The organism is Leptothoe sp. PORK10 BA2 (assembly GCF_034932105.1).
Taxonomy (GTDB): Bacteria; Cyanobacteriota; Cyanobacteriia; order Phormidesmidales; family Phormidesmidaceae; genus Leptothoe.
Window position 1 is genome coordinate 1 of the sequence record NZ_JAYGIG010000125.1, and the last position, 57671, is coordinate 57671.

General features: G+C 48.6%; 41 protein-coding genes (1 of these 41 running past the window's edge). 24 read left to right on the plus strand and 17 right to left on the minus strand.

Annotation, left to right across the window (positions count from 1 at the left end):
* Positions 1-208 precede the first annotated feature (208 nt).
* The 4 genes from VB741_RS19755 to VB741_RS19770 all read left to right on the plus strand — a co-directional run bounded on the left by VB741_RS19755 (position 209) and on the right by VB741_RS19770 (position 3964).
* The gene (locus VB741_RS19755; RefSeq protein ID WP_323366919.1) at positions 209-1390 is read left to right on the plus strand and encodes a sensor histidine kinase; all 1182 of its coding nucleotides are present in this window, start codon (positions 209-211) and stop codon (positions 1388-1390) included.
* Positions 1391-1459: 69 nt separating this feature from the next.
* Complete coding sequence (locus VB741_RS19760; protein WP_323366920.1) at positions 1460-2113, plus strand: response regulator transcription factor; 654 nt, start codon at positions 1460-1462, stop codon at positions 2111-2113.
* A gap of 272 nt (positions 2114-2385) precedes the next feature.
* Positions 2386-2832, plus strand: a complete 447-nt coding sequence (locus VB741_RS19765; RefSeq protein ID WP_323366921.1) for a hypothetical protein — start codon at positions 2386-2388, stop codon at positions 2830-2832.
* Between the two features lie 679 nt (positions 2833-3511).
* Positions 3512-3964: an SLATT domain-containing protein gene (locus VB741_RS19770; RefSeq protein ID WP_323366922.1), complete on the plus strand. Its 453-nt coding sequence runs from the start codon at positions 3512-3514 to the stop codon at positions 3962-3964.
* A gap of 153 nt (positions 3965-4117) precedes the next feature.
* On the opposite strand, the gene VB741_RS19775 is transcribed toward VB741_RS19770, so the two are convergent.
* From VB741_RS19775 to VB741_RS19785, 3 genes are all read right to left on the minus strand, one after another.
* Positions 4118-4519: a phage holin family protein gene (locus VB741_RS19775; protein WP_323366923.1), complete on the minus strand. Its 402-nt coding sequence runs from the start codon at positions 4517-4519 to the stop codon at positions 4118-4120.
* An 86-nt stretch (positions 4520-4605) separates the two neighbouring features.
* Positions 4606-4791, minus strand: a complete 186-nt coding sequence (locus VB741_RS19780; RefSeq protein ID WP_323366924.1) for a YqaE/Pmp3 family membrane protein — start codon at positions 4789-4791, stop codon at positions 4606-4608.
* A 238-nt stretch (positions 4792-5029) separates the two neighbouring features.
* Positions 5030-5656, minus strand: coding sequence for a serine/threonine protein kinase (locus tag VB741_RS19785; protein ID WP_442786405.1), 627 nt, complete (start codon positions 5654-5656; stop codon positions 5030-5032).
* 427 nt (positions 5657-6083) lie between these two features.
* On the opposite strand from VB741_RS19785, the gene VB741_RS19790 reads away from it, so the two are divergent.
* Positions 6084-6575, plus strand: a complete 492-nt coding sequence (locus tag VB741_RS19790) for a pyridoxamine 5'-phosphate oxidase family protein (protein ID WP_323366926.1) — start codon at positions 6084-6086, stop codon at positions 6573-6575.
* 212 nt (positions 6576-6787) lie between these two features.
* Here the strand turns inward: VB741_RS19790 and VB741_RS19795 are convergent, their stop codons facing one another.
* Together VB741_RS19795 and VB741_RS19800 are read right to left on the minus strand one after the other, a co-directional pair.
* A complete protein-coding gene (locus VB741_RS19795) occupies positions 6788-8101 on the minus strand; it encodes an aspartate aminotransferase family protein (protein WP_442786404.1) in 1314 nt (437 codons plus the stop codon).
* 339 nt (positions 8102-8440) lie between these two features.
* The gene (locus VB741_RS19800) at positions 8441-9358 is read right to left on the minus strand and encodes an N-carbamoyl-D-amino-acid hydrolase (protein ID WP_323366928.1); all 918 of its coding nucleotides are present in this window, start codon (positions 9356-9358) and stop codon (positions 8441-8443) included.
* Positions 9359-9509: 151 nt separating this feature from the next.
* On the opposite strand from VB741_RS19800, the gene VB741_RS19805 reads away from it, so the two are divergent.
* From VB741_RS19805 to VB741_RS19815, 3 genes are all read left to right on the plus strand, one after another.
* On the plus strand, positions 9510-10040 hold the full coding sequence (locus tag VB741_RS19805) for a GNAT family N-acetyltransferase (protein WP_323366929.1): 531 nt from the start codon (positions 9510-9512) through the stop codon (positions 10038-10040).
* A 141-nt stretch (positions 10041-10181) separates the two neighbouring features.
* Positions 10182-10544, plus strand: a complete 363-nt coding sequence (locus VB741_RS19810) for an MmcQ/YjbR family DNA-binding protein (protein WP_323366930.1) — start codon at positions 10182-10184, stop codon at positions 10542-10544.
* A gap of 121 nt (positions 10545-10665) precedes the next feature.
* On the plus strand, positions 10666-11844 hold the full coding sequence (locus VB741_RS19815; RefSeq protein ID WP_323366931.1) for a diaminopropionate ammonia-lyase: 1179 nt from the start codon (positions 10666-10668) through the stop codon (positions 11842-11844).
* A 37-nt stretch (positions 11845-11881) separates the two neighbouring features.
* On the opposite strand, the gene VB741_RS19820 is transcribed toward VB741_RS19815, so the two are convergent.
* The 5 genes from VB741_RS19820 to VB741_RS19840 form a co-directional block, all read right to left on the minus strand.
* A complete protein-coding gene (locus VB741_RS19820; protein WP_323366932.1) occupies positions 11882-14320 on the minus strand; it encodes an EAL domain-containing protein in 2439 nt (812 codons plus the stop codon).
* A 49-nt stretch (positions 14321-14369) separates the two neighbouring features.
* The gene (locus VB741_RS19825; protein ID WP_323366933.1) at positions 14370-14834 is read right to left on the minus strand and encodes a response regulator; all 465 of its coding nucleotides are present in this window, start codon (positions 14832-14834) and stop codon (positions 14370-14372) included.
* Positions 14815-18894: a PAS domain S-box protein gene (locus VB741_RS19830; protein WP_323366934.1), complete on the minus strand. Its 4080-nt coding sequence runs from the start codon at positions 18892-18894 to the stop codon at positions 14815-14817. The genes VB741_RS19825 and VB741_RS19830 overlap by 20 nt, the downstream gene beginning before the upstream one ends.
* A 794-nt stretch (positions 18895-19688) precedes the next feature.
* On the minus strand, positions 19689-20294 hold the full coding sequence (locus tag VB741_RS19835; protein ID WP_323366935.1) for a pyridoxamine 5'-phosphate oxidase family protein: 606 nt from the start codon (positions 20292-20294) through the stop codon (positions 19689-19691).
* A gap of 75 nt (positions 20295-20369) precedes the next feature.
* On the minus strand, positions 20370-20993 hold the full coding sequence (locus tag VB741_RS19840; RefSeq protein ID WP_323366936.1) for a glutathione S-transferase family protein: 624 nt from the start codon (positions 20991-20993) through the stop codon (positions 20370-20372).
* A gap of 193 nt (positions 20994-21186) precedes the next feature.
* Here VB741_RS19840 and VB741_RS19845 point away from each other — a divergent pair, with 193 nt between their 5' ends.
* Positions 21187-21753 carry a TetR/AcrR family transcriptional regulator gene (locus tag VB741_RS19845; protein ID WP_323366937.1) on the plus strand — a complete coding sequence of 189 codons (567 nt, stop codon included), beginning with the start codon at positions 21187-21189 and terminating at the stop codon, positions 21751-21753.
* Positions 21754-22172: 419 nt separating this feature from the next.
* On the opposite strand, the gene VB741_RS19850 is transcribed toward VB741_RS19845, so the two are convergent.
* Complete coding sequence (locus VB741_RS19850) at positions 22173-22481, minus strand: cupin domain-containing protein (RefSeq protein WP_323366938.1); 309 nt, start codon at positions 22479-22481, stop codon at positions 22173-22175.
* Positions 22482-22731: 250 nt separating this feature from the next.
* On the opposite strand from VB741_RS19850, the gene VB741_RS19855 reads away from it, so the two are divergent.
* On the plus strand, positions 22732-24384 hold the full coding sequence (locus VB741_RS19855; protein ID WP_323366939.1) for an FAD-dependent oxidoreductase: 1653 nt from the start codon (positions 22732-22734) through the stop codon (positions 24382-24384).
* A 115-nt stretch (positions 24385-24499) separates the two neighbouring features.
* Here VB741_RS19855 and VB741_RS19860 read toward each other — a convergent pair whose 3' ends face one another.
* Positions 24500-27625 carry an efflux RND transporter permease subunit gene (locus VB741_RS19860; RefSeq protein ID WP_323366940.1) on the minus strand — a complete coding sequence of 1042 codons (3126 nt, stop codon included), beginning with the start codon at positions 27623-27625 and terminating at the stop codon, positions 24500-24502.
* A gap of 5 nt (positions 27626-27630) precedes the next feature.
* Positions 27631-28926, minus strand: a complete 1296-nt coding sequence (locus VB741_RS19865) for an efflux RND transporter periplasmic adaptor subunit (protein ID WP_323366941.1) — start codon at positions 28924-28926, stop codon at positions 27631-27633.
* A 136-nt stretch (positions 28927-29062) separates the two neighbouring features.
* On the opposite strand from VB741_RS19865, the gene VB741_RS19870 reads away from it, so the two are divergent.
* Positions 29063-29614: a PadR family transcriptional regulator gene (locus tag VB741_RS19870; protein WP_323366942.1), complete on the plus strand. Its 552-nt coding sequence runs from the start codon at positions 29063-29065 to the stop codon at positions 29612-29614.
* A gap of 413 nt (positions 29615-30027) precedes the next feature.
* Positions 30028-30747, plus strand: coding sequence for a phycobilisome rod-core linker polypeptide (locus VB741_RS19875; RefSeq protein ID WP_323366943.1), 720 nt, complete (start codon positions 30028-30030; stop codon positions 30745-30747).
* Between the two features lie 178 nt (positions 30748-30925).
* Here VB741_RS19875 and VB741_RS19880 read toward each other — a convergent pair whose 3' ends face one another.
* From VB741_RS19880 to nrdJ, 4 genes are all read right to left on the minus strand, one after another.
* Positions 30926-32194, minus strand: a complete 1269-nt coding sequence (locus VB741_RS19880; RefSeq protein WP_323366944.1) for a flotillin family protein — start codon at positions 32192-32194, stop codon at positions 30926-30928.
* Complete coding sequence (locus tag VB741_RS19885; protein ID WP_323366945.1) at positions 32194-33699, minus strand: flotillin family protein; 1506 nt, start codon at positions 33697-33699, stop codon at positions 32194-32196. The genes VB741_RS19880 and VB741_RS19885 overlap by 1 nt, the downstream gene beginning before the upstream one ends.
* Positions 33700-33752: 53 nt before the next feature.
* Positions 33753-34385: a hypothetical protein gene (locus VB741_RS19890; RefSeq protein ID WP_323366946.1), complete on the minus strand. Its 633-nt coding sequence runs from the start codon at positions 34383-34385 to the stop codon at positions 33753-33755.
* A 288-nt stretch (positions 34386-34673) separates the two neighbouring features.
* Positions 34674-36851, minus strand: coding sequence for a ribonucleoside-triphosphate reductase, adenosylcobalamin-dependent (gene nrdJ, locus VB741_RS19895; RefSeq protein WP_323366947.1), 2178 nt, complete (start codon positions 36849-36851; stop codon positions 34674-34676).
* A 693-nt stretch (positions 36852-37544) separates the two neighbouring features.
* Here nrdJ and hpsE point away from each other — a divergent pair.
* The 12 genes from hpsE to VB741_RS19955 form a co-directional block, all read left to right on the plus strand.
* Entirely contained in the window at positions 37545-38564 is a 1020-nt protein-coding gene (hpsE, locus tag VB741_RS19900) for a hormogonium polysaccharide biosynthesis glycosyltransferase HpsE (RefSeq protein WP_323366948.1), read from the plus strand.
* Between the two features lie 138 nt (positions 38565-38702).
* Positions 38703-39665 (plus strand): glycosyltransferase family 2 protein, encoded by a 963-nt coding sequence (locus VB741_RS19905; RefSeq protein WP_323366949.1) that lies wholly within the window; start codon positions 38703-38705, stop codon positions 39663-39665.
* The gene (locus VB741_RS19910) at positions 39662-40897 is read left to right on the plus strand and encodes a glycosyltransferase family 4 protein (RefSeq protein WP_323366950.1); all 1236 of its coding nucleotides are present in this window, start codon (positions 39662-39664) and stop codon (positions 40895-40897) included. Before VB741_RS19905 ends, VB741_RS19910 begins: the two co-directional genes overlap by 4 nt.
* Positions 40898-40977: 80 nt before the next feature.
* The gene (locus VB741_RS19915; RefSeq protein WP_323366951.1) at positions 40978-41853 is read left to right on the plus strand and encodes a sulfotransferase family protein; all 876 of its coding nucleotides are present in this window, start codon (positions 40978-40980) and stop codon (positions 41851-41853) included.
* A 192-nt stretch (positions 41854-42045) separates the two neighbouring features.
* The gene (gene htpG / locus VB741_RS19920; RefSeq protein WP_323366952.1) at positions 42046-44025 is read left to right on the plus strand and encodes a molecular chaperone HtpG; all 1980 of its coding nucleotides are present in this window, start codon (positions 42046-42048) and stop codon (positions 44023-44025) included.
* Positions 44026-44216: 191 nt separating this feature from the next.
* The gene (rpmB, locus tag VB741_RS19925) at positions 44217-44453 is read left to right on the plus strand and encodes a 50S ribosomal protein L28 (protein ID WP_323366953.1); all 237 of its coding nucleotides are present in this window, start codon (positions 44217-44219) and stop codon (positions 44451-44453) included.
* Positions 44454-44861: 408 nt separating this feature from the next.
* On the plus strand, positions 44862-49754 hold the full coding sequence (hpsA, locus tag VB741_RS19930; protein ID WP_323366954.1) for a hormogonium polysaccharide biosynthesis protein HpsA: 4893 nt from the start codon (positions 44862-44864) through the stop codon (positions 49752-49754).
* Between the two features lie 29 nt (positions 49755-49783).
* A complete protein-coding gene (locus VB741_RS19935) occupies positions 49784-50491 on the plus strand; it encodes a prepilin-type N-terminal cleavage/methylation domain-containing protein (protein ID WP_323366955.1) in 708 nt (235 codons plus the stop codon).
* 91 nt (positions 50492-50582) lie between these two features.
* The gene (locus VB741_RS19940) at positions 50583-51578 is read left to right on the plus strand and encodes a prepilin-type N-terminal cleavage/methylation domain-containing protein (RefSeq protein ID WP_323366956.1); all 996 of its coding nucleotides are present in this window, start codon (positions 50583-50585) and stop codon (positions 51576-51578) included.
* Between the two features lie 8 nt (positions 51579-51586).
* Positions 51587-52156, plus strand: a complete 570-nt coding sequence (locus tag VB741_RS19945) for a pilus assembly FimT family protein (protein ID WP_323366957.1) — start codon at positions 51587-51589, stop codon at positions 52154-52156.
* A gap of 268 nt (positions 52157-52424) precedes the next feature.
* Complete coding sequence (hpsA, locus tag VB741_RS19950; RefSeq protein WP_323366958.1) at positions 52425-57296, plus strand: hormogonium polysaccharide biosynthesis protein HpsA; 4872 nt, start codon at positions 52425-52427, stop codon at positions 57294-57296.
* A gap of 35 nt (positions 57297-57331) precedes the next feature.
* Positions 57332-57671 carry the beginning of a prepilin-type N-terminal cleavage/methylation domain-containing protein gene (locus VB741_RS19955; RefSeq protein WP_323366959.1) on the plus strand. It continues 350 nt past the right edge of the window, so 340 of the gene's 690 nt are visible here — the first part of the coding sequence; the start codon lies at positions 57332-57334; its stop codon lies beyond the right edge, outside the window.

Consider the following 57671-nt stretch of genomic DNA (forward strand, 5'->3'; position numbering starts at 1 on the left):
ATGCCGATATTTTCCATAGAGATGCACCCGACCCACACGCTAGGTTTCAACTATTTCTTAAAACCCATTTACTGGGCACGCGCGTCTGTATCAAATATTACATTTTGAATTTATAATTGCTGCGTTGTCATTGTTACGATTGACTCCTGGAACAGTTACAAGGTATAGCTAGTTGTTATGGCATGGTCGATTATTGCAGTCAAATTTAATGAACTCACTTACCCTCCCCTCCTCCTCTCTTCAACGAACACTGCGGTATGCCGAGTGGGCATTACTGCTGATGATGTTACTGCTCTACGGGATCGATCAGTATTTTTATAAGATCCAGCTCTTGCCCAATCTATTTTTCAAAGCTGCAATATTCATTGTTCTTTTTTTCGTCCTCAGTTTTATCTTTCCCCTTGAGCGTCCTCATTGGCAGCGGCGGGTTTATGTTGCGATCGAAATTGTATTAATCCTGATTGCTCAACTGCTTTGGATTGACTTTGATATCCTACTTTACTTTTTTTTGATTAAAAGCTGCTTTTTGTTGAGTCGCCGGGAAGTCTTTTTTACGGTTATCAGCACTGGAGTTGGTTATTTATTCACCGTTCTCTGGACGCTGCCATTATTGAGTGAACAGTTTGCTGAAATCATCCGTCCCAATCATTGGGAAGAACTGTATCAGCCTCAAGTCATGGTTGTCAGTAGCCTGATCCAGTACATTGGAATTAGCTTGTTTGTGATCTTGCTGGGTTTTGTTATTGTGGCAGAACGCCGTAGCCGTCAGCGGGCAGAAGCCCTCAGTCAGGAAATTGAATCCTTAGCGGCGGCCCTGGAGCGATCGCGCATTGCTCGTGACATTCATGACTCTCTCGGTCACTCCCTGACGACCCTCAACATTCAATTGGAGTTGGCACAGGCAATGGGGCAACGGAATCCTGATCATGCGAATCAAGCCCTCAATAACGCTCGGCAACTGGCAAGTCAATGTTTAGAAGCCGTACGGCAAGCTGTCCAGACGGTGCGGGAGGAGTTTAATTTAACCACGGCGTTACAAAAGCTGATTGATCAAGTCCGGCAGACTCACACCTTCACCATTCATGTCGAGGTCAATTTACCCCCTCTGACCCTGCAAACTAGTCACCAATTGTATTGCGTTGTCCAAGAGGGGTTCACCAATATCCAGAAACATGCCCATGCCAGTAGGATTCACTTACGCAGCCAGATAACTTCAGAAGCCATTTTTTTAGAGCTAGAAGATGATGGTCAAGGATTTGATCCAACCTTGCCTTACAATGGCTATGGGCTGAAAGGAATGCAGGAGAGGGTACATCTGCTGGGTGGTCAATTGCAGATCATCAGTGCGATCGGAAAAGGCACTCGAATTCGGGTGATGGCTCCGCTATAGCAATCTTGAATGGTTTGTGAGGGGTGCCACTGCTCACAAACCATCTCACACATCATCTAGTACTACTATATGATTCGACTGTTACTGGTAGATGATCAAGAGATGTTTCGCCAGGGGTTGGCAGCGTTGCTGAGCTTGGAAGATGACTTGGAGGTTGTCGGGCAGGCGGGTGACGGACAAAGGGCGATCGCCCTGGCAGAAGAATTGCAACCCGACATTGTCCTAATGGACGTGCAAATGCCAATTTGTGATGGCGTTGTTGCCACCCGAGACATTCATCAGCGCTTTCCCTGGATTCGCATTCTGGTTCTGACCACCTTTGATCAAGATGAATACATCTGGCGATCGCTTCAGGCTGGGGCATTGGGCTATATCCTCAAGAGTGCTACCTCAAAACAGGTCGCGGCAGCCATTCGTACTTTAAACCAGGGCTATAGCCAACTGGGACCGACCATCGCACCCAAACTGTTTGCTCAGCTCAATTCCATGTCTCTACCCGCTAACGCAGAGTATCAGCATCGGTTTAGCGATCGCGAACTGGAGATTCTACAACTATTGGGGCAAGGAAAAACAAATCAGGAAATGGCTCAAATTCTCCATCTGGCCCATGGCACTGTGAAAAACCACATTAGTCGCATTTTGAACGAGCTAGAAGTAAGCGATCGCACTCAAGCCGCACTCTGGGTACAACAACATCTCAACAAACTACCTGATATCAAGTAAATCTTTTGCCTATGGGATATTCAGCTCGGTGTGTGCTTTAGTCACCGGCTTCAGCATAGTTTCACAAAACCTCAATCATTGTCTGCTTTACCAGGGAATATGAGGGCCAGTTATTAACCCGGCAACAGTAAAGGCGATAGCCTTGAGAGCATCTGTTAGCGTTCAGCATCAAGCTACTGTAAGGTTATTGATAGGACAGTAGTTTAGGGTCGCCGATAGGGCAGTTGCAATTTGCAGTAACTTGCTTGTCAGACATATTTTTTGGAAGGTAAATGATGAGTAATCATATGAGGGCAAGGGCATATACCAAAGCTGCAAAATGGTACAACCTAACTTGTCTAGTGCTGACCACTCTCGGCTCAATTAGTTTCGTGGTATTTGCTACATTTGATGTATATAAAACTGATATACCTGCTATAGAAGTGTTCCGTTCAGTTGCTATTGTGTTGGCTGGAATTCTTGGGATAGTAGGAATTGTTCAGGAGAAGTTATGGGCAAAATGGTTTGTAATTATTGTCTATGGCTTATATATTTTCGCAGCAATTGAAGGCATAGTGAATTCGTTCTCAACAGCAGCAGTCCTTAAACTGTTTATAAGTTCAAATACGTTGATAGGCTTAAGGGTAGGGCGTTTAATTACAATAGTTATGCTGTTAGTAGGAGTTGTATTGTTGTTGAAAAAGCCACGTCTAGAAGCCAATGTAGGAGAAAGAGAATAAATGGAAGAATTAGTTAGGATTATAAGTCTGTTAAACCATGCTGAATTGAAAGCATCTTTTAAAGATGCCGCATAACAATAATAGGCACTGAGGCAGACGGACGAAAGCCGCTGGTACTGAATTCAAATTTATCTAACGCTGCTGCGTTTTGTCGTTCGGCTGCACCCGGAGCGAGAGGGATCGAAAAGAGGGATATCGGCTCAGGCGCAATCGCCCCCATCGCCGAATCTGAATCCTATTCAGCAATACCCAACCGCCACTGTCCCAAAAGTAGTTGTGAACCATATAGGTTGAGTCCTGAAAACCCCAGGCCAATTGTCATCGCCCATCAGCGTTAGAGCAATGGCTCATGGGTTGCGATCCCTGATTGCTCAAGACCCGAGTGTGCTCGGTGGGTTAGCGAGGTCTGCCAACTCGCGAAGGTTAAGTTCTGTAAGGGGTTGATCAATTGCCACAGCCCCTACAGGTATCGGCAGATCCCCTGGGGTGATTAGCGAAGGGGGATCGTGTATTGCTGGGGTTGCGAACTGACCAGTCAGCGCTTTGCGATCGCGCCAACCCCGCCCCAAAGGTGCCCCCGAACAACCTCGCTGAAGCGGATTGAGCCCAAAATATCGGCTACACTTAAAAACATTGGCAACCTCTTAGCTTAGCCGGTAGCTGGACAAGGTATGAAAAGATGACAAGCACTTTAAAGCCGCAAGAAGATCCGCTTAGAGGCAAACTTCAAGAATACGCAAAAAGATACCGCAAACAAACTCTCTACTGGATACTTAGCTATCGTTTTTTACTGGTAGCTAGTGCTTTCCTAAGCGCAAGTGCAGCAGTGGTTGTAAATCTAGACTTTCTACCAGAGCAAGGAGAGAAGCAGGTTTCACGTAATGATATTGCAGCGATACTTGCTGCATCGTCAGCGGTTGTCACAACGTTAGTTGGATCGCTAAGCTTTGAGAACAACTGGCGTACTAATCGGCAGGCACGAGATCGAGTTGATCAATTAATATTAGAGTTACAGCGCGAAAAACCGAATCGGGAACAAATAATCGATCAATTACAAAATATAATTGAATCTCGTATTACAGACTTACCATCAAGAGAGCAAGTTACTAGGTCAGGAGAGACGAATGATTAACTGCTCTTCGTTTTGTTGTGATTGAGAGATCATCCATTCAATCTTTAATGCATATCAACACTGTTTAGAGCGACATTCTCGAAAGGGGTGCGTTGATGAACGCACCCTACAGTTGCTCTATTTACCACGATTTATCGATGGATGGCAGGTGAACTATTCCCCAGGAGTCAAAGCAGTATCTTTACTGCCTTGGAAAAATGGGAAATTCAAGCCCTTTTCCGCAATGTACTTACCTAAAAGCGTGCTCACCATGGAAAAGACGATGGGTGCCAGGAAAAAGGCAAGTAGGCCATGCACGCTAAAACCCGGTACGACCAGCGCCGCCAGCCAAAAACAAAAGCCATTAACCACCAAGGCAAAAATACCAAGCGTCAAGAACGTGATAGGGAAAGAGAGAAAAGAAAGTATAGGCCGAATGCCACCGTTAACAAAGCCAATGGACAGTGCTGCCAATAGGGCAGAGGCAAAGGTGGCAATGTCAACCCCTGGGACAATTAAATCCACCATTAACAGACTGAGGGCTGTCAGTAACGTTGTAAATAAAAAGCCAATCATCTGATGTCTCCCGATAGAATACAATAATTGACAGATCGCAATAACACGAATACCGCCACTGCTAGAGAACAGTTATTAGGCAAAGCTTAGGTTGTTTCACCAACGTTCTCATCATGTTTTACCAATGCCCACACAGCATACATACTGCCTGGCAACCAACCCAACAATGTCAAAACAATACTGATTAGAAGGGAAATACTCAGACCGTAGGTGAGAAAAACACCCACAGGAGGTAACAGAACTGCTAACAGATAACGTAATGGCTTTGACATTAGAAACACCTCTTCGTTAGAAGGCCTTACTATACGTCAGGTTGAAATAGATGTTTGTCAAATGCACTAAAAATTTTTAGATTACCTTAACTTTTGTCTCAATTTTTCATCGGAACATTATGGGTTCTCTGATGACAGCATCTGAATTGTGCTCGTCCAGAAAGTCAGGTATGCAGGAATAGTCACTAATTATCTGTTCTTGATCCTGCCCCAATAACATCATCTTTTACACGGTCCCCTAAGCTTTTCGCTTTAGTAAACTACGAATCAATCGATAAATACCGCGAGTAATATCCAACAAACCCAAAGGAATACGAATTCTCAAAGGCGAGAGAAAAGGACGATAGACCCAATAGTAAAACTTTTTCAGATCATCCCAGGCAGAACCAGAACCCTCTCGAAGAAAGTCCGAAATATCAACCACTAAACCACGTCCCTCTTGCATCATGACATTTTTGCCATGCACATCATGGGGCCGCAACCCACGGCTGCGAGCATATTCTAAGCCTTTATCAATATCGAGAATAACCTGTCTAGGAATACGCATCCCCCTATGTAAACAGTTATACAGGGTTACTCCCCGCAACCGCTTGAGAATCAAAAAATTATCTTGTGCATAGAAGCATTGAGAAAAGGTAGGATGGTGCCCAATTTTACGATAGACCTCCACCTCTGCTTCAAACCCAGAACGACCTGAGGCATAAATTTTGACCACCAGGTTGGGATACTCAGGATGCACAAATACTGCAGCATAGTTGCCAGTACCCAGGAGCTGCCAAGGTTCAGGAACGTACTGTACTTGGATGGGGTCATGGGGCCTGATACTGTGCAGAACTACCTGAGACCGCAGCTCTTGATAAACCATCGCTACCAGAGTTTCTACCGCCTGGTTATGCTGAGCAGCATCCGGCGTCAGGCTACTAGTTGAATAATCAGCGCTTTCATAGGAGAACATTTTGCTGTAATGATTATGTATAGCTGGCTAGGGCGATATGGGGCTTGGAGCCATTATAAAAGCCTTCCCTCAAATTGTTGATCTGTCTCTTCACTTTAGTCTAGTCGACCAGCCAGGTAATCATACCTCCTACTTAACCTATTTTATTTAACCTACTTTATATAGAGATCAGGGAAACCTTGAAAACCTCCATGGAGTATAGGTTCTCTATAATAAAGCTGTAGCTTGAAGTCTAAAGTCTATTGATATCTATCTATGTTAACCACAAGTGAATCGCAAGCGTAGTCAGAACAGTATCTACAATTGTTTTTGAAGTCGAGGTTCGAAGTAAATAGCCATGATTACCGCAGAAGTTTCCCAATCAATAGAATCCAGCGTGTTGTGCTGGCTTGCAACCATTGCCCCCGATGGAAGCCCCAACGTATCTCCAAAAGAGGTATTTATGCACGATGGAAACGGGAGGATCATCGTCGCACACATAGCCTCACCCCAAACAGTGCGAAACATTGAAAGCAACCCGCTTGTGTGCCTGAGCTTTATTGATGTATTTACCCAAAAAGGACACAAAGTCCGGGGAATAGCTAAGATTCTCCGAGAATCCCATGATCGCTATCCTGAGCAGAAGGCTAATTTAGCCCAATTGGTAGGCGATACGTTTCCAATTCCTGCAGTGATCGAGGTTGAACCAACGGCCATTGAGGAGATCATCGCCCCAAGCTACCGCATGTTTCCACACACTACAACAAGTCAGATGGTGCAACAAGCGTTAGCTACTTACAAGGTTACTGAATACCAAAACCAGGGCCAAGATAATCCAAACGTGGATTGAGCAACCAGGGGGACAGTGCTCGCCAAAACTTATGGTGCAGGCCAACCTCTTACTCTCCAACCTATTCAGCCATAGGCCAACACCCTCTTAACTCAACCTTTTTGGCCTCCCACTGACAGACCCAATCGATTCGATCATGCTCCTCATCTATCCATTCCCATCAGCTCGAATGTGGCTACATATAGGGCTGGTGAGCCGTGCCCACCCTACTGCTAACTGGCCTTCAGCCCTGCAGAAATTGCACTGTGCATGATTGATAGACCAAGGTCAATTTCCTCATCGGTGACTATTAGAGGAGGGGCAATCCGGAACACGCCTCCCATGCCGGGCAAACTCGTGATGTTCATGCTTAAGCCAAGTTCTAAGGCTTTATGGGTGATACGAGCACCTAAATCGGGGGCAGGGGCTTTAGACTCTTTATCGCGGACGATTTCCATACCCAGTAGCAAACCCCGACCGCGGACATCACCAATGCAGTCAAACTCATCTTGCAGGGACTTAAGACCGGTTTTTAAGCGGTTTCCGACGACCTGTACCCTCTCAGTCAGACGATCCCGCAGCAAAATGTTTAAAACCGTTAAACCAACCGATGCGGGCAGCGGATCGGAGACATGGGTGGTGTAAAAGAGAAAACCTCGTTCGTGACATAGCTGCTCCGTTTCGGCGGAGGTCAAAACAGCAGCCAATGGCAATCCTGCCCCCAGAGTTTTAGACAGCGTTAGAAAGTCTGGAACAATGCCATCCCTAGAAAACGCAAACATTTCGCCAGTGCGACCCAGGCCGGTTTGAGCTTCATCGATAATCAGCATCATGCCCCGCGCCTCGCAGTGGCCTTTAAGGGCTTGCAAATACCCGTCAGGCAGGACAAGAATTCCACCGGAGCTGAGGATCGGCTCAACGATAAAAGCTGCTAGGGCACCGGTTGATTGGCGATCAATCAGGTCAAACCCATAGTCCAGTTCAGCCCGCCAGTCATAGTAAGTGTCAGCACTCCCAAAGGTGGGTCGGTATAGGTTGGGGGCCATGATCGCCATGCCGCCGACTCCCATCGGTCCATACCCGCGTCGCCCTGCTGAATAGGTAGCAGCAGCAGCCCCGCTAGTCATCCCGTGCCAGGATTGGGCAAATCCGACAACTTCATAGCCACCGGTGGCCAGACGTGCCATTTTCAGGGCCGCTTCGTTAGATTCTGCCCCTGTGCTTAGGAGTAAAACCCGATCCAGGCCGGGGGGTGTCAGTTCAACCAGGGCGTCTGCTAATCCCACTACGGGCTCCGACAGCATGCCACTAAAAAGGTGGTCAAGGGTGCCAATGGAGTTACAAACCGTCTCAACAATATCAGGGTGACCATGGCCCAGGATGGCACTCATCTGTCCTGAGGTGAAATCAAGCACTCGACGGCCTGCTCGATCATAGATAAAACAGCCCTCAGCCCGGTGGGCTAAAAAGGTAGAAAACTCTCCACCATAACGAATGAGGGAGGACTGAGCTTGCTGAAAGATAGGGTTATTCATTGAAAAATGCATCCTCGATATAGATCAATTTCTAATTCACAGTATCTACGAGTATTGGTATACCTTCTGCTCCCGATTGAATATTTGGAGTTAGTTTACTTGCTATAGGCGAGTTCCTGTAGTATTTCAGGTGTGACCACGAACAAAGTTTGATTTAGGAGATATCTCCCCCATGGAAAGGCGCATGTTATTGGCAGGCTATTTATTTGTATTTGGCTCAAGTCTATTTGTGGTTGATGCCGTTTTTGAACTGGCCACTCACTTTTCTCCCATGGCCCTAATACACCTGACAGAAGGCGTTTCATTTCTTGTGGGTTCCGTCTGTTTTATACCAAGGGCTCAAACTGAGCCCTAAATTTGCTGGCAAATGCGCTGGTAATGTTCTGGTCTACGATGGGCGGCAAAATTGAAGATTGTAGTCTTGTAGGGTATCCCTGCATCCAGGTTACAGCTGGCAACAATGAGTTCATCCTCTACGGTGTGGGCTTTTGCCACAATTTCACCGGACGGGGCAATGATGCAGCTATCGCCGATCAGGTCGCAGCCCTCTTCTCGACCCGCTTTGGCGACTCCAACCACCCAGGTACCATTCTGGTAGGCTCCTGCTTGCATCGACAACAGATTATGGAAGTGGTTTAGGTGGTCACTGCTGGGGTCATGGGGGTTATGTTGCGGCGTGTTATAGCCCAGCAGCACCATCTCCACCCCTTGCAGCCCCATGACCCGATAGGTTTCAGGCCAGCGACGATCATTGCAGATGCATAAACCCATGATGCCACCAAAGGCTCGCCACACTGGAAAGCCCAAATCACCCACTTCAAAGTAGCGCTTTTCTAAGTGTTGAAAAGCGCGGTGGGGCTCATATTCGCTATGGCCAGGGAGGTGAATTTTGCGATACTTGCCAACAATTTTCCCTGCCTGGTCGACCAAGATAGCGGTGTTGTAACGGTGCACAGAACCCTGCTCAACGACCTGTTCGGCATAGCCTAAATAAAAACCAATGCCTAACTGCTGAGCCAAATCGAATAATGGTTGGGTGGCTGCATTGGGCATGGCTGTTTCAAAGAAGTATTCCACCTCTGCAGGATCTTCGATATACCACCGGGGAAAAAATGTAGTCAGGGCCAGTTCGGGATAGACAACCAAATTACAGCCCCTGGCGTGGGCCTGTTTCATCAGAACAATCAGGCGTTGTACAACTGTACTGCGAGGTTCGTCACGGGCAATGGGACCAATCTGAGCCGCTCCCACAGTGAGGATTCTAGGCATCTGGGTAGTCAAAAATTACAATATGTTGGCGTTTGGTACTAAGAACGTTTCAGGGATATCTGAGAAAGTATAGCGTTGGTCACTGATAGTTGAACATCCTGATCCAGTTTTATCATTGAGGTTAGAATGATCAATTTTTTATCAATCCATTATGCACATCCGACTGGCATCACTCCTAGACCGTGACAGTATTAGGTGTCTTCATCTCTCAGCTTTCCCTGAGGAAGAACGCGAGGCTGTGGCTGCCCTTGCCGTCAATTTACTTGCAGAAAAGACAACTCCTGAAACATTTGCCTTTGTTGCAGAAACCGATCACATCGTCATGGGTCACATTGCCTTCAGCCCTGTATCTGACATCAATACTGACAAATTCCAAGGATACTTATTGGCCCCTCTCGCTGTGCATCCGCAATTTCAAAAGCAAGGAATAGGGACGGGTTTGGTTGAGGCGGGCATGCAGCACCTATTACAACTCGCCGTAGATATTGTTTTTGTCTATGGCAGCCCTCAATATTACAGTAGGTTTGGTTTCGACCCTGGCTTTGCCTCTGAGTACGTTCCACCCTATCAACTTAAATATTCTTTTGGCTGGCAAGCCAAGTCCTTAAAGGATGGCAACACTTTTCCTGCGTCTGCTAAACTGAGCTGTGTTCCATCTTTGAGAGATCCGCAACTATGGTAGCCCAAGCTCCTGAGCCTACCTGAGTAATGTCAGTAGGTTATCCCAATTATGCTTCAGGTACCGAGGCCTCCTTTGCGCTTGCTTGAATGTCCCTTGATCCCGCTAGTGATCTGAGCCGTTGCGAGTCAAGAGGATACCTATATGACCTACGATGAATTCAATGACTTTTGTCGTTCGTTAGCGGCAACATCCTATGTCATGCAGTGGGGAGACTCCCATGTGTGGAAAGTAGGTGGTAAAGTATTTGCCATCGGAGGTTGGGGACAAAATGATCAGCCTGCCTTCACCTTTAAGGTTTCAGAATTGACTTTCGAACTTTTGCGAGATGAACCTGGTTTCAGACCTGCCCCCTACATGGCTGCTCGTGGCATGAAGTGGATACAGCAATATGAAGCCCTTGAAGATACAGATGAGCCGCTAAAGGATTACCTGAAAGAGTCGCATCGTATCGTTTCATTGGGTTTAACCAAAAAGAAGCAAAAAGAGCTTGGGCTTAACCAATAAAACCTGAGTCATGCCCATATGATAGGTAAAATGCCTGTCATCCATCGGATGAGTTATGGTTACAACAGCATCTGGTGAGGACAAAATGATGGGTATGATCAGGATTATTGAGTGACTAGCCATGGATAACGCTGCAATTTCTTATCAGGTACAAAACGTGGCCGAGAAGCTTGAGTCCGCCTTATTTGCCTTTGCTAATGATGACAACACTCACCATGTCAGTAAATTTCATCGCAGTCTCCCCAATTATTCTCCTACGCCCCTTGTCAAACTGTCACAACTGGCTAACCACTTGGGCATCGGTGAAATTTTGGTAAAGGATGAAAGTTACCGCTTGGGTCTAAACTCCTTTAAGGGGCTGGGGGCGAGTTATGCGATCGCAAAACACCTAGGCAAACTACTCAAGCTAAACAAGGATGAATTGACGTTTAGTCATATAGTTTCTGAAAAGTCTAAATACAAGCATAGTACCTTTGTCACCGCCACAGATGGCAACCACGGCAGAGCGGTCGCCTGGGCCGCCAACCTATTAGGCTGTAAATCTGTTGTATATCTGCCAAAAGGTTCTTCTCCCGCACGATTAAACGCCATCAGAAACTATGGAGCCAACGCATCCATCACAACCTTAAATTACGATGACACCGTGCTCTATGCCGCTCAAAAAGCCCAGGCAGAAGGCTGGATACTTCTACAGGACACATCCTGGGACGGATACGAAGAAGTACCCACCCACATCATGCAGGGTTACAGCACCTTAATCACTGAATATCTCCATCAAGAGCCAGATATCTGGCCTACCCATGTATTTGTACAAGCCGGTGTCGGCTCATTGGCGGCAGGCATCCTGGCCCGTCTTTGCCATATATCTGACCGCCCTATGCCTAGATTTGTGGTGGTAGAGCCCCAAGGCGCTCCATGTCTGTTTGAATCCAAAACTCACAATCGACTTGTGAGGGTGCAAGGAGATTTACCCACAATCATGGCGGGTCTGGCCTGTGGAGAACCCAGCCATCTAGGATGGGCCCTATTAAAGTCAGCTGCCAGTGCATTCCTCATATGTTCCGATGACGTGGCGCGCAGGGGCATGAAGGTGCTGGGAAATCCCTTAACCGGCGATCAGCGCATCATATCTGGAGAGTCAGGGGCTGTCACCCTTGGCACACTGTTTGAAATACTGTCAAATGCCGACTTTTTTGACGTTAAGCAAGCGCTAAATTTAACGTTCGAATCAAAAGTCCTGTTGTTTTCAACCGAGGGAGATACGGATCCACAGATGTATCGAGATATTGTGTGGCGCTAAAATCCTGCAGCGACAAGAACATACAGACAAGTAGATCTTACTGAGTATTGACCCTGCTTTGGGCTAGATAATTTTCCAACTGCAGGGCTGGCAAGGGTTTAGAAAATAAATATCCCTGGCTCGCATCACAGGCAAGCCCCTGTAACACAGCTAACTGCTCATGGGTTTCCACACCTTCTGCAATCGTCTTAAACTCCAACGCTTTGGCTAGATTGATAATGGCACGAGTAATTCTAAGGTTGCGATCGCTATCATTCAATCTATTCACAAAAGAACGATCAATTTTGATTGTACTGATGGGAAATTGCTGTAAATATCGCAGAGAGGAAAACCCAGTCCCAAAATCATCAAGACTAAGTTCAATGCCTCGGCTGCGAATCAACTCCATGATTTCGGTAGCCGCCTGGATATCGTGAATCAGACTACTTTCAGTGATTTCTAATTTTAGACATTGTGGATCTAATTGAGTCTCTGCCAAGATAGTATCCAGGGTATTAATCAGAGATGGATCTCGAAACTGTTGTCCAGAAAGATTTACACTGAGGTATAAATCTGTTGTAGCTTTCCCCTCGGCCTGCCAAGCTTTTAATTGCGCGCAAGCTTTCCGTAAAACCCAATCCCCGATGCGATTAATCTGCCTTGTATCCTCAGCAATAGGGATAAATTCAGATGCTGGGATCATCCCCTTTTCCGGGTGCTCCCAGCGCAATAAAACCTCAAAGCCTTCAAGCCGATGGGGGTGTTGCAAATTAACCAGGGGTTGATAATATAAGCAGAACTCTTGCCTATTAACAGCCCTACGTAAATCTGTTTCAGTTTCTGCTAAACGTAGGGTTTGCAGATACATGGTTTGATCAAACAGGGCATAGCCTGCTTTTCCCTGACCTTTGGCCCGATACATAGCAATATCAGCATCGCGGATAATGTCATCAACAGATTGATACGATTCATTGGAAAAGACAACACCAATACTGGCGCTGGTAAAAATTTCCCGAGACTCCAATTGAAACGGTTTTTGTAACTCACTTTGCAGACGATACACCGTCTTTAAGGCATCGTGCACGGTCTCTAGCTTTTCTAGTAGAATGAGAAACTCATCCCCTCCCAATCGCGCCACCCCGTCTATCCCTCTGACCATTTCCTTCAGTCTTTGGGAAACCTGAATCAAAAGCTGATCGCCGACGAGATGTCCAAGGCTATCATTGATATGCTTAAAGTTATCGAGATCCACAAACAAAACGGCAAAATGTTCATCGGGCTTCCGTTTTTGATGCTCGATTGCCAGCTCTAAACGGTTTAAACAACAGGCCCGGTTATCCAAACCTGTTAGGCGATCATGCAATGTTTCGTAAGTTAAACGGGCTTCTGAAGCTTTACGCTGAGAAATATCACGCCCGCTGCCGTACAGCAATTTCTCTTGGGGAAATGGTACTAGATTCCAGGCTATCCACTGATATGTTCCATCTTTTGCTCGAATTTGGACTTCCATCGCATTAATTTCTTGTCCCTGGGCCAAGGCCTCCTGTAAATCCTGTCTATTGTCCCGCTCTTCTGGCAGCATGAATTGCCAGAAAGATTGGCCTAACAAGTCATCAGCGGTATACCCCAACGCATCAGACCATGAGGGGTTGATGCGCCTAAATATACCGTCTTCGTCGGCAATAAATAATAAATCGATAGCGAGGTTGAAAAAACGATCTCGCTCTAGTTCAGCTCGCTTACGTTCGGTAATATCATGAATCATGCCAAATCGTAAGGTTTGTTGTTGAGCTTTTACCCATGACTCAGATAACAAGACCGTCCGGTCTAGTCCCATAGAAGACTTTAGAGATAGTTCAGTTTTGAATATAGAAGACTTTTTTGGCCGACTGTCTTGGTTTTGATTGCCCTGGGCTAGGAGTTGTTGCAATATTGGGTGCTGAAGTGGGTTTAGCATTTGCCCCGATGTCGATTTGTCTGGGTGGGCACAGAGTTGTCTAAGAGATTGGTTAAGGAACAGTAACTCCCCCCCTTCAGTGGCCATATACACCCCATCGTGAATGCTCTGAAGTACGTGGGTTAATAAGCGTATTTCTGCAGCAGCCTGGGCCCGCTCTATCGCATGTAGGATCGAACGTTCTAGGAGTGGGCCCGTCAATGATGGGTCACCTTTGACTAAATAATCTGAAGCCCCCATGGCCATACATTGGCGATCGATATCGTAGTTGCCTAGCCCGGTCAAAAGAATGATCGGTTTACATAGACCGGACTCTACTGCAGATTGCAATAGATCTAACCCAGTTTCTGCCCCTAAGCGATAGTCCAATAAATAAACATCATGGCGATCGGCATGTAGGGCTTCCAAGCCAGCCTGGAAAGTATCTACCCAGGTTAACTCAAATGACGCCTGTTCTGCTTCCTGCAGCAAGTCTCGGGTAACAATGTAGTCATCGTCATCATCATCGATCAGCAAGACTTGGTATACCGAATCACTCATTGGCATTATTCTCGCTTTTTATGTATGGAAATAAGCTTACTTAGCATCTTTACTCTGACCTCACTTCATCTGGTAGATGTACGATTTCAAACCAGTATGTACCAAGAGTTTTCATGATATCAACCATAGATTGAAAGTCCACAGGTTTAGTAATAAAAGAATTAACTCCCAGTTCGTAGGTTCTCAGAATATCTTCTTCGGCTTTAGAGGTGGTTAGCACCACGATGGGAATACTGCGCAGTTCGGGATCACTTTTTATCTCGGCTAGGGCTTCGCGACCATCTTTGCGAGGCATATTTAAATCCAATAAAATGATCGAGGGACGGGGGGCAACGCCAGGTACACTGTAGTCTCCCCGTTGGTAGAGATAATCCATCAGGTCTTCCCCGTCTTCGACAAAATACAAATCGTTAATAATCCGATTCTCTACTAAGGCTTCTTGGGTAAAAAGCCGATCGTCTTCATCATCGTCGGCCAGGAGGATAATCACAGGTTTACTGCGTCGGTGAGGCATTCTCTTCTTCTTGAGGATGATGGATTGGTAAGGTGACGATAAAGGTGGCTCCCTCTCCTGGCTGACTTTCTGCCCGGAGAGTGCCCTCATGTCGCCGAATCACCTTGCGGCAAATTGCTAAGCCAATGCCGCTGCCTTCATAGGTGTTGCGCCCATGAAGGCGTTGGAATGGTTGGAAAATGCGATCGCAATACCTAACATCAAACCCTATACCATTATCTATCACTCGCAATTCACAAATCTCTTTGCCTGCCATGGGGTAACACTGCACCCTCACCTGAATCTGAGGTGCTACACCGGGTTTATGAAACTTGAGGGCATTACTCAACAGATTTTGCAAGATCTGTTGCATTTGCATCTGGTCCGCATCAATGGTGGGTAACGGATCCACATCTACCGTAGCCCCAGTTTGCTCAATGCGAACCTCCAAATCCGATAAAACCCCTGCCATGACCTGGGATAAATCTGTGGGAATAAAGGGTTTAGCTTGGGTTGCCACCCTCGAAAAACTGAGTAAATCATTGATCAAGGCCTGAGCCCGCACCGCCGCATTTAGCATCCGTGCCAAATAATCTTGCCCCTTCTCAGAAAGCTGATCCTGACAGGTGTGGCTTAAACGATCACCAAAGACCTGCACTTTCCGCAAAGGCTCCTGAAGGTCATGGGAGGCCACATAGGCAAAATCCTGGAGTTCCTGATTACTTTCCTCTAATCGTTTAGCCGTGAGTTTCAGTGTGTGAATCACCTGCTGACGCGCTCTAATTTCGACATTAAGTTTTTGCTCTGCCACCTTGCGAGCAGAAATATCCCGCATGATTGTTGAACCTCCAATCACCTGGCCTGTTCCATCCTGTAGGGGTGAAATGGTCAGCGAGACATCTAAAAGCCTACCGTCTTTATGGCATCGAACGGTTTCAACCTGCTCAATGCTTTTGCCTTGCCTGAGCCGTTCCAGAGTTTGAGCAGCTTCCGCAACCTGATCAGTCGGGACAAGCATCTGAATCGATTGCCCAATAGCCGCCAATGCTGAATAGCCCAAGAATTTTTCTGCTCCCGCATTCCAACTGGTAATCAAACCATTGAGATCCTTAGTAATAATGGCATCGTCAGTAGACTCGACAACGGCAGCCAGCAAACGAACCGTTTGTAGTGAGCGATAATGCTGCACCACGCGCCAAACCAGGTTAGAAATCAACTGCACCGTTTCAATATCCATCTCGGTGTAGTTCTGGCTCTTGTTACCCACTTCTGTGAGCATCACTACTTTGCCATTTTCAATCACAGGCACACTCAGCAGACGATTAAACTGCTCATGTGCTTGCAATAATCCTTGTGCTTGCAGTAAAGCTTGTTCTTGTCGAGAGACCCCACAGGCACAATTGCAAATGACCGGCTGGCGATGATGCAGAACATCAGCCAAAATTCCGGCCGGATCAATTGGCAGATGAGTCTCAGCATCAGTATTACCCAAGGTAGTCAATGGTTGCTGCTCCCGATGTATCAATTCGAAGGTTGCTTGCTCCTCATGGACAAAGTAAAGAAACGCCATCTGGCTGCCCGTCAGGTTCTTAGCAATGTCCTGGACCTGCTGCATAAAGTCATATTCATCTAATTGCTCAGCTAACTGGGGCAGTTCTAGCAACGCTTCTGCCCGACGTGCCTGGTAGGTTAGGGCTACCTCAGCGGCATAGATATCTGAGATATCGCGTACACTCACCACCGCCCCGCTAATCGTGCCATCCACTTCCCGGCAAGGGGTATAGGTGACATCTAGATACTGCTGGAGCTCATCTGTGATGGAAAATAGACTTTGATAATGAACTTCTTCCCCTGCAAAGGTGCGATCTAGATTGGGTTTTATAGTTTGAACAAACGTTTTCTCGCCGAGCAGATCTGTTACCGAATGACCGATGATTTCAGCTTTGGATTTACCGAACTTCTGAGCATAGACGTCATTGACCATGGCATAAGTGTAATTGCGATCCACAAACGACATATGGTCAGGCGTAGTGCAAATTGCTCTCTCGTAGAGACGCAGCATTTCTTCCGTTTGCTTTCGCGCATTAATATCTTCAACAACGCTAATCAAGTAATCTGGGTCACCGCCTTGTCTACGCACTAGAGAACAGGTCAGATTAACCCAGGTGACAGTCCCATCTTTACGAATGTAGCGTTTTTCCATGTGGAAAGTTTCGAGCTGTCCAGCAAGAAGCTGTTGGACATTAGTCAAATCAGCATCCAAATCCTCTGGATACGTAATATTCTGAAACGTAAGATTTAAAAGTTCTGATCTGGAGTAGCCAACAAGCTGACAAAAGCGTTGATTCAGGCGAGCGAAGTGGCCTGTAGTAGAGACATGACAAATTCCTACAGCAGCCTGCTCAAAGGTGCTTCGGAACAGGGCTTCTTTTTGAGCGATTTCATCTTTAGCCGCTTTCAGTCGTAGTTCTGCTTGTTTGCGATCGGTAATATCGGTCAGGCAGCCCACATAACCGACCCCCTGATTGGCATAGTTATACTCTGGGACGGCCTTTTCATACACCCAAGTTATCGGCCCCGATGGGCTGCCAAAGCGATATTCCAAAACAAAAGGAAGATTCTGGCTGGTGGATTGATGCCATGCTGCCAAAACGGTATCCTGATCCTCCGGATATAGAGCCTGAACCCATCCTGTTCCTAACATTTGTTCAGGGAGGAGCTGGGCAATCTCACATAAATGTTCGTTGACGTAAATATAATTTCCCTCAGTATTTGCACGGAAAATGCCGACAGGGGCAGCAGCGGAAAGACTGGAAAAGCGTTCTTCACTCTCCATCAACCGATGTTCAGCCTCTTTTCGATCGGTGATGTCGTAGTTGGTGCCAATCATGCGAATGGGTGCTTCTTGGTCGTCCCGTTGAATCAGACCATTCGCTTTCATATACCGCACTGTGCCATCGGCATGAATAACCCGAAATTCAATGTCATAGATTTCCTCATTACGCAGAGCACGCTGTATAGCAGCTTCTGCTGCTGGCCGATCCTCTGGGTGGACACGATTGGCCCAGGCTTCGTAATTTCTCTCAAATGCTTCGGACGTAGTGCCATAGAGCTCATAGAACCGATCGTCCCAGGTCAGGGTATTGTGAGTGATATCCCAATCCCAAATACCAATGCCCACCGCCTCCAAGGCAAGATCCAGCCGGGTCGATAGTTCTCGTAGCTCAACTTCAGTTTGTCGACGCTCAGCGATTTCTTGCTCCAATTGATGTTCGGCTGCTTTCCGCTCAGTGATATCGTAATCAGTGCCAATCATGCGAATGGGTTCACCCTGTTCATTCCGCTGAATCAGAGCATTTCCTTTCAAATACCGCACGGTGCCATCGGCATGAATAACTCGAAATTCAGAATCATAGACAGCTTCATTGCGTAAAGCACGCTGTAAAGCAGCTTCTGCCGCCGGTCGATCCTCTGGATGAACATACCTTGCCCAAGTATCGATATTTCCTTCAAATGCTTCCGGTGTGCTGCCATAGAGTGCATAGAGCCGATCATCCCAGATCAACCTATTGTGAATGATATCCCAATCCCAAATACCAATGCCCACCGCCTCCAAGGCAAGATCCAGCCGGGTCGATAATTCCCGTAGCTCGACTTCAGTTTGTCGGCGCTCAGCGATTTCTTGCTCCAACTGTTGATTTAAGGCTTCTAGCTCAGCCGGAGTACGTAGATCTAGAGCCTTGGGGAATATGGGGATGAGGGCGATCGCCGTGTACGTAGAAACCACTGCCGTCAACGCTTTGAGCACACCAGACACCCAATAGTCTGAATGCCATAGGGTCCAGACATTAGCAAGGTGCGTAGTACCACAGAAAATAATGAATGCTGCAAACAGCAGGAAAATCTCCTGAAAAGGAACATCACGACGTTTTTTGAGGAAATACAACAGGGTGATGGGAATAGAATAGTAAGCCAGACCGATTAGGGTGTCTGATACTAAATGCAATCCGACCAGGCTGGGTTTCCACAAATAACAATAGCCATGGGGCATGTATTGGCTAAGTAAGGGAATATTCAACATTTTGGAGAATGGTCCTCGGATGTCTTAAGTGGGTTAACCTAACCGTTTATAAGATAGAAAATCAGGTATTCAGCTTCTTCTCACAAACCCCTAAACCTAGAATTTTCAGGGCTTTGAGTCCAATCTTCCCCAGAATTTAGGGACGGAAGGAGGCCTCGGTATCTGAAATATAATGGGGATAACCTACTTAAATCAAGCCCAATGAGTTCCCACCTATCAATTTATTTTGTCAAATATTCCCGCATGTATTGCCATGGGTAGACAGCAGTAACTTATCTAGATGAATTTCGGGTACCAACTTAAAGCGGAACGTTTTCCCAAGGACAAAATTTAGAATACTCTTTGAGCAGAGCAAGCTCTACAGGGGGCAGAATTCAGTGCCTTACCGGCTCTGGCTTCTGCCCCCTGACTCCCCACCCAGCCAGGATTTCCCGGCTTAAATTAATACCCTGAATTTCATCACATTTAAACCTTTCTGCTAGCAGGCACAGCTCACAGAAAGCGTATATGACAAGAATTGTAGAACCCTTTCGCTAGCGTGACTGTGATGCTCGTAGCATAAGCTACAGCATAGTTTGTGGCCGATTGATGACTGCCGGTGAACTCATTTTGATTATTTTCAGATGATGTCGCGTCGCGTTCCTGAATCTTTAGCCTGATACAAGCATTGATCAGCGGCCTAGATTCAGTTGCGGCATCGTTGTACTACGGGCGACGTAAACCGATAAATGTATTTATCGGTTTACTTTAATGGGTGAAGCTCCAGACGTTAGGGATTCAGGTTTTCACCATGGTTAGCCTTGAAGTTTATTTTCTAATTCGATAATTCTGGCCTGTAATGGGGCCGTAGCCGCATCGATTTCTGCCTGGAGTTCTGATGCAGAATAATGCACCGGAATGTGTTGGGGACAGTTTTGGCTAAAGGCTTCGACGGTAAACAACACAGCCCGCTCAATTTTGGCTGGATAGTCTGGCATACGGAGTTGTTCAATCAGTCCAGGATCATCTTCGACATAGCGGGCTCGGCCCCAGATTTTAAACCGGCGGCGATGGCGGTAGTCCATCAGAAAAAGAAAGGCCCTATCATTTTCGGATAGGTTACCGACGGTGATGTACTGGACATTGCCGGAGAAGTCAGCGAAGCCGATGGTTTTCTCGTCTAGTACTTTGAGGAAGCCGGGGGGACCACCGCGAAACTGGATGTAAGGATAGCCGTTGGCGCTGACGGTACCCAGATAACTGCCGTCCATTTGGGTAATAAACTCGGCTAGATCGGGGGTGATGGTGTCATTGGCAGGAGCATTGGCGGTATAGCGTTCGTAGGTTTCCCGAGAGCCGCGCTGGGCTTGGGCGGCTTTAACGGCGGGAGTGAAGGCAATGTCGGCGAATTTGCTAGGCATGGGTTTGGGGTATGTGAGGTTTTGACATTTTATCGGGGCATTACATGCAATGCCCCGATAAAATTTGTTGTTGTCTTAGGCGCTAACAGCAGGGGCTTCAATGCCTCTCATCCCTACAAAACCGGGAAGTTGTTTAACCCGTTCAATCCAGGACAACACCTGGGGATAAGAGGACAGATCAATCTTTCCATCGGGAGAAAGGGCGACATAGGGAAAGACAGCGACGTCGGCAATGGTGGGAGCTGTGCCCACCAGCCATTCATGTTGGCCCAGGTGCTGATTGAGTTGGCTGAGAATAAACGTGGCTTTTTCGTTAGCTCGTTCAATGTTAATGGCTTTGGCTCCAAACAGGTGATATAGACGTGCAGATTCTGGGCCCTGGCGTACTTCGCCAGTGGTAATGGAGAGCCAGCGAATAACATTGGCAAGGGCTACTGGTTCTGTGGGTAGCCATCGGTTTTCTGGGTCATATTGACGGGCTAGATACACCAGCGACCCCTGCGCATCGGCAAGGGCCATGTCGCCATCGGTGAGTACAGGGACTTGGCCAAAGGGGCTGAGTTTGAGGAATTCTGGCTGTTTATGTTCCCCCTTCATCAGGTCTACGGTGACCCATTCGTAGTCGATATTTAGGAGGCTGAGCAAGAGTTTCACTTTATAGCTGTTACCAGACATGGGGTGGCCGTAAAGGGTTGGCATGGGTTTGTGCTCCAAAGCGATGTTTATGGTTTATTTTTGGATTGCACCGAACGTTCGGTACAATCAATCTAATTAAGTTGTACCGAACGAACGGTACAATGTCAACAGCCTGCTTCTTTTTGGGAGGCAGGTCCTACGGGGTGGTTCCGAAGGTGCTGCTCAGGATGATTAGATTTGGATTGGGTGATTATTTGTGGCGCGTGAAACTTATTTGCCAGTACTATTTCGACTGTTTCGTCAACATGGTTATGACGGGGTGAGTTTGGCACAAATCGCTGAGGCGACGGGCTTAGGGAAGGCGAGTTTGTACCATCATTTTCCGGGGGGGAAGGCGGAGATGGTGCAGGCGACGTTGGCCTATTCGGGACAGTGGATGGCGGACAATATTGTGGGGCCGCTCCAGGGGGAGGGGAAGCCGTTAGAGCGGTTGCAGGGCATGTGCGATCGCATCTCCGAACTATATGCAGCCGGAGAACAGCCCTGCCTGCTGGCTACCCTAACCATAGGGGCGGCGCGGGATGTCTTTCATGAAGCAATTAAGGAACGGTTGCAGGGATTTGTGGATGCGATCGCAGCGGTTTTAGTGGAAGCGGGCTTAGAGCCAGCACTAGCACAGCAGCGGGGGGAAGATGCTCTAAGCATGATTCACGGCTCGTTAATTTTGTCCCGTGGATTGGATGATCCCACACCGTTTCAGCGGACAGTAGCCCAGCTACCAGGGCGTTTATGGGAGGGATTGCCTAACCCAGTGGTGGATTAAGCCGGTCGTTGTTCTGGCCCACCCTGGGGGAAGCAAGCTACACCCCCAGCCCCTCTCCCGGAGGGCGTTCGCTCCCCGTCTCCTCGGAAGACGGGGAGCCAGAAAAGCGTCAAAGCCTCTCTCCCGAGGGGAGAGCATCAAAGTCCCTCTCCCCTCGGGAGAGGGATTTAGGGTGAGGGAAACCCCTAGTTTCCAGCTAGACAAAGTTTACATCAACACTTCCTACAGGCAAGCTGGATAGACCCTGGGTTGCGAGCTGATGAATTTTTAAAAGCTCTCCAGCATAGGGAGCTTCGATGACTGTTCACATTCTGTTGTTAATCTCGCTAAGGATCGAAAATTCAACAGTTTATGCAACTCTTTTCATAAATCAGCCTATGAATAGGCTGCCTATAATTAAATTCTTGAAGTTCTCGATCCTAATCCACCTGGAACCAGAATTCTATTTCTGAGGTTTCTTGTTCAAATCGTGCAGCATGAACTGCTTGGGCAGGAACGTGATACCAGTCGCCTGATTGATAACGACTCTCCTCTCCATCCATGATCAAAATGAGTTCGCCTTGGGTGATGATGCCCACATTGTCGGTGTCGTGGGTGTGGGATGGGATATCTGTTCCGGCGGGATAGCTGGCGAAGAGGACATCGCAGTTTTGGGCAGTGAGTTTATGGGCGTCGAAGGGGCCGTCGAAGGAGGGTAAGTTGAGAAGTTGTTGGGGGAAGTGGGCCATGGGTTTGTCCGATGAAGGTCAGATGCTAGGTTTGGACAGGGCGATTTTTCTAGCTAGGGGGTACTAGGTGCGATCGCAAATATAGTTCATCTCGTCGTCGTTGGGTCAACCCGTCGTAGCAAAGGGGTTAGTATTAAGGGCGACTAAGGTTGATCCACCGAGCCTGCCTATGGTTAAAGTCTAGCCATTCCCATGCAAAGATGGCTCAGAATTTGTCAGAATGCGATCAATCAGTTAGCCCCTGCCATCCATGAATAAGCCTGTAATTCTGACCATTGATGATGATCCTGCGGTATTGCAGACCATTTCCCGTGACCTGCGGCAGCAATATGGCGATCGTTTTCGCATCCTGCGGGCTGACTCTGGGGTAACGGCCTTAGAGGCTACTCAACAGCTCAAGCTACGGGGGGACACAGTGGCGCTATTTTTAGCGGATCAGCGGATGCCGGGAATGAGCGGCGTTGAGTTTTTGAACCAAGGCTCCGAAATCTTTCCAAAGGCAAAGCGGGCGCTATTGACGGCCTATGCCGATACCAATGCAGCCATCGATGCCATCAATACGGCCCATCTAGACTATTACCTACTAAAGCCCTGGGATCCGCCGGAGGAAAAGCTATATCCGGTATTGGATGACCTGTTGCAGGACTGGCAAGCGACATTTAAGCCCATTTTTCAGGGGGTGAAAGTGATTAGCGATCGCTGGTCACCCAATTCCCATGCCCTGCGAGATTTTCTCTCGCGAAATCAGGTGCCCTATCGCTGGTTGGACATTGAATCCAACCCGGAAGCCAGGCAGTTAGTCACCTATGCGGGGGAAAAGGACAACCCCTGTTTGCCATTAGTGCTGTTGCCCAATGGTGAGAAGTTGGTAAAGCCCAGCACCGCTGACCTAGCCCAGCATGTGGGAATGCAAACCGAGGCGGCAAAACCGTTTTATGATCTGGTCATCGTGGGGGGTGGTCCGGCGGGGTTAGCCGCAGCAGTGTATGGTGCGTCAGAAGGACTGCGGACAGTGATGATTGAGCGGGAGGCTCCAGGTGGGCAGGCGGGCACCAGCTCTCGGATTGAGAACTATTTGGGCTTTCCTGTGGGGCTGAGCGGCAGCGACCTAGCCCGGCGGGCTGTCACCCAGGCAAAGCGGTTTGGGGTGGAAATTTTGGCACCCCAGGAAGCAACAGCAATTCGTCTGGAGGATACCTATCGCATTCTTACCCTGTCGGACGGCAGTGAAATTAGCTGCCATGCACTGATTTTGGCCATGGGAGTATCTTGGCGACGGTTAACGGTGCCGGGGGTAGATCAGTTTACGGGGGCTGGGGTGTACTACGGTGCGGCCCAGACCGAGGCGGCCGCCTGTCAGAATGAGGATGTGTATGTGGTGGGCGGTGCCAACTCGGCCGGGCAGGCGGCCATGTACTTCGCAAAGTATGCGCGCCAGGTGCGAATGCTGGTGCGGGGCGAGTCGCTGACGGCAAGTATGTCCCAGTATTTGATTGACCAGATTGCAGGCACCGACAATATTGAGGTGATGCCGTTTCACAGTGTGATGGAGGCAAAGGGCAGCGATCGGCTGGAAGAGATTTTAGTGAAGGATTCCCAGGCAGATGAGGTGAAGTCGTTTAAAACAAATTCGTTGTTTATTTTTATTGGGGCGACGCCAAGCACAGACTGGCTGGAGGGTGTGGTGCAGCGGGACGAGCGGGGCTTTCTTTACAGTGGGCCGGATATTCCCCATGGGGCACCCTGGCCCTTAGAGCGGGATCGGTTTTTGTTAGAGACCAATGTGCCGGGGATTTTTACAGTGGGGGATGTGCGCCATGGGTCAGTAAAGCGGGTGGCCTCTGGCGTGGGTGAGGGGTCGATTTGTGTGCAGTTTGTCCATCGGCATTTGGCGAATGTCTAGGTTTGATTAGAACGGCTGCATGGGTACCAACTTAAGCCAGAAAATCCTGGCTAGGTGGGGAATCAGGGGCCAGAAGCCAGTGAGGCCCTGATTCCTGATTCCTGACTTCTGAATACTATCCTTGGGAAAACGTCCCGCTTTGAGTTGGTACCCTTTCAGAGGCCAAACCTAAAGGCTTTGAACTGTGGGGTTTAGACTGGTAAATCAACAAATGTGCTGCTGGAATAAAGTACAGCGCCAACAGCGTTGCACCACCCAAGCCCCCCGCAATAGCAATTGCCAACGGCGGCCAAAACCCAGTGGAATCGAGCAATAGAGGCGTAAACCCAATGATCGTCGTCACCGTCGTCGCCACCACATGGCGCGTGGCCTTCACCACCACCTGCCGCGTCGCCGCCGCATCTCCTTGGCGCGCCAACGGATCATCCTGCAATGCTACCAACACCACAATTGAATCATTCATCGCCAACCCAATCAGCCCCAGGGTGCCAAGGATGGCCGTAAAGCCAAACAACGAGTCAAATAACCACAACGCCATGGCTGCTAGGCCCACCGCTGCCACTGCAACAACCGCCAGCAACCCTGCCAACGCAAATGAGTTAAACGACAATACCAGTGTTGCCGTCATCAACACCACCAGTACCCCCGCCGTCGACAACAGATTTCCCACCGCAGACCCTCGGGCATCGACCTCTCCACCGTAGCTCAGACGATACCCCGTCGGTAGCTCAAAGTTCTGTTCTTTCAGCGCTTTTTGAAACTCTTCCAGGATCGTGCTGGGCAAAGCCCCCGCCGTTATGAATGCCTGGACCGTATTCACCCGCTGTCCATCCTGTCGAGCAATGGTGCTGAGTTCTGGGCGCAGGTTAACCGAGGCCACCGCAGAAAAGGGGACGGTTGTGCCATCTGAGCTGAGTAGATCAACAGAGGTAATGCTGGCTAGGTCTCCTCGCTCTTGCTCCGGTAGCTGTACCCGCACCGGAATGTTTTCGGTATCTTCTAGGATGGAGCCCCCCAACTGGCCATCGAGGAGAGTCCTGAGCTGGGATGCGATCGCACCATTACTTAACCCCACCCGTCTCGCCGCCGCCTCATCTACCTCCAAGGCCAGCTGCGGCGACAATTCCGTCAACGTAGCGCGGGTATGGGTGACATCATCCAACTGAGACAATATCAGCCGCAGCCGATCCCCCAGGGTTCTCAACTGTTCCAGATCCGGCCCATAGAGACTCACCTCAATGGGGGCATCAAAGGGCGGTCCCTGCTCCAGCTGTTTGACCAATATCTGGGCATCGGGAAAAGCCTCATCCAGCTGCGTTTGCAGGGTGCGAATGGTATCTCGCAGATCCTCCGTCGAGGCTAGCTGCACAATACCCTGGGCATAGTCCGCCGCATTGCGCCGACTGCCCACCACGTTGTAGAAAAATGACGGGGCATTTGCCCCCAAAAACCAGTGGATATCCTTCACCGCCGGATGTTGTTGGATCAGGTCACGGATTGCCAACGTTTGGGTGCGGGTGGTTGCGATCGCACTCGAAGCCGGACGCTCCAACTCAATCTGAAACTGATCTCGATTTGTCGGCGGAAAAAACTGTTGCGGCAAACTAGCAAATTGCACAAAGCCCACAACAGGAAGCACCATGGCCGCCAAAATGCCCAAAATAGGCCGACTCAAAACCACCCTGAGGCTGCCTTCATAAAGCCGAGAGAGACTTTGATCGGACCAGCCCACCACCAGCCAATGTCTTGATGCGGTCAAGGGTCGCCAGCGATAAACCAATCCAGACAGCGCTGCTATTACCGTCAATGAGAGGATGAGCGAACTCAACAACGCCAAAATCACCGTGCTACCAATGGTGCCAATGAACTCTCCAGTCCCCCCAGGGGAGGTGGCAATGGGGACAAACGCCAAAACTGTGGTCAGGGTGGATGCCAGTAACGGTAACGCCAATTGTTTCACCGTATCCCTCACCGCTTCCGCCGGGCGGCTGCCACCTTGCAAATGCATCCGAATCTCATCCACCACCACAATGGCATTGTCGATTAACAACCCCATGGCGATGATCAACCCGGTAACCGACATCTGGTGCAGCGGAATGCCCAACACCTGCATACAGCCAAACACCATCAAGGTGGAAAGCGGCAATGCCAGACCCACAATCAAGGCCGAACGCCAGCCCAAAATCACGAGCGATATGCCAATCACCAACAGAGAACTGAGCAACAGGTTGCCAATCACCCCATTCAGGCGCTGTTGCACATATCGACTTTGATCCAGTACGATGCTGATGCCTAAGCCGTCTGACAAATCAGCTTCAAACTCGTTGAGAATGTTCCTGGCCTGGTGGGCCCATTGGTCCACCCGATAATCAGACTCGACGGTGGTAGCCACCACCAATGCCGGTTTCCCCTCCACCAAAGCCAAATCAGACACTGGCGTTTGCACTCCCTTCGAGACCTGGGCAATATCCCCCAGCTGGGCAATCTGTCCTTCGGCCCCCACCCGTACCGGCATCGCCCGCATTCGCCCTAATGAATCCAGGGCACTATCCACCTCAAACAACAGCTCGGTGGAACTACCCCGCAATTCCCCCGTAGAAATCTTTGCATCGCTGGCCACAATCTGTTGCGATAGGTCCTGGGCGCTAATCCCCAACCTCAGCAAATCCGCCTGACTAACATTCACCTGAATCTCTTCATCCGGCTCCCCAAACAGTTCCACCCCGTCTGTCCCTGGCAGGTTCCGCAGCTCCGCTTCCAAGCCCTCCGCCACCCGCCGCAAAATGGCATAGTTAACCGGTTCATCCAACTCCCACGTCAGCCCCACAATCATGGCACTGGCCTTGACTTCCGAGTCTTCATATTCCGGCCGACTCGCCTCGGCCGGTAACTCAGGAATCGCATCCTCAATCTGGCTGCGCACCCGCGTCCACACCGGTTCAACATTGGAAACCGTATCCTTTAGCTCCACCGTAACCACTGAAATGCCAGGGCTTGAAGACGAACGAATCTCTTCCACCTCTTCAATGTCAGACAGCTCTTCCTCAATTTTGTCAGTTACCAAAGACTCCACCCGTTCAGCACTGGCCCCTGGAAAAATTGTGGTGACCGTCGAGACTCGCTGGACAATTTCCGGATCTTCTAGCCGAGGTAATGACAAAAAGGCAGAAAATCCCCAGACGACTACTAATGTCAGGGTTAAAAACAGTAACTGTCGATTACGAAAAAATAAATTAAACATAGGTCCTAATTTTTAACTAGCTGACCTGCCACTAGGCGGTGAGCTCCACTAGTGACAATCTCTTCCCCTGGCTGTAGTAGCCCCCGCACAAAGGCTCGATCGCTTTCGGTATAAAGCACCTCTACGTCTCGGCGACTAACCTCCTGAAGATTAGCCGAGGTTTCATCCTCTGGGGCTACCAGCACATAGGCTGACCATAGCCCCCTCTCTCCTGCCACTAGGGCACTGGTGGGCAGCCAGTAGCCAATTTCACTTTGTTGGTCCTGCAGTTTCAGCCTTGCCGTTGCCCCAATGGCTGGCTGTGCCTCCGGTAGTAAGGTCACCACCACGGTAACGGTTTGGCTGGCATCATCTAGTTCTGGCAGCAGTGCGGTTACGCGCCCCCTAAATGATTGACCGTGGACCTCAATGGCCTGGGTGCTGCCATTGGTGAGCCGGCTAGCCATTTCACTGGGTACACCAATCCGAGCTTCCAAGGCTTGATTTTCCACGAGGCGCACCACCGATTGACCGGGGCCAACTACAGCGCCTTCATCCACCAGTCTGAGGGAAACTCGACCATCAAAAGGAGCATAGATCACACTTTTAGACAGGGAGACATCCAGATTCCGTAAACTGGCCTCAATTTGGTCCACTTCGGCATCTTGGGCGCTAACCTGTTCCCCACGGGTGCCTGCGTTTAACTCATTTAGTTGGCTTTGGGCCTGGTTTAGTCGACCGGTCAAGGCCTCAACATTAAAGGCCGCAGCATCCCGTTCTTCCAGGGATATTGCCCCCTGGGTATAGAGATTTTCGCGCCGTTCCCGCTGTAGACGGGCCAGCTCAAGCTGAGCCTGTAGGTCTTGCACGGCGGCGGCAGCAGCGGCAATATCTTCTGGACGAGGACCGCGTTGTAATTCTTGGAACCGAGCTTCTGCCTGCCGTTGTTGGGCTGCAATCTGCTGTCGTTGGACTTGTAGACTACGGGTATCTAACCGCGCCAACGGCTCTCCGGCAGCCACGGTGTCCCCTTCTTCCACGAGCACTTCCACCAGGGTGCCAGCTTGCTCAAAGCCCAGGTCACTGTTGCGTCGGGCCACGATTTCCCCGGTGTAGGTCCGCTCTAACTGGTATTCGCTGACTCGCTCTAGGACTTGGGTTTGGACGGGCAGCGGCGCTGTCCCCTTCTCCGCCACCGCCGTTTCAGGCCGAAAACGCCCCAGCCACAAAACCGGTGCCAATACCAGTAAGGGCATTAGCCAAAACCACTGCCAGGGATGACGTTTACTGCTTGAACGGGGATTAGATGTCTGGGAAACCATAGCTCAATATCCAAACAGCTGATAGGTAATTAGTTGATAAGCAACTAGTTGATATCCAACATGTTGCCTATGCTTCTGTAAAGTATACTCAACACGTTGGATATGTCAACGCAGTTCTGGTCGAGTCCCAAATTCTATGGCCCTAGCCCACACCATCCTGGCCCTATTAGCCCAGCAGTCCGATAGCGGATACGACATTAGTAAACGCTTCGACGAAGGGCTGAGCTGCTATTGGAAAGCCACCCAGCAGCAGGTGTATCGGGAGCTATCCAAAATGGAGTCCCAGGGCTGGGTCAGTTTTGAGAAAGTGCCCCAGGAGGGCAAGCCGGACAAAAAGATTTACAGCATTACCGAGTCGGGCTGGGCAGAGCTGACCCGCTGGTATGCAGAACCGACGGATCGCACCCAAATTCGAGAGGATTTGCTAGTCAAGGTGATGATTGGTTACAAGATGCCCCGTGAGCTATTGCTCAAAGAACTGCACCATCGCCAGGCGCTGCATCAGGCTCAGTTGGATGAGTACTACGCTAAGGAGAAGATGTGTTTGGCCCATCCAGACCCACCGGTTGAGCTGCAGTTTAAGTACCTCACCTTGAAACGCGGGATTGCCTACGAAACCAGCTGGCTGCAGTGGTGTGCCGATGTGCTTACATTTCTAGAGCAATATGATGCAGGGGTATCAACTTAAGCCGGAAAATCTTGGCTAGGTGGGGAATCAGGGGCCAGAAGCCAGTGAGGCCCTGACTCCTGACTCCTGAATACTATCCTTGGGAAAACGTCCCGCTTTGAGTTGGTACCCTGACGCAGCATAATCACCAGGCAGAGAAGACCCTCATTTCAAGAGTCGTTACAGTTCTTTGTGAAAGGTGAAGGAAATGTATAAAACGAATAATTTACAAGAATGTTCGGCTGCCAGATGGTTGTAGTCGCTTTGCAGCTTATTTTTCGATATCTATTTCTGAGAGCAATGCAACATACTGAAATAAATTGAGTAAATATACTTATCAGTTTTGCTGGTGTTTGACGGCGAATTAATACTATTGATGATGATTGAAGGGCTCTATGAATGCCTGCTTGTCCATTTATAAAACTCAATTAAAGATGCAGACACTTGCCAATAATAATCAGGTTATCCCCGTATCCACCAACGGCGGTCTCCGCCTAGAAAATGGTGATGCCAGTGGCATTAAGACGTTCTCCACAATGGATAAAGCAGACTGCCTCCAGGCAGTTTACCGTCGTCTTTTCAAAGACAACCGGAATATTGATTTCCATCACAATGCATCCCTTGATTCTGCCTATCTAAATGGCGAGATTACAACCCAGGAGCTAGTACGAGAGCTGATTTGCTCCGATATGTTTGTTAATTACATCCTGGCTACCAATAGCAACTATCGCTTTGTGCAGCTCTGCTTTGAGCGGGTATTGGGTCGTCCGGCTATTCAGGCAGAAGTTTTTAAGTGGAGTTCTCTGCTGGCCTCCGAAGGGATTCGCCCTTTTGCTGAAAAGCTGACTGGTTCTGATGAATATGTGACGGCCTTTGGTCCCTATCAGGTGCCCAGTCGTCGTTCCATGAAGCTATCTTCCAGTGATCAGGACTTACCTGCTCTGCCCAAGGAACTCAGCATCAAGCGCTATCAAGGCGAAGGTAACGAAACCCAATTTGACTACATTGGTGCAGCTAACCCACTTTGGGAAGGCAATATGCCCCCCGCCATCGTCCGCAAGATTGGTGCAGTGATCACTGTAGCAGGGGTGATTGAGGTGACTCGTATACTATTTACAATTGCCCTGGGTGCATTTACCGCTGGCCATATGTAGTATTGCTTGTAATATTGCTTTCCGCCCATAACTCACACCATGGGTGATGTTTGAAAGCGATAAGTTGAAAGCGATAAGGTTCAACTATTAGTCAGCTTGCTACTGAAATAGTCCCAAACAACAGCGTCATTAGGACATAGTGTGTCCTAATGACGCTGTTTCGGTTTATGGGGGAGGTTTAGGACGGTACGCCTGACTTCCCTTCAGGTAATCGCTGACTGGTGCCACCCCCCAGGTTATTCACCACGTTAGCAATGTCTAATCCCGTCGTTTGCTTCAACTGTTCCATGATGGCAATGGCTTGCTTGGCGGTGTCCCCGGTTTGACTATCAATCACCGTGACATTTTGTACATCCACATCGGGCACTGTGGCACTCAGGATCTTCAGCAGCGTTTCCAGCTTTTGCAGGAGGAAAATATCTCGGGCATTGGTCCCCGCCGCTCGCCAGGACTCGGCGAGTTTTTTGGTACCTTCTGCCTGGGCCTTACCATCTTCGATGATCTGGGCGGCATCACCCTTGGCGGCTGCGATCGCACGTTTGCAATCAGCCTCCGCCGGAGCAATCACATCCGCCTTCAGCTGTTCGGCAACTTGCTTGATGCGTTCCTGCTGCACCGGAATATCCGATTGGAACCGCACCAGTTCAGACGCAATTTCGGCCTCTACCTCGGCCACTACGGCCCCGCGCTTGGTCAGAGCATCTTGGATGCGGCGCTCGGCCTCAGCTTCGGCGATGCCCATGTCCCGATCAATCCGGCGCACAGAGGTAATCTTATCGTTTTCAGCGGTTTGAATAGCTGAAGCTGCCCGGGCTTCGGCTTCAGCAATACGGGCATCGCGCTGGAGCTGGGCCTGTTGCTTGCGACCGATGGAGTCGAGATAGCGCACATTGTCAGAAATGTTCTGAATCTGGAGGGTATCCAGAACTAGGCCTAGCTTTTCCAGATCCTCTTCAGCTTCATCTAGGAGACTTTTGGCAAAGGCGATTTTGTCTTCGTTGACCTGCTCTGGCGTGAGGCTAGCCAGCACACCTCGAAGATTCCCCTCCAAGGTCTCCTTGGCAATCTTTTCAATATCTTCGCGGCTCTTGCCCAACAGTCTCTCAATGGCATTGTGAATGGTGGGCTCTTCCCCCGCCACCTTAATGTTAGCCACGCCGTCCACCTGGAGGGGGATGCCCCCTTTAGAGTAGGAATTGCTGACTTTTAATTCGATGATCATGTTGGTGAGGTCCATCCGCATCGCCTTCTCCACCAAGGGTTTACGAATGCTACTGCCGCCTTTGACCAGGCGATACCCCACGGTCTTTTGACCTAACTTTTGTTGCGCCCCGGCAAAGATCAGAACTTCGTTGGGTTGGCAAATATAGTACAGGTTGCGAATGATCAAGGAGATTATCCCAGAACCACCGCCGAGAATAACAAGTAAAAGAACTAGACCTGGCATTAATTATGGTCCTCCGTGGTGGGCTCTATGGCTGTTGCTGAAGTGGGAGTTGTTGGCGTAGATGTTGTCGTAGCAGCAGAGCCTAGGCGGCGCTGAAAATCTAAGCTTTGGTGTAGGGTGCCGGTAACGTCGATCCCCAGGGTGTCGTCCACCTGCTGCAGGAACTGACGCACCACATCAGGGTAAACATTCATCAGGCTGGAGATGGCTTTGCCGTCACCGCGATCAATTACATTGATCTTTTTGAGGTGAAGACGACCGGGGATTTTGGCCGCTTCTTTGAGCACCATGTCGATCTGTTGAATCAAAAAGACCTGGGTAGCATCAGTGCCCGTGGTGGCCCACACCTCAGCCAGCATGGTGTTGACCAGGGCAGCAGCCTTAGCATTTTCTTCCAGGGCAGCGGCTTGTCCCTTCGCGTATAGTTCCTTGGCTTGGCGATCGGCTTGGGCCGGTAACACCTGATCCGCTTCTAGGCGCAGTCGCTCTAGCTCAGCCCGTACGGTTTGGAGTTGTTGCTCGGCCCGGGCGCGGGATTCCTTGGCGGCAGCAGCTGTACGTTCCTCTTCAGACTTAGCCCGCTCCTCTAGCTGTGCTTTGACTTTTCGCAGTTCATTTTGTTTCTGTTGCACAACGGTTAGGGCCTGGGTTTTGGCCACTTCGGCCTGCTTCTGGCAGTCGGCTTCGATCCGGTCGGCTTCACCCACGGCCTCGGCTTCGGCGATCTCAGCATCCCGAATGATATGGGCAATTTGGCGACGGCCAATAGAGCTGAGGTAGTCCATGTCGTCGGTGACGCTTTGGATCTTAAGGGTATCCAGATGCAGGCCCAACTTACTTAGATCTTTGGCCACGTCAATCGCAATCCGTTCAGCAAAGTTCATTCGGTCTTCGTTCACCTGTTCCGGTGTGAGCAGGGCCACAACACCCCGCAAATAACCCTCTAGGGTTTCCCGCACCACCCGACGAATTTCGGAGCGGTTGCGCCCTAAAAAGCGTTCAATAGCGTTACCCACTACGCTGTGGTCGCTAGAAATTTTGACATTGGCAATGGCCTGAATATTGAGCGGGGTGCCCCCTTTGGCATAGGCGTTGGTCACCTCCACGGGGATGGGCATGGTGGTCATGTCCATGCTTTGCACCTGTTCTATGATGGGCACCACTAGGGTACGCCCCCCAAAGATGACGCGATAGCCCACATTCTGGCCTTGTTTGTTTTTGTATTTGCGACCCGAGATGATCAAAATTTGGTTGGGGTTGCAAATGCGTAGGCAGGTCTTGAGCACTAATATTAGGGCGCCAACGCCAATCAGGCCTAGGACCAAGGCACTCCCCCCTAGAAATGCCCCCACTTGAGCGGTACTTTGACTGGCTGAATTAATCGGTAGGGCCTGGGCCAGTAAGGTCTGCTCGCTGTAGCTGGTGGTTTCAGCCTGGGCTAATCGGCTTTGATCCTTGGCTGGCAGTGGATTCATCTGTCCCAGCAAAAATGGATTATGTGTCATGGTGTGAAGTAAAAGGGCTATAGGTCGTCCTTGCTGCTCAGCAAGGGTTGGAATTATCGCTGTGCATCGGTTTCGGCAGAGACCACCCAAAGGCGATTGTGGTCAACGTTGACAACGAGTATTTTGTCCCCTGGAACAAACTGTTTGGTATCGTCGGTGAGGGCCATCATGTGTAATACGCTGCCGCGTAGTTCCAACCGCACTTTGCCCTTACTTTGGGAGTCGAAGGGCAGTTCGACAATGCCCACCCGCCCTGCAAAATCTTCAGTGCGGATGAGGCTATCGGCATGGCGACGGGCGAGATGGCGCAGGGCGGTTGCTAAGGCACTTCCCAGCAAAATGCCCATGATCAGGGCGGTAATGAAAATGAGCGAGGCAGGCCAGTTGGGTTGGACCCAGCCAAGGCTGAGACCCGTAAGGCCAAAGAAAAATCCGCCAACGGTCCAGAATTTGAAACTGGTGAGGATGTTAAGACTAAAGACGTAAGCTCCCTTAACTTTTTGTAGGAGCTGGAGGTCGGTGTCTATTTGAGCATCAAAGCCTATGTCTGGTGCATCGCCGTCTAGATCTGCGTCTAAATCAACATCGGCCTCGGCATCGAAATCTGCGTCACCAACACCGCTTAAGGTTGCGATCGCAACAAATACGCCACCGATGACGAAACAAAACCAATAAACTGACTGCACAGGTTCTCCTTAGGGTTCATTCCCTAGTGATACCTAACTAACGTTTGTGACCCTACATTTCCTGATAACTTTTAACGATTGCAGGCGCATGGGCACAGCCCGCCAATCACACCCATTAAGGCCGCATTCATTGGGGTCCTAATGGGTGCAGCCTGTACCTGTCTATGATTTTGTATCAGTCCAAAATATCAACCACAAAAAAGGCACCCCCATCAGGAGTGCCTATCGCTTATCGTCCACTGGAGGTGAGTCAGCGTTAACTCACCAAGATTGATGGCTGAACCATGGCTAGCCCGGCTGCTTCTCAGGCAGCAGACACTTGTCAGAGTCACAGCCGGCCGGACCCGCTTCGATCAGTTCACCCGCGTCATAACTTTCCAATGCCACATGAAAGTTTTCATTAGTACGACGGGCGATCACCTCTCGGCACAGCTCCTCATAGCGAGCCTTATCAATGGGCTCAAAGGGTAATCTAGGAAACGTTTGCAGATCATCAAAACGAGCTAACAGTGCCGAGGAAATATATCCCTCGTCATTTTCCAACGCTTGGTGGATGCGCTGGGCCAGGGGCTCAATCTCGTTTTCCCGAAATTCGATGGTGGCCGAGGTGTTGTGGGCGGTGTAGTGCTTCTGCACCTGCATATAGAAGTCAAACTGGGCCAAGGCTGAGAACTGCTCGATGGCCACTTCATCGGCCCCCGGCAAGTTAGCCCAGGGCACCTCCACCGGCATTTCCACCAGCCACTCGGTACACCGTGGATCAAACGGATCATTCAGCAGATTGCCATGCTCATCCTTGTCGGACTGGGATGGAATCACCGAATAACCATAGTCGATACAGGCCTTGGCCACCGGATCATCCCTACGGAAGGTGATGCGGCGGATAAAGCGCTGGGCCTTGGGGGGATGCCAGCCGGAGGACGCACCGCTGAGCAAACTCTTGGTACCCGCAGGCTGTACGGTGGTGCAGCGGTTTGGCCGGGGAATGTGATGGCGATCGCAATAAGCCCAAACCGCCTCATGGACAATGGTCTTCCACCGGCTCAGATATTCCTGTTCCTTGGCCTTAAGTTCCAGTCCCTGCATGGTATCCGGACGACCAGCTTCCCACCAATGGAGCCAGTCCACCCCAAAGGCCCGCACAAAGAAGTCAAACAGTCCCGTAAAGGACACCCCGACGATGGGGTCTTCCAGACGAGACTGCTGGTAGCGGGGCTCAATAAACTGATGGTTGAGCAGGGCAGCAACGGCAATGCCACCCGCTCTAAAGGCATCTTCCTGTTCCTGCAGATTTTTCGGATCCAACTGGTTGAGATGAATTTCCGACAAATTGCAGTGGAAATTTTGACCCAAAATTTCACCACAGGGGTTTAGACCGTAGCGGCCCTTGCCCTGGGCTCGGCGCTCAGCTTCCCCCGCCCACTGGATCGCCCCTTCACCGGAGTAAAACTGCTTGCGTACCGCATCGGTCATTTCCGCCAAGGAGGGCTTGGTGTGGAATACCCGGGTGTGGTTGGCCATACGCAGCGCATCCCGTTCTGGGTCAATGCGCCAGTTGCCCTCAGCATCCTGTTGCCACAGATTATCCTTAGCGTTGGTGGCCAGCTGATCTTGGCTATCAAACTGCCGCATACCCGCCGAACGCCGAATATTTCCAGCCACCACACAGGCCGCCGCTTCATCAATCAGCAAACAGCACTCAAGGGAATTCAGCTGCCGTCCGTTGGCCCCATTCAAAATCTTGGCACAACGGCCATAGAGTTCTGGTAACTTCACCGGGTTGGCCATGCCACCAAAGCCCTTGAGCTTTTCACCCGCAGGGCGGATATCGCTCAGGTCCACAATGACCTCCACATCCCCGGTGAAATACTCATTACTGGAAAGTTCCAAAATTTTCTGGTAGGACATCACCCAGCCATTGCGGCTGTCCCCTACGCGGATCTCCACTCGATTACCGTCAATGGTGACCTCAGTTTCTTCCCGTCGCTGGTCCGCAGGCGTTACGCCCACAGCCCCCGCCATGGTGATGCTCAGTCGATTCCGAATTACCGGTAGCTGGTCAATGTACTTTGGCTCTAGTACGGCACCAGTGCCACAGCCCATCATGGCCAGATCCATCATCAAACCAAAGGAGCGCCAGTCCACCACATTGGTGCTAGTACAGTTGTAGGCCCCAGAGAAATTTTTCTGCTCTTTGCTCCACTCGGTGCCCCCGACCCAGAGCCAACGCCCCGATGGCAGGGCTTTTAGCTCCCGCTGCATCCGCTGTACTAGGTCCGCTTCGTCAGCCGTCAGCTTACCCAGTTCAACTAGGCCACCTAGGGTGCGATCGCACACGTCATACCAAGACTCCCGCTGTCCATTGTCCAAACGGCGACTGTAGGTACGATAAAACACTGGATAGGCTGCGGGTGCCGTCTCAGGAAAAGGCGTTTTTGTTCTTAGCCGTTCTAACTCTTGAACCATTCGTCCGAGCTTCCTTGCGAATTTTGGGGGTGTTCTAGGCTGTGGCCGTTAACAATGGAGCATGGGCCCGTTGGTGAAGCAAAAAACAGCACATATAGCGCCTATGGCAGTCCTAACAATTGTTAACACCCTAGATGTGCTAGATCACATGGAAATCAACACTAACACTCCTAATTAAAAAAATCTAGCGTCTTGTCTTCAGTACAAACGCTAGATGTAGTGATTTTTCAATCCGGAGAACTAATTGCTAAAAAAATCAGTCACTTTCAATAATCGAACTAACTAAACCAACTGCCACCGCGACACGGGCCGATTTAGGGGAGGTATACCGTTGTCCGACACCATCACCATCGGGTATCTATCAATAACCACCAAACCATTCACAGCCGAGAATTAAACGCTTAAGTTTGCCATAGGCCGATTGTCAGCTATTCATGGCAATGTTGTGATTCAGGTTCAATCTAAAAAGTGGTCAAGTAGCCGCCACCAATTGCAGAATTTACCGATAAGCTTTGTGGAAGCACGCCTCTGATCATGGTGGTCAAAAAACAATTCGCGTTCCCGTACATCGTATGGCATGCTTTTTGCCCGTGGCATTGGTTCTCTGTCTTAAGATTGGTTAATTACCCCCAGGACTTTGCCGAAGTTAGTTCTACTTCCCTGTAATCAATGCTGTGACTCTACCGATTTTCCATGAGCCATTCAGTCGCGTTGCCCTCTTCTTCTACAGAGACAGTGCAGCAGCTATGTGATTTTACGATCGCCATCTGTACCTATGATGGAGCCCTTCGTATTCCTGCTGTGCTCGATCGGCTGCGGCAACAAGTAGGTGTCCAGGGCTTACAGTGGGAAGTTTTTGTCATCGACAACAATAGCAGCGACTCTACGGCGGCGGTTGTCCGGCAATATCAGCAAAACTGGCCATCCGAAATTCCGCTGCGATATCTCTTTGAAGGCCGCCAAGGAGCCTCCTATGCTCGACAATTGGCCATGGAGAAAGCCAAAAGTGAACTGGTAGGTTTTTTGGACGACGATAATTTGCCTGCTAATGATTGGGTGGCCACCGCCTATAAGTTTGGTCAAAATCATCCCCAAGTTGGAGCCTACGGCAGTCAAATCAAGGGTCTATTTGACGGCACCCTCCCTGAAGACTTTGAGCGGATTCAGTCATTCTTTGCCCTGACTCAGCGGGGAGAAACGGCCCATGTCTATCAGCCTCGACTGCGGGTTTTGCCCCCCTCAGCTGGTTTGGTCGTGCGTCGCAAAGCTTGGCTCAACAACGTGCCTAAGCAGCTGATTTTGACCGGTCGCCACGATGGGCAAATGCTTACCGGTGAAGATTTAGAAGCCATTACCTACATTCGCAGAGGCAACTGGGAAATCTGGCACAATCCGGCCATGAAAGTATCCCATTACATTCCAGCCCGTCGTCTACAGCGGAGTTACCTGCTAGCATTTTTCCGGGGCATTGGTCTGAGCCGTCATGTCACTCGCATGCTCAACATGCCCTTCTGGCAGCGGCCCTTCATGTTCTGGGTTTACGCTGTGAACGATTTACGGAAAGCCCTACATCATCTGTTCACCTATCGGACTCTGCTGCAAACCCACACCGTGTCTGCCTGTGAGCTGCAGCTATATCTCAGTAGCCTAATCAGCCCGTTGTATATTTGGCGATTAATTTTGATTAGGAGCCTAAAAAAGGAGAAGTCTTAAGGCATTAATCACTTGGATGATTTTGGGAATATAGAATCTAGGGTTACTTGTATTCTAAGACTGTATTTTTAAGACTTTTATCCAAAGCGAAGGCTTTCTATTCAGACAAACATGATGCATGTTAGGGCTGCACTTATATTGCCTGTCCGTAATCGTAAGGCTTACACGTCGGATATCCTGCGTCAGTTGAGCAATCAAATCTCGCAGTATTCCAATGAACATCAGTTTGATGTGGTGGTGGTGGACGATGGGTCCACGGATGGTACCCCTGAGTTGATTGCTCAAGCGTTTCCTTCGGTTCATTTAGTGAGCGGCGATGGGAACCTCTGGTGGACAGGCGCGATTGCCACAGGCATGACCTATGCCCAGCAGCATCTCCACCCAGACTACCTAGTCTGGCTCAATGACGACATTACCTTAGCAGATAATTTCATTGCTCATTTGGTACAGTGCTGTCAACTGAACCTCAATCAAAAAATAATTACCGGTGGCATTGTCTGCGACCGAACCCATGCTGATTGGATTGTCTTTGGTGGAGTCATCTCTAGCTGTCCTATTAGTACGCTTCAGCAATTTAGCGATGATCCAGTACTCAATGTAGATGCCCTAAACGGCAACATTGTGGTGATTCCTGCGCGTTTAACCCAAGAAGTCGGTTTACCCAATGCTGAGCGATTTCGCCACTATGGCGGCGACTACGAATATGTTTGTCGTGCCAAAGCAGCTGGTTACACTGTTCAGCTCTCTAGCTTGCTCAAAGCAACGACCGATTGGCAGCCTAGCGATGTGATCCGGTACATGCCGCTCTGGATTCAGTGGTATATCAGCCGCAGTATGACGGATAAACTTGCTGTTCTAAAGAACCTATCCAATCGGAGATCTCCCCATAATGTGGAGCACATGGTCAACAGCATCCATCGTCAGGCAAAGCATGTACCTCGCTGGACCTACAAGGTGTTCCATGCCAAAAAGCTGGTCAAACTTATGGGTAGTGAGTTAATTCCCCGTGCCAAGCGCCGACAGAAGATAGAAGACTATTTCCGGCATCACAATGTGCCCCCTGATGTGGTGCAAGCTGTTTTAGGTTCGGTGAGCGGATGAAAGTACTCCATCTAAACACGTCGGATATTGACGGTGGAGCTGCCCGAGGAGCCTACTGGATGCATACGGCCCTGAAGCGAGCAGGGTTGGACTCCCACATGCTCGTGGCCGAGAAGTATACCAACGACGATACAGTGATTGGCCCCAAAACGATTACCGGCGGTCAAAAAATTCTGAACGGTATTCGCCAAACCGTTGAATATTGGCCTTTAAAGGGGTATCCCCATAAAAGTCCCGGCATGTTTGCTCCAGCTGTTTATCCCAACCCCGTGATCAAGCACATTCAGGAGATTAATCCAGATATCATTAACCTCCATTGGGTTGGGTTTGGCCTGCTCCGTCCAGAGTACTTGAAAACATTTGCACGGCCCATTGTCTGGACATTGCGAGACATGTGGAGTTTTACCGGTGGTTGCTGCTACACCGAGGGCTGTAACCGTTACCAGCAAGCATGTGGCCGTTGTCCAGTGTTAGGCTCTAACCGTGAAAATGATTTATCCAGAAAAGTTTGGCGGCGCAAACATGCTGCTTGGCAAGGGTTGGACTTAACCCTTGCACCCATTAGCCAATGGCTTGCAGACTGTGCCGGCAAAAGTTCACTGCTGAAAGATTATCCGATGCAGGTGATTCCCAATGCTGTGGATACGGATATTTTTCGGCCTATTGATAAGGGCGCTGCTCGCCAAATTTTGCAGCTGCCCCAGGACGAAAAGATTATTCTGTTTGGCGCCCTAAGTGCGACGACGGACAAACGCAAAGGCTTTAGCCATTTGGTGGCTGCCCTGAAACAGCTCAACACACCCTTGCCCCTCCGGGCTGTGATTTTTGGGGCTGACAAGGTATCAATGTCTTTGGATCTGCCCTATACCTGCCTGGGCCGATTAAATGATGACATTACGTTGGCCATGGCCTACTCAGCGGCTGATGTCATGGTGGTGCCCTCTATCCAAGAAGGCTTTGGTAAGACCGCCATCGAGGCCATGGCCTGTGGGACGCCCGTGGTGTCCTTTGACTCCACAGGCTTGCGCGATATTGTGGAGCATCTCCAGACGGGATATCGGGCTGAGTGCTTTAGTTCTGAGGATTTGGCTAAGGGTATTTTATGGACCCTGGAGGATGAAGATCGCTGGCAGCAATTGTCAAAGTGCGCTCAACACAGAGTGAAAACTCAGTTTTCCTTTGAAGTTCAGGCGAAGAAGTATAGTCAGCTTTATCAAAATCTGCTGAAATGAACCGGTATTCGCCAACCGTAATGGCAGCCATGGGCATACTTTTAGCCAGGGATTGAAAAATATATTTCTTAGGTATGGTTATGCAAACATCGCACGGGACAGCTCCTGTCTTTATTGTCGGTTGTGCCCGTTCGGGGACTACTCTGCTGCAGAGTTTGCTGGCTAGTCATCCTGAGATTGTTTCATTTCCAGAATCCAAATTTTTTGTAGATTTAGTTCGGATGCCAGAGGAACGGTCCCGTCGCTATGCGTTGGGCATGGTCTCTAAATATTTGCGCCCCACCCTAGAGTTATTTTTAGACGAAGTTGAGCACCCAGAACTTAAACGAAAGCTGCCTCGACTACCGTTAGTAAAGCTCTACTTACGAAGCTTTAGGACTATCATGGCGGAGCTAACTCAGCTACAAGGCAAGCGGATTTGGTTAGAAAAAACCCCTGAGCATCTTCATCGTTTAAAGTACGTCGAACGCTATATGCCCGAAGCTAAAATCATTCACATCGTTAGGAGCGGTGTAGATGTGGTGGCTTCTCTGTATGACTTAGGTCAGCGCCATCCTAATCATTGGGGCCTTACGTTTAAGAATGAGGATACCTGTATTCAACGTTGGTCGGATGACATTGCCATTACTCATCAGTATTTGAGTCATCCAAACCATACATTGATTCGTTACGAGCATCTGGTGGCTAATCCCACTGATGAAATCCAACGTTTATGTAGCTTTATTGGCGTTCCTTTCGATGCTCGCATGATCGAAAACTACCGAAATATGTCTAATCAGCTTGTGCGATCGCACGAAACCTGGAAAGCATCCACCCAGCAAGCCATCCAAAATACCAACTCCCAGAAATTCCTCACCGTATTTACCCCAGAGCAACAGGACTACGTTCGACAGGCTGTCAACGCCGTCGAACTACCCACCCTGCAAACTAAAACCCCATTAGCACCGGTGACCTGATCCATCCGTGCCTTTCTTTGAAGTCGGAAAACCGAACCCCGCTTGGATGGTTTTTGGCCTTGAAAAATTACCGCCCAGTCCAAAAAATAGAGATTGATCTTGGGGCGTTGCTGATCATTTTGGTTGGTTTATCCTATAGAGCAGCAATCGCTACGTTTTAACTCTACCCACACATAAGACAAGGAAGTCACTATGGCCACGGTTCTAGAGCAGGGCAACATCAGTATCCATACTGAAAATATTTTCCCGATTATCAAAAAATGGCTCTACTCCGACCATGAGATATTTTTACGCGAGCTAATCTCCAACGGTGTAGATGCCATCAGCAAGCTCAACATGGTATCCCGCAGCTCTGAGTTTACGGGCGAGGTAGGCGAACCTGAAATTTCCATAACTATCGATCAGGATGCTAAAACCCTGAGCATCAGCGATAACGGCATCGGTATGACCGCCGATGAGGTGAAAAAATATATCAACCAGGTCGCCTTCTCCAGTGCTGAGGAGTTCGTCACCAAATATAAGGACAATAATGACCAAAATATCATTGGTCATTTTGGTTTGGGCTTTTATTCCTCATTTATGGTGTCTGACCAGGTAGAAATCGACACCCTGTCTTACCAAGCAGGCGCAACTCCCGTTCATTGGACCTGTGACGGAAGCACCACCTTTGAAATTAGTGAGTCCGAGCGGAGCGAGCGGGGCACTACCATCACCCTCCATCTGATGGAGGAAGAAGCTGAATATCTGGAGTCCCCACGGATTAAGCAGCTGATCAAAACCTATTGTGACTTCATGCCCGTCCCCATCAAATTGGCTGGGGAAGTGGCCAATAAGCAAAAAGCTCCCTGGAAGCAGTCCCCCAGCGACCTGACCGATGAGGACTATCTAGAGCTATATCGCTACCTCTATCCCTTTCAGGAAGAGCCCCTACTGTGGGTTCACCTGAACACGGACTATCCCTTCGTCGTTAACGGTATCCTCTACTTCCCGAAGCTCCGTCCCGATGTGGATGTGAGCAAAGGACAGATCAAACTATTCTGCAACCAGGTGTTCGTTAGCGATAATTGCGAAGAAATCATTCCCCAGTTTTTGCTGCCTTTGCGGGGTGTGGTAGACAGTACCGACATTCCCCTCAACGTATCTCGTAGCTTTTTGCAGAACGATCGCACCGTCAAGCGCATTGCGGACTACATTGCTAAAAAGGTCGGCGATCGTCTAAAAGAGCTATATCGCACCGATAAGGCTAAATACATTGAGTGCTGGCAAGACTTAGGCACCTTCGTTAAGTTCGGTTCCCTCAATAACGATAAGTTCAAGCAGCAGATTGCGGATTTCTTAATTTTCCGCACTACAGCAGAACTGGCCAGCGCCCAACCAAAGGTGGAGGTCCAGGCTGGAGAGGATGACGCGTGGCAATCTGCCGATGGCGAAAATGCGGCGGCTGTTGATGCCAAAGGAAATTCCTACACCACCCTAAAGGAATATCTGGAGCGCAATCAGGAAAAGCACGAAAACCGAGCTTTCTACGCCACCGATGAAGTTTCCCAAGCCACCTATATCGATCTGCACAAACGTCAGGGTCTGGAAGTCCTGTATCTAGATTCCTTTATCGACACCCACTTTGTGCCCTTTTTAGAGCGGGAATATTCGGACGTTAAATTTTCTCGAGTCGACTCTGACTTAGATTCCACGTTGATTGATGACTCTGCCAGTGGCGATATCGTGGATCCGACCACCAATAAAACCAAGGCTGAACGGGTTAAGGAACTCTTTGAACAGGCCCTGGCCAAGCCCAAGGTCACCATCCGCACCGATGCCCTCAAGTCCGACGATGTCCAGGCTGCTCCCCCAGCGATTGTGCTCTTGCCCGAGGAGATGCGGCGGATGCAGGAAATGATGGCCATGATGCAGCAGCAGACGGCACAGTTCCCAGAGGAGCATACGCTGTTGGTGAATACGGCCCATCCGTTGATTCAAAATCTGCTGGATATGAGTCAAGGGGTCATTTTGCAGGCTGACGGTAGCGAGTCGCCATCGGCGGCCATGGCCAATATGATTTGTCAGCATGTGTATGATTTGGCCCTGATGGCTCAAAAGGGATTTGATGCCGATGGGATGAAATCCTTTGTGGAGCGTTCTAATAGCCTGCTGACAGGTCTGACTAAGGCGTAAGGACTTCTTTACCTAATGGCTTTGGTATTTCCCCCTTTGTAGGGGGGAAATACCAAAGCATCCATGAAGTTAACAATTAACAAACCCTAAGTGTCTAAGTTCGGACATTAGCCCCTAATTTTGCTGCATAGGGGTTGCTCTAGCCGTAGCCCTTGTGCGACTATTGAGGACTGTATTCCAAGGACCATGCCATGAGCCGCAGATGTGATCTGACTGACAAGAAGGCGAATAATGCCTTTGCTGTTTCCCACTCGCACCGACGTACGAAGCGTTTGCAGCATGCAAACTTGCAAGATAAGCGGGTATGGTGGCCCACGGGTAAGCGTTTTGTGAAGCTGCGCATATCGGCTAAGGCCATTAAAACCCTGGAGAAGAAAGGGCTTGAGGCAATGGCCCGTGAGGCAGGGATTAACTTGAATAATTATTAAGCCGCTTTATTAAGCTGCTTTGTAAAAAAATAAATTTTTGGTGTATTTGCGGACAAATCCCCTGACTGCTCAGTCAGGGGATTTACTGTTTTAAATGATATGCATGAGGTCGAAAACCTTTGGGCTCAGGGCCGATGGGCTAATAAGGGGGAGTATCAGTGTTCAGTATTGAAGACTACGTGATTGGTTTGTTACAAAGTATGGGTAGCTTCATGGTAATTATGCAGATATTATCCTGGTTACTATCAAGATAATGGTCCGCCTAAGGATATCTACTTATGGGGAATGTAGTTGCCAGTTAAATCTTTGGTTTTCTGGAGACTCAAGGTTGTCCCAATAGGCTTAGATTCATGGTTATGGTGGCGTTTTCTGCCAGTTAAAATACCGCTCTTTCGTTAGCAGGCATCGATGTCTACTCCAAAACGCTTTCGGGTTCCTAATCGTCGTTTAGTTAGCAATTTTCGTCAGCTGCCCAAGCGGTTTATGGCTGGCTTGCTACGGCTTGTTTTTATTAGTGCTCGCTTCGGTCGCACTAGACAGGCTGGCTTTGTATTGCCAACAACGGTTTTACTATTGTTGATTGTCTCTCTGACGGCCGGCTCACTGAGTTTTAGAGCGTTTAGTCGTTCTGCCAGTGTGATTGCAGAACGTGAGCAAAAGGTTGTTTATGGAGCGGCTACACCTGCCATTGACCGAGCTAAGGCTAAGCTCGAATATTTATTTGATAAAAGGGTTCCATCCAATAGCACTCCTAAGAGTAGTGATCTTGAAGGTTATTTGGAGGACGATACCCTCTTTACAATTCCCGGTGACCCAACCGATCCAACACGTGGCCCCGAAACACGAATTGATATTAATGGTGATGGTGTTCTGGACAATGCTTGGTGGTTTGCTGCTGATGTCAATGGTGATGGCACTGTAGACGCAGCTAATGAGCGTATTGTCTATTCAATCTTGGTAGGCCATGAGGGCCAGGCTCCTGGTACTCCTACTAACTACAAGTTGGAAGACAAGGTCAGTGAAGGCAAAGCTGACGCATTGGTCACTCGTAATGGCCCAATCGATGTTGAAAGTTCGAGTAATGCCTGCCCAGTCAGCCTGGGAACAAATGAAGAAGGCTGGCAAGAAATTTCAGTGGGCAATCCAATTATTAAAAAGAACTTCCAAATTAATGCTTTCGTAGTCAATTCTAATGATGTAAACCGTACGGTCAGTGCGCTGGAAGTGCAGCAGGTACGCGAATCCCGCAAAGGTAGTAAGTGGGGAGCCTGGTTTAAGAATGACTTAGAGATTTTCCCCGGTGCTGCTGTAGATTTCACTTGGAATGGGGCCATGCATACCGAGGGGAGCCTTTTCCTTAGGCCTACTAATAGTGATTTTAATCTCAGGATGATTAGTAGCTACAACTCCTGCTTATATTCTGAGAACGCCTCTGATATTGAGTTGGTCAAAGACCGTGCCCCCAATAACTACAATAGTCAAGTTATTGCAGGTGGCCTTACTGGAACCAGTCCTGGGTTTGGTGGTAGCAGTACTAAGCTGGACTGGTACAACGGCCCTACTGCTGTAGGTACGCAAGCGATTGGTACAGCTCAAGATTCCATCAACGCACAGCCTGCGAATATTGATGATATAGCTTTAGATCCAATTAAGCTGTTTACCGCTGACGAGCTTGATTACAGACGGCCTGAAGGGACAACTTGGACTAAGCAAAATGATGCAGCTTTTTGGGAACAGCCGTACGCAAAAAATCGTATAGCTCGCACAGAGGAAAATGATCCTCCATTTTTAGATGATATCTATCGAGCGGATGGACGTTTTGGTCCTAAGTCTGTTTACGACACTTCCAAAGGTCTGTCTTTAAGTAATGCACAGGCAAAATTGGGTGATCTGATTGCCAGCAAGCCACTTAACGCTAGTTTCACTGCAGCTCAAAAAAATGAAATCGATTCTACAAGCGCGCCCTTTGAGGGCTTAGACGGTTACTGGGAAAAGCAGGCCACTGATAAGGGGGCTAAGGTCATTGTTGGTGAGCGTTTGCAATTGGGTAACCCCTTTGGTTGGAAAGGGGCCTATGCCAGCGAGCAAAACCCAAATGGAAATATAGGTGTTACAGCTCCTGCTTACAAGCTACGTAATATGGATTCGCTCTATCCTGCTTACGATGATGGCGGGGCAGTTGCCAATAACACCATTAATGGTTTAAGTGATCAGTCGCTGAGGCTACATGCTCGGTCATTAAATGACAACTTGGCAGCAGTCCAGTCCATGGCGGTGTATCACTACAAGTCTGATTCGAAGACATTTCCACTAGCTTGTATGTCGTCGGTTTCCCATCCCGGAACCAACACCACAAAAGCTAATGCTCGCACATTCAACTTATTGCCTAAATTGAGTGGGGGGGCTCTATCGCTGGCCCCAGGAGGTACAGATTTAGTCAATGTAGACTTTAATGGTGACGGCAATAACGATGTTCAAGTAGATGCTGACTTCTTCTTTGGCTATGGTACTAACGCCTGGGAATATGCGCCGCCCTTAGGGACAGAGACAGCCTTTGCCACAGCCTATAATGACGCCACCCATCCTTTGAAAAAAGCTCTGAAAAACCTGGCTTTCTTTGCTGGTGATCCAAAAGGTGGGTCTCCTTCATTCACCCCTGTTCAAGGCGAAAAAGGGGGAGTAGATCCGTTTATCCATCCTTACCCCTATCTATCAATGTGGGGAGACTACTCACCGTTACGACGGATTCTAGAGCCTGCAGCTAATGGTGGTTTAGATGATCCACTCTATGCAGCTTTGAGTATCGCGGACAAAACCACTCTTCAAACAGCGGCTTGTACGCTGGGCATGTTGGCCACCAATATCCAAGTGGCGGACAGTTTGGATTATGAAGACACCTCCATCCAGTCTGCATTGATAGCATTAGCTGGTGAGATTGGCTCTATTTCTGCAACACCCGCACTAACTAGCAGTGATTATGTTCCAGAAGCTTATATTTCTGCTTTCGAACGTTCTGGTAAGGATGCAGCGTTGGGTTTGGCACGTCTGTTGCATATTAAGGAGCAGGTAAAGCGCGATCGCACCTACGGCTTCCTCCAAACCCCAGCATCTCCCACATTTAGCTACACGCTGACTGCGCCCCAAACAATTGCTCCTGGCCAGTCACTGACAGCAGGTACGCTTGTCCAGCTGAGTTTTGACCCAACAGAAACAACGGGTAACAACTTTTTTGGCTTCGGTCTACCTACGCCAGCAACTGAACTTCGCTTTCTTCGACTTGCTGCAGTAGCGGGCGGTCTTGGCGTCAACGGCGTCCAAGTAGGACTCCCTAAGTTTCCTTCACTCTATTATCTGTTTCCCGTAGCCCAGCATGATTATCTGGGGAATCACCCAACCGATTCTACTCTCAGCGTTGTTCAACCAACTATTGAGCCTTACATTGATCCAGATTTAGATGGTAATCCCGCGACCAATAATGGCTATACCGCGACTAGTAACAAAACGGTTCCTGCCGGGACTACTTTGTACACATATGAGCCATTAGTGTCTGCTGATTTAGATGCTATTCGAGCTGAGCCCCGTGTCCTAACCACAGGCCTAACCACATCTTGGAAACTTCCCTACACAATAGCTGCTGCTGCTGGGAGACCCAATCAGATTAGCTATGACGCTGACGCAGATGGCGTTATAGATAATGTTGCAACCTTGTTTCAAGACAAATCCTTTATGGATGGTCGCGAGATGCTTAACGTTCGTACGGTCGAGGTAGATGTGGCCATGGCCACCGATGCTGACAATCTCCAGGTTGTCAATACCCAGGTTGGCGGCCAGTCCTGGTTTACCGAAGGCGAACCTGCAACGAGTGCATCTGGAGCTGTGCAAGGCGGTATATTCTATGCATTTAGGGAAGATGCACGGCGAGAAGATGAGCTGTTTAGGCCGATTGCCAGTACTGATCCCCTAGCAGAGTGGGGCAACTGTGATTCAACAGCAGAGATTCTGACAGCCGCTTGCCGGATGAATTTTGATGTGGGTGCTGAGCAAGATCCACCCATTCGACGTTTAACAGATGCCTCTGGCGATAACTTCATCAGTACTAAACCCGTTGACTTCTACCCTGACCCTGAACGTCGCCCCTATGGTTTCAGACTGTCTAATGGCAAAACCCTAAACCGGGCTGATGATGTCCCCACAGGATTGACGTTCGTCACGGATAATGCACTCTATGTCCAAGGTGACTTTAACTTACACACAGCTCGTAGAGCCGCTGGTCCTAAAGCTGTCGGTGATCCGTTAGAGGAGTTTTACACCTCTGTTGATGGCAATGGTGATGGCGAGATTGCAAAAGATGAGTTTTATGGGGATCGAGGCGATCCAGCAACTGATATTGACACAGAGCTATTTGCCAAACCAGATGATGGTGATGATTGGCGTGTCGTTGAGTTAGTTGCTGATGCGACTAATATTCTCTCTGAAAACTTCAAAGATGGGGTTATTAGGGATTATTTCTTGCAGCCAAGAGGTGCTACCGCCGGTTTAGCCAGCTCTTCATACCAAAATGTATTTCGTGTCAGACTGCCAGGCGTATTTAATTTGCTTGATGGTGGAAATAGATTTAGGTATCCCGGTTCGAATATTGATAAGATCTTCCAGTCGAAATATGCGGCGACGACTACAGATGCTGTGGCCGACCCAGATCCCCTATGGCCTTTCTGGATTCGTCGTAACGGTACGGTTGATGGAGGATTGAACACAGCCATCTTCATTCCTGACTCTAGTGACATAGGCAACGATCGGCCAAAGGATCTGATTGCAGCCAAAGAAACGACGGTAAATGCACTGTTGATTGGTGGCATTATTCCATCGAGACTAAACCTCAGTTACGGCGGTTTGCATAATTTCCCCCGATTAAATGAGCATTGGCCAGGTCACACCTTAAACATTGCTGGAGCTTTCTATCAGCTGAATTTTAGTACGGCCTCCACGGGGCTGTTTGAGCAAGATATTAATCGTACAGGTACAGCCCGTGGGGCTTGGGAGCCGGGAGTTGAGCCAATTGCTCTTGCCACTGGTGGTACTCAGTACTTCTACGGTGCACCCGGTCGTCAATGGGGTTATGACGTGGCCTTCCAGTACAACAGTCCAGGTCCCGTATCTCAGCGATTTACAGGTAACGAAAGTGTGCGGAGTGAATATTACAAAGATCTCCCCGCTGATGATCCCTACGTGCAGAACTTACAATGTGCCCAAAATGCCGATGGCACAGCTGTTATCGCGAATCCGACGGTGACTTGTCCATAGGTCGATACCCACAACACAGAGAAAGAATCATGACTTGGAATTATCCGTTTGGGAAAAAACGAAGACTTAGGGGGAAATCTTCTAACGCTGGCTTAACGTTGATTGAGTCCCTAGTTGCCGTTGCTGTTATTGGCATTACTGCCGCTAGCGTTGGGCCAGTTATCCTAGTCTCAACAGCGACACGTATTCAAAGCCAGCGGGCAGAGCAGGCTTTACAAATTGCCCAGGGGGAAGTCGATCGAGTTCGACAGATCGTTGAACAAGGGTTTGTCGCTGATGCTGGAGGTTCTCGCGAATATACTGCGGCTGATTTAAGTATTGCCTCTACACCCACTGGTATTACTAAATCAGTAGATGCAGCAGCTCCTACGGGCCCTCCTGCTGCTGCATTTAATCCCACTGACTACCAAGTGGCACGTCAGATAGATATTGATGGTGACGGTACATTTGATTTTGCAGTCCAAGCTTACCGTTTAGGTGATGCTGAATTTAGCGATGGTACTCGGCCTGTTGCCTTTCCAATGGGTGTGCGTGTCTATGAGCATGACGCAGTTAATGGTGGTGGCACCTTAGCTACAACTCCTGCCCGTTTAGGCACGGCAGCAGGCTTAGGAGAACGGGATGAAAAACCTTTAGCAGTTTTATACACAGAGATTGTAAAAAGCGATGAGCGTCAATCTTTGTGTGACTACTTTGAGTATCAAGGAAGTACATCTTCTACGCTTGATTGCTCGTAGTTTGATTACTCGTAGTTTGATTTAGCGTTTTTGGGATGTAGTCAGTTGAATGTTTTTAGCTCATTTGAAAGGGGCTTAGGTGACTTTTATAATGCTTAAGCGAGTCTTTAAAAAGCATGTTGTGAAATACCCGACTAATCAGGGGTTCACATTAATCGAAATATTGATATCCATGGTGATGGCTGGGATTATTATTTCTGGCCTAATGTTTTTGGTGGTTGATCTACTGCGTACTGACCAGCGAGAGTTGACCCTAGAGCGAACCCAACAGGATATGAAACGGGCCTTGGACTACATTGCTGACGATGTGCGAGAGGCTATCTATGTATATGACGATCCTACGTCATTGGTTGCAGCTCTAAAAATTACAGCCTCTAGCTTACCAACTGATGCAAGGCCTGTTATGGCTTTTTGGAAAGTTAAACCGTTGGATGCTAATGCCGATGATTATTCCAAGTTAAGCACTCCAGGTACCGCTGCATGCAATGGTTTAGCAGCCACACCATTGGCTAATTGTCGAGCTTTGTTGATTCGCCATGGTTATTATGAGCTAGTGATTTACTACAGTACTGACCTGAATGATCCAGACTGGGAAGGGAAGGCACGTGTATATCGTTACAGCGTACCGGAATACTCAACCGCTGCTCTAACTGATGGTAATTCTGCGACACTCTTAGTTAGTTCTATCTTTGTAGAGGATTCGTCTAAGACACCTCCACAGGGTGGGACTCCTAGTCCTAGTTGGGTGCCTAACGAGAGCGGTGCAGGTACATTGCGCGGTGATGTGCTTGTAGATTTTGTAGCTGACTTAGCTGCAACGCCCGCTCCTCCGGCTTGTGAAGTAGGTTATACGCAGATTCCAACAACAACAACAGGCGCAACGGCTAGCAATAGTTTTTATGCTTGTATTCGTCCAAGTGATGAAGCTAATAATCTGTTAAATCAGGATGTCAGTATTTATCTACGGGGCGATGCTGATCCAAAAGATTCTTCACTGGTGTTAGGTGGGGTTAGCGGCAATAGCGAGTTACCAACCTTGCAAACGCGAGTTTTGACTCGCGGTGTGGTTAATAAGGATTTACCTTAAGGAATACTATGAAACGCGCTTTGACTCACCACAGTTGGCTTAAGTTGATATCTCGTCGTTCCCATGATACTGAGGGTGGTTTTACTCTCCTAGAGCTTTTAGTAATTGTAATCATGGTTGGGATTTTAGCGGCTATTGCAGGCCCTGGTTGGCTTGGCTACATAAACAAAAGACGGGTTACAACCACCCGTGATGATGTTTATCAAGCTATGCTTCAAGCTCAAACTAAAGCACAACAGCGCAGTACTACCTACCAGGTTTCATTTCAAGAGACACCTGATGGAGTTTTGCAGTGGGCAACACATCAGAAAGGCACAACGCCCTCTGTCTGGGAAACAGCGGATTCTGGCAACGTTGAAATTGACACTCAATGTACGGGAGCACTAAACCCAATAGCCCCTGGTGGCACCGATACTATTGAGTTTGACTTCAAAGGTAATGTTGCTGAGGTAGGCACTCTTTATTTTGCCAGTGAAGTAGATGGCCCTGATAATGGTGATGATGATCCAACCTTGAGTGCTATAGACTTTGCCACCCTTATTGGTGGACTGAGAAAAGTTAAACAACAGTGCGTTTAAAGCTCTATAGATACAACAGCTTTATCCTTCACCTACGCTTCTTTTGTGGAAGCTATGCCAACAACCTAACTCAAAGAACGCTGATCCGTTCAATTTATAATATACCCAGTCAGCTATGCAAACACTCTAGCTGTCTGAAAACCTAAGTATTTTCTGGGGCATCAGCCATAGAAACTTTGTATTTATTTTAACAAATCAGTGGATTCTGGGAACCATCTTTGAGCTCAAGCTCGTTAGTCTAAAGCATCCTGCTTCATAAAGGATGCATATGAAACGCCCTCGGGTTCCTAATCAAAATTTATTAAACCATATTGGTCGGTTACCTAAGCGGTCTATGGCTTGGGTACTAAAGCTAGCTTTTACGAGTGCTCGCTTCAGTCGCACTCGCCAGGCTGGCTTTGTATTGCCGACAACGGTAATGCTGATTTTGGTCCTGACCCTGACGGTTGGGGGACTAAGTTTCCGTTCGTTTAACAGAGCTGCTCAGACAATTGCATATCGCGAGCAACAACAGGTTGATAATTTTGCTGCTCCCGCCATTGACCGGGCCAAATCTAAAATTGAGTATTTATTTACCCGAGATCCAGAAATCATAGACAAAAGACCGCCGTCAAGTAGTGATTTGGTCAATGCTTTGCTGGCTAAGTCTGCCACTTGGGGTGATGCTGATCATGCAGATAAAGATCCTTATACTTTGCCAGATGAAACCCAGCTCGATATAAATGGTGATAATCAGCCTGATCCAGCATGGAGCTTTGAGTCAGATGGCAATATTGTTATTTATTCTCTCTTAACTGCCCATGAGGCCAGAGATTCTTCTGGTGTGCTATTGAAAGATAGTGATACACCAGCTCAAGATCTAACCCTCGCTTCAAATATAGCTGCGGATAAAGCTAATAAGCTCATTACTCGCAACGGTCCTATTAATACCCAGGAGGCTATTGCTGGATGTCCAATTAGTGCTCTGGCCGGCGATGGTTGGCAGGATGCTGGCAGTAATCTGCAGAAGAATTTTCAGGTCAATATTTTATCAATTTCAAATCCTGATGGACTTAATCGAACTGTCAGTTCAGCCGAGTATCAGCAGGTTCGGAGCGCTCCTAAAGGCAATAAGTATGGAGCCTGGTTCCGCTATGACTTAGAAGTATTTCCGGGTAGTGCATTTCGCTGGAACGGTGCCATGCACTCCGAATCTAACTTTATTGCCAGTGATAATTTGAGAGCCTATCTTGTAAGCTCAGTAAATTCATGTGTTTTTAGCGCCGATGATTCAGCCATTACTATCACGGAAAGTGCCGATAACAATTTAGATGGAAACCCTGATGGTTTTAAGGGACACCTGATTGCTGGTGCTTCGAAGAATGACTCTTTTGGTGCCTCTCAGGTAAACTTTCACCTTTTTAATGGCACAGCAGCTCAGCAAGGAGCTAACTTCACAGCCAGTATAGACTCTGTGAAACAAAATTCAGCCAAGTTAACAGATATATCGGTTGACCCTGTTGCCATTTTTACTGAGGACAGTTCTGTTAACTTAAAGGCTCCTGGAGGTAGCTCTTGGGAACCTGTCAATGGTTCTAGTGGTACCGAGTACTTAAATCGGGTAGAAAATGTATCTGATGCAGCGCGTCCGTTTTTGGATGATGGCTATCGTGCCGATAACCGTTATGGGCCAAAGCCGGTTTACGATGCTCTCAACAGTTTAGATAGAGTTAACCAGAAAAAAGAAGACGGAGCCAATATTTCACCAGCGCATCAAATCGGTGATGCTATTGATGACAATAACACGTTGGCGTCTGATGATCCCGCTACCCAGGAATATGGCTTGGATGGTTACTGGGAAAGGCGTTCTATTGCCCAAGGTTTGCGCACTATCGTTGGCCAGAGATTAGAACTAGGCAATCAGTTTGGCTGGTCAGCAGACGATCCACTTTATCCTCCTAACAAAGTTGCGAATCTGGCAAGTACTACAGGCACACAAAAGGGACCAGCTGAGGCCAAACAACAACGATCATTGCGTGACAATTTATCTGCTGTGCAGGGAATGGTTGTTTACCATTACACACATGATAATGGTAAGGTTCCATATATTTGTGCGGCATCTACCGTACATCCTGGCACGGTACAGACCTTAATTAATAGCCGTACCTTTAACCGTTATCAGATGCCTGATGGTGGCACAACTCTTCCTGATGGGACTACACCAAGTCCCATGGAAATTAACTTTTTGACAGGGAAGGGAACAAACGGTTGGGAATTTGACTTTAGTAGCTTTGATAGTGATAGTGATGGCGACATCACCGATGAATTTGTTTCTACAACCCCTATGGGCAAGGCCCTGCGGAATCTGGCACATTTTGCTGGCGATCCTAGGGGGGGAGCTCCATCTTTTTCCCCTAAGCAAGGGATTAAAGGCAATGCTATGGGGGTAGCGTTGGCAGATGATGATGATTTTGTTCATCCCTATCCATACTTGTCAATGTGGGGAGACTTTTCGGTTCTGCGACGCATTTTTGATGAGTATCTTGATGCTGGTGCAGCATATGACAGCTTGAGCCCTGCTGATCAATCAACATTGCACAGTGCTGCCTGCACTCTTGGGATGTTGGCCTATAATCTCAAATCTGAACAGGATGTATACAATGCTGTCTTGAATGATACGAGTATTAACTGGTCGAATTTAGGGGTAAAGCTCACTCAGTTGTTTGATATGAACAACATCAGTAATGGCTCACCGATTATTGGGCGTCCTGTTGTTGGTAATTCTAATTACAAAGCTGAAGGCTTATGTAAAGGTACTCAGGCTAGCGCACCGAACTACTCTGATCCAGCCTGGACTGGCTGTCCTTCAAAGAATCCAAATAGTGTTACAAACATTTCTGATCCTGAACATCCGCAAAACTATTTCAGTAGATTCTCTACTGATGAGTGGATCGCAGCGTTAGTGAGTACTGGTAGCTTATCTACAACCGAAGCAAGGGCGATTAATCTGTTGGTTAGTTATTCACAGATCTTGAGGGATAGGGTGCTTGGGTTTAATACCACATCCGCCTTTCAGGGGGATGTCGCGCCAAATGGCAATTACGATGTTGCTACGAGCATTTGGACTAATCCAACCGGCAGTAATGGGGTTAGTGCTGGTGAATTAGGAGCTGGAGACACGTTACAACTGGGTTGCGATCCTGATATTTTCAATGCTGGCACGGCCAGTGCGGGTTCAAAACGGGCGCAATTAGGTCTTGCAGTTGTCATGTGTTCCCCTGGTAATAGCCCCAAATACCCTTCCCTATACTACTTATTTCCGGCGTTTGACCATGGCCATTTAGGTGCAGATGATTCTCTTACTACAGGTATTGAGATAGATCATACTCAGCCTACTACTGAAGAATATATCAATGAAGGTGGAGGTGATATCTACATTGCCGATGTGACCACTACTACCACCAAAGCCAATGATGGCTATACCTATTCAGCTGTTGATCCTGCCACGGTTGCCCTAACACCGAAAACTGCGGCTAGTACCTTTAACCAACCAACAGCTACTGTTTCAGGTGGTACACTCACATCTCGCAATGATCTCCAGAAAAATATCATTAATGCCAACGGTACCATTACTGAACTTACTTTTCTGGATAAGGCCATGATGGATGGTCGTGAGTTGTTAAGTGTTCGTGTGCTCGATTTAGATATTAATAAGCTCACAAAAATCACCAGTGGTGATAGTAAGACATTCTTTACGGTCGGTTCTGATAAAATTGCCTGGATTCCTGAGTTGGACGGTATTTTCTATGCAGCGCGAGAAGATGCGGTTAGAGAAGACATGATTGTTCGTCCTAGTCAGGCCACCTGGGCGACCTGTAAAGACTTCACTAAATTGGTAAATAATGGTCAAAAATGTCCCATGAAGGTGGATACGACTAATGCAAATCAGAGAGATACTTACGATCCACCATTAGCCGATAACCTGATTAGTCCAAAACCTGTGGATATGTATGCCGATCCAGATCGGCGTCCCTATGGCTTCCGTTTGATTAATGGAGCTAAACTGAACCGTTCAGTGGCTGATACGGCGGCAGGACTAACCTTTGTCACTGATAACCCTGCTTATATTTATGGCAACTTCAATCTGCATCAAGATAGCAGTGGCAATATCTTAGAAGAATTTAAGGCTCCTAATTTTTTGGGTGAAACCTTTGCTACAGAAGCTAATGAGACTACAGCCTTTAATCAGTTTTATGGCAGAGTCCGAGCCAACCTCGACACAAAATTTTCTCGAGGAGGTCAGGATCTTTGGCGACCTGCTGAGATCTTTGCTGATGCCGTCACTATTCTGTCGAATAACTTTCGGGATGGTGTGGTGGAAGATGCCTATCTCTATAAAACTGTCACGACGTTGGGCGATGCTAAAGACGTTGAATCTTCATACTTAAATTCAAATCGCCCTAAGATAAGCACCTCAAAGTTTCCGGATGATTGGCAACGGGAAGACCTTGCAAAGACATCAACGTTATCCAATGTGAATTTGCCAATTCGGTTTGACCGCAACGGGAAGCCTTCCAAAGCTACATCTGAATCGAGTATAGATAGCACGTTTGCGCTATTTCCAGACAGCTTCTCTGGCAGACATATTGTTTTTAGTGATGCTGATTATTTTAATGATCGTCAGAAAGATCAGATTGCGGCAGCCACCCCTACACGGGTTAATGCTCTGCTAATTGCAGGTATTGTGCCGTTGCGTTCTGGGCAAAATTATGGAGGATTACACAATTTCCCCCGTCTCCTAGAGTATTGGCCTAATAAATCTTTGATTATTTCAGGGGGATTTTTTCAGCTTAACTTTAGTACCCATGCGACTGCCCCCTTTGACCAGGATGCGTGGGAGCCTGGTGCGTCACCTAGTAGCACGAAGGAGAACAATGCGTTCTATGGTGCAGCCCGCCGTATTTGGGGATACGATGTCGGTTTTCAATATACGAGCGTTGCTCCGATTGCTCGCCGTTTTGTAACGTCTGGCAGACCGAGAAGTGAGTTTTATAGAGAGTTACCGCTAGATGATCCTTATATCAAAAATCTTTGTAAGGCCGAAGATGCAGGAGATAATCTGGCATTAATTGATTCAGCTGGTAATTCTGTATGCCAATAGGGTAAATGCATATGATATTTTCAAGAATAAGGCCCATGAGCTTACGGCGATTTCAATATCTATCTTTCCGGTCGAAGAACGATGGTCTCACCTTGCTTGAAAGTTTAGTTGCCATTGTTGTTATTGGCATCTCAGTAGCTGTTATGTCGCCAATGGTGATACTGTCTGTAGCGACCAGAGTTCAGAGCCAGCAAGCAGAGCAGGCTTTTCAAATAGCCCAGGCAGAGGTAGATCGGATTAAGCTCATTGTTGAAAGGGGTGGTGATTATACGTTGAATATTGCATCGACTCCTAATACTGTTCTAAGTACAGCTGATTTTAATACTGCTCCAAAGGGACCAGTTCCGGCTCCTAAAAATATAGCGGCTAATTATT

Coding starts and splice junctions, on each gene's coding strand:
- VB741_RS19755 (WP_323366919.1), top strand. CDS start 209: ATGAACTCACTTACCCTCCCCTCCTCCTCTCTTCAACGAACACTGCGG.
- VB741_RS19760 (WP_323366920.1), top strand. CDS start 1,460: ATGATTCGACTGTTACTGGTAGATGATCAAGAGATGTTTCGCCAGGGG.
- VB741_RS19765 (WP_323366921.1), top strand. CDS start 2,386: ATGATGAGTAATCATATGAGGGCAAGGGCATATACCAAAGCTGCAAAA.
- VB741_RS19770 (WP_323366922.1), top strand. CDS start 3,512: ATGACAAGCACTTTAAAGCCGCAAGAAGATCCGCTTAGAGGCAAACTT.
- VB741_RS19775 (WP_323366923.1), bottom strand. CDS start 4,519: ATGATTGGCTTTTTATTTACAACGTTACTGACAGCCCTCAGTCTGTTA.
- VB741_RS19780 (WP_323366924.1), bottom strand. CDS start 4,791: ATGTCAAAGCCATTACGTTATCTGTTAGCAGTTCTGTTACCTCCTGTG.
- VB741_RS19785 (WP_442786405.1), bottom strand. CDS start 5,656: ATGGTTTATCAAGAGCTGCGGTCTCAGGTAGTTCTGCACAGTATCAGG.
- VB741_RS19790 (WP_323366926.1), top strand. CDS start 6,084: ATGATTACCGCAGAAGTTTCCCAATCAATAGAATCCAGCGTGTTGTGC.
- VB741_RS19795 (WP_442786404.1), bottom strand. CDS start 8,101: ATGCATTTTTCAATGAATAACCCTATCTTTCAGCAAGCTCAGTCCTCC.
- VB741_RS19800 (WP_323366928.1), bottom strand. CDS start 9,358: ATGCCTAGAATCCTCACTGTGGGAGCGGCTCAGATTGGTCCCATTGCC.
- VB741_RS19805 (WP_323366929.1), top strand. CDS start 9,510: ATGCACATCCGACTGGCATCACTCCTAGACCGTGACAGTATTAGGTGT.
- VB741_RS19810 (WP_323366930.1), top strand. CDS start 10,182: ATGACCTACGATGAATTCAATGACTTTTGTCGTTCGTTAGCGGCAACA.
- VB741_RS19815 (WP_323366931.1), top strand. CDS start 10,666: ATGGATAACGCTGCAATTTCTTATCAGGTACAAAACGTGGCCGAGAAG.
- VB741_RS19820 (WP_323366932.1), bottom strand. CDS start 14,320: ATGAGTGATTCGGTATACCAAGTCTTGCTGATCGATGATGATGACGAT.
- VB741_RS19825 (WP_323366933.1), bottom strand. CDS start 14,834: ATGCCTCACCGACGCAGTAAACCTGTGATTATCCTCCTGGCCGACGAT.
- VB741_RS19830 (WP_323366934.1), bottom strand. CDS start 18,894: ATGTTGAATATTCCCTTACTTAGCCAATACATGCCCCATGGCTATTGT.
- VB741_RS19835 (WP_323366935.1), bottom strand. CDS start 20,294: ATGCCTAGCAAATTCGCCGACATTGCCTTCACTCCCGCCGTTAAAGCC.
- VB741_RS19840 (WP_323366936.1), bottom strand. CDS start 20,993: ATGCCAACCCTTTACGGCCACCCCATGTCTGGTAACAGCTATAAAGTG.
- VB741_RS19850 (WP_323366938.1), bottom strand. CDS start 22,481: ATGGCCCACTTCCCCCAACAACTTCTCAACTTACCCTCCTTCGACGGC.
- VB741_RS19855 (WP_323366939.1), top strand. CDS start 22,732: ATGAATAAGCCTGTAATTCTGACCATTGATGATGATCCTGCGGTATTG.
- VB741_RS19860 (WP_323366940.1), bottom strand. CDS start 27,625: ATGTTTAATTTATTTTTTCGTAATCGACAGTTACTGTTTTTAACCCTG.
- VB741_RS19865 (WP_323366941.1), bottom strand. CDS start 28,926: ATGGTTTCCCAGACATCTAATCCCCGTTCAAGCAGTAAACGTCATCCC.
- VB741_RS19870 (WP_323366942.1), top strand. CDS start 29,063: ATGGCCCTAGCCCACACCATCCTGGCCCTATTAGCCCAGCAGTCCGAT.
- VB741_RS19875 (WP_323366943.1), top strand. CDS start 30,028: ATGCAGACACTTGCCAATAATAATCAGGTTATCCCCGTATCCACCAAC.
- VB741_RS19880 (WP_323366944.1), bottom strand. CDS start 32,194: ATGCCAGGTCTAGTTCTTTTACTTGTTATTCTCGGCGGTGGTTCTGGG.
- VB741_RS19885 (WP_323366945.1), bottom strand. CDS start 33,699: ATGACACATAATCCATTTTTGCTGGGACAGATGAATCCACTGCCAGCC.
- nrdJ (WP_323366947.1), bottom strand. CDS start 36,851: ATGGTTCAAGAGTTAGAACGGCTAAGAACAAAAACGCCTTTTCCTGAG.
- hpsE (WP_323366948.1), top strand. CDS start 37,545: ATGAGCCATTCAGTCGCGTTGCCCTCTTCTTCTACAGAGACAGTGCAG.
- VB741_RS19910 (WP_323366950.1), top strand. CDS start 39,662: ATGAAAGTACTCCATCTAAACACGTCGGATATTGACGGTGGAGCTGCC.
- VB741_RS19915 (WP_323366951.1), top strand. CDS start 40,978: ATGCAAACATCGCACGGGACAGCTCCTGTCTTTATTGTCGGTTGTGCC.
- htpG (WP_323366952.1), top strand. CDS start 42,046: ATGGCCACGGTTCTAGAGCAGGGCAACATCAGTATCCATACTGAAAAT.
- rpmB (WP_323366953.1), top strand. CDS start 44,217: ATGAGCCGCAGATGTGATCTGACTGACAAGAAGGCGAATAATGCCTTT.
- hpsA (WP_323366954.1), top strand. CDS start 44,862: ATGTCTACTCCAAAACGCTTTCGGGTTCCTAATCGTCGTTTAGTTAGC.
- VB741_RS19935 (WP_323366955.1), top strand. CDS start 49,784: ATGACTTGGAATTATCCGTTTGGGAAAAAACGAAGACTTAGGGGGAAA.
- VB741_RS19940 (WP_323366956.1), top strand. CDS start 50,583: ATGCTTAAGCGAGTCTTTAAAAAGCATGTTGTGAAATACCCGACTAAT.
- VB741_RS19945 (WP_323366957.1), top strand. CDS start 51,587: ATGAAACGCGCTTTGACTCACCACAGTTGGCTTAAGTTGATATCTCGT.
- hpsA (WP_323366958.1), top strand. CDS start 52,425: ATGAAACGCCCTCGGGTTCCTAATCAAAATTTATTAAACCATATTGGT.